Origin of the sequence: Sporosarcina sp. resist (assembly GCF_014302295.1) — a bacterium.
Classification (GTDB): domain Bacteria; phylum Bacillota; class Bacilli; order Bacillales_A; family Planococcaceae; genus Sporosarcina; species Sporosarcina psychrophila.
On the sequence record NZ_CP060287.1, the window covers coordinates 401,500 to 459,170 of the forward strand.

The following is a 57,671-nucleotide window of genomic DNA, read 5'->3' on the forward strand; positions in this document are numbered from 1 at the left end:
AGCAATCGCGATAGCGGGTGCCTTCCGTTTACTGGGTGGAGGTTATCCCTTGATTGGTCAAATGGGTGGACTTATCTTTTATTCGATGCTATTTATAGGGGTTTACTGGGTTGGAGGATATATAAATAGAAGGGCGGCGAATTAATGAGCAGGAGATTTGCAGTATTTCCCGAAGGTTTAGGTAGGGAACCGTATACTATTTTAATCTATATGTTGTTTCCGCTCATAGGGGCGTTCTTTTTAGAGGGCATGGAGCGTATGTTTTCAATCCTTCTACTTGCTCCCTTTTTATTCGTCTATCGCCAGTCCTATTGGCGTAACAGCTATCTAGTGTTCGTCATTGTGCAAGCGATTATTATTGGTTTTTGGGTGTATATGTTCGGACCGGTTTTTTTCTGGCTGAGTGCCTTCTCTTCAAATATGATTTCGTTATTGTCCGGACGCAAGCGCATCGCGGCTGTTGGCGTCTATATAGTGGTTGGGATTGTCTATGGCGTGGCTAAGGACTTAAATATAGTGCAAACATCCATGTCGCTTGTACCTATTCTGCTCGCCATCTTTAATGCCTATATGATTTCATCAAGACGAAAATGGAATGAATCCCAGCGAGAATTGGAGAAAGCACATAGTCGGATTGATGAATTGGTGAAGCAGCAAGAACGCCAGCGAATCGGGCGTGATTTGCATGATGCACTTGGACAAAAGCTGTCGATGATTACATTGAAAACTGAGCTTGCCGAGAAGCTACTCGTTTCAGACACAGAAAGAGCTGCGGGGGAGTTACGGGAAGTGATTACAATCTCGCGCGAAACATTAACACAGATGCGGGAGCTTGTGGAAGACCTTGATACAGGCACGCTTGTCGATGAATTGACTGCCAGCCGGCAACATTTACACAGTGCAGGAATCAATTCTGAAGTAAACGGAGAAATCCATTCCATTAATCGTGGGTATGAAAAGATTGCTGTGATGGCAATTCGGGAACTTGTGACCAATGTCGTTAAACATAGCGCTGCATCATGGTGTCAAATTAACATTGCACGTTCAGTGGAAGGTGTATTAATTGAAGTCGCTGATAACGGAAAAGGTATCGATGAAGCGGTTCCAAATCATGGTATGACAGGCCTGCAAAACCGGATTGGGCTTATTAATGGAACGATTGGATGGAAAAGCGGTAAAGAAGGGACAGTCGTTCAGTTATTCATTCCGCTACCGAAAAGTATTGAAAAGGTGGGTGTCGTCTCGTGATACGCGTCGTAATTGCAGAAGATCAGGCGATGGTGAGGGGGGCTTTAATAGCACTTCTTTCTATAGAAGAGGACTTAGAAATCATCGGTGAGGCAGCAAATGGCTTGGAAGCGATTGAAGTAGTCGAGCGATTACTGCCCGATGTCTGTATTTTAGATATTGAAATGCCGATTATGAACGGCTTGGAAGCTTCAGAAAGATTAGTGGAGAAATACCCCGGTGTGGCGATCATCATGTTGACAACGTTTGGCCGAACTGGTTATCTACAGCGTTCAGTGAATGCAGGCGTAAAAGGTTTCTTATTGAAAGACGGACCGAGTAGTGCACTTGCCGAAGCAATTCGCATAGTAGCCGCGGGTCAGCGAGTTGTCGATCCAGAACTGGCCTTTTCACTATTTACAGAAAAAGATCAGTTATCCGAGCGGGAGCAAGAGCTTCTTATGCTGGCATCAAAAGGTTTGGCGAATAAAGAAATCAGCAAGCAGTTATTTTTGTCGGAGGGAACAGTAAGAAACTACTTCTCGGACATCTTTCAAAAGTTGCAAGTAAAAAGTCGGACAGAGGCAATTCACGTTGCCAGGAAAAACGGTTTAATTGATATGGAATAAATTTGTGAAAAATTTTCAGTAAATTGAAACTTTCGGGATGATGGGACGTATATATAGGTGAGACAAAAAAGGTGAAAGTGGGGTGTTGAAATGGAACTGTTTGGGATGCCAATTGTGCAAGTCTATATGGTTGGGCTAATTGTTGCAGGCCTTGCAACGTTACTTTATATCTTATTTAGTGACATGGCGGAAGGAATCGGCGATGCTAGTCCTTTCTTGGATCCGGCGGTGATACTTGCATTCATAACATTTGTAGCGGCTGGCGGTTATATATTAGAACTTGTTACAACATGGGGCAGCGGAATCATTTTGGTAATTGCACTTGTTACTGCTTTTGTACTCGATCTTCTATTGTACTTATTTGTCCTTCTTCCACTGAAATCGGCTGAAGTGTCCCTCGCGTATACGGATGAGTCGCTGATGGGTAGGGTTGGAAAAGTGATTGTACCTGTCCCTGTTGATGGATTCGGTGAAATTGTTATCGAATCGGTAAATGGCATGATTTCTAAGAGGGCGGTAGGGTACGAAAACACAGCAATTGAGTACGGAAAAGAAGTATTGATTATTGAAGTGAGAGATGGAACATTCATCGTTAAAGAGTATGAACCATTCCGCTTCAAATAAAAAAGGGGGAAAAACAGATGGAAATTTGGATTGCAATTGGAGTCGTCGCGTTTGTTTTACTGGCGCTGGTTCTCGTCTTCATCACAAAGTACCGCACAGTCGGGCCAGATGAAGCACTAATCGTGACAGGAAGTTATCTTGGTTCTAAAAATGTACATAAGGATGATTCGGGAAATCGTATTAAAATCATCCGCGGCGGCGGGACGTTCCTGTTGCCAGTGTTCCAACAAGCGGCACCGCTTAGCCTTTTGTCAAGTAAGCTTGAGGTTACAACGCCGGAAGTGTACACGGAGCAAGGCGTTCCTGTTATGGCAGATGGAACAGCAATTATTAAAATTGGTGGCTCAATCATAGAGATTGCAACAGCTGCTGAACAATTTTTAGGGAAATCAAAAGCTGACCGTGAAAATGAAGCAAAAGAAGTATTGGAAGGTCATTTGCGCTCGATTCTTGGTTCAATGACAGTAGAAGAAATTTACAAAAATCGCGATATGTTTTCTCAGGAAGTGCAACGTGTTGCTTCACAGGATCTTTCCAAAATGGGACTCATCATCGTTTCATTTACAATTAAAGATGTGCGCGATAAAAATGGCTATCTCGATTCACTCGGGAAACCACGTATCGCACAAGTGAAGCGTGATGCGGATATCGCAACAGTTGAAGCAGAAAAAGAAACGCGTATTAAAAATGCGGAAGCATCTAAAGAAGCACAAAAAGCGGAAATTGAACGTGCGACTGAAATTGCGGAAGCTGAAAAAGAGAATCAATTGAAGGTTGCGGATTACCGTCGTGATCAGGATGTTGCAAAAGCACGTGCCGACCAAGCTTACGAACTTCAAACGGCCGTCTCGAAACAGGAAGTTATGGAACAGGAAATGCAAATTCAAATCATTGAACGTCAAAAACAGATTGAACTTGAAGAGAAAGAGATTCTGCGTCGTGAGAAGCAATATGATTCTGAAGTTAAGAAAAAAGCTGACGCGGATCGCTATGCAATCGAACAAAATGCAGAAGCTCAAAAATCGAAACAAATTACGGAAGCCGATGCTGAAAAGTACCGCATTGAAGCACGTGCGTTTGCGGATGCAGAAAAAGTTCGTCTTGACGGGCAGGCGAAAGCCGATTCAATGCGCGCACAAGGGGAATCTGAAGCTGACATTATTCGTCTGAAAGGTCTTGCGGAAGCGGAAGCGAAACGTAAAATTGCTGAAGCATTTGAACAGTACGGCCAAGCTGCCATGCTTGATATGATTGTTAAAATGATTCCAGAATATGCGAAACAAATTGCAAGCCCGCTTGCGAATATTGATAAAATTACTGTTGTTGACACGGGTAGTGGTGAGGGCGGCGGAGCCAATAAAGTAACGTCGTATGCGACTAACTTAATGGCAACATTGCAAGAATCCTTGAAAGCATCATCGGGCATCGACGTTAAGGAAATGCTTGAAAACTACACGGGCAAAGGCAATATCCGCCCAAGTATTGACCAGCTGACAAATGAGATAAAAGCAACAAATACGAAGCAACCCACTCAACAAGTGATTGCAAGAAAAGAAGTTGCAGCTGACGAAGCTGAATAATATCTAACTAGAGGAGAGTCCCGACGCAGTAGTGCGTCGGGGCTTTTTTTATGTTGTTGGCCCCCTCAGCGAGCGTAAAGTAAGGAAACAATCATAAAGCTCGCACGACCGATCATAAAAGCCTGCAACCGATCATAATCCTCGCACGACCAATCATAAAAGCCTCCAACCGATCATAACCCTCGCACGACCAATCATAAAACTCCCCAACCGATCATAACCCTCGCACGACCAATCATAAAATCCGCCAACCGATCAAAACCCTCGCACGACCAATCATAAAACTCCCTAACCGATCATAATCCTCGCACGACCAATCATAAAATCCGCCAACCGATCATAACCCTCGCACGACCGATCATAAAAGCCTGCAACCAATCATAACTCTCGCGCGATCGATCATAACCCCTGCCAGACCAATCATATATCCAGCATCCACCTCCAACATCTTAAGAAATTCTTCATATCTATCCTTACAAACCCTTAAGATTCTCCCTATATAATGAAGGAAATAAAGAAAGTTGGAGGGGAACAGATGATTAGTGTGCAAAATTTAAATCATTCATTCAAAATCGGCAAGAAAGGTAAAGAAAAGCGAGTTCCGGTGTTGAAGGGGTTAACGTTTGATGTTGCGGAGGGTGAAATTGTATCGATTGTTGGCAAAAGTGGTTCGGGTAAATCAACGCTTCTTCATATTATGGCAGGATTCCTAACGCCTGAAAGTGGAGAAATCAGTGTGCAAGGCATTCAGACCTCTGCATTCAACGAGGTGGAAAGTGCGAAGTTTCGATTAGATCATTTCGGTTTCGTCTTTCAAAACTTTCAACTCATGCCTGGATTGACAGCATTTGAAAATGTTGAACTGCCACTGACATTAAAGGGCATCAACAAAAGTGGGCGACAGAAGAAAGTAAAAGACCTGATGCAGAGCGTTGGACTCACGGATGTGCAAGACCATTATCCAAATGAATTATCGGGAGGTCAGCAACAGCGAGTCAGTATTGCGCGTGCGCTTATAACGGATCCGCCAATCATTTTCGCCGATGAGCCGACAGGTAGTCTCGACTCGGAAACCGAACAGGACGTTCTTTTGCTTATCCAGTCGCTCAATAAAACACGGGGCATCACATTCGTCATCATTACACACGACGATGAAGTGGCACAAACAGCGAATCGCGTATACAGAATGCATGACGGCGTATTAACGGAAGGCGGTGCACAGCATGCAATTTAAGGACCAGATTAGTTTCGTAGGGCAACATATCAAGAAAAATAAAATGCGTGTTTTTATGACCGTGCTTGCGGCCACGATGGGAACAGCCTTTTTGATTGTGCTCGCGTCCGTTGGATTCGGCCTACACGAAACGATTCGGGGAGAGGTCTTATCGAACCGACTTGTGACACAAATTGAAGTGTTCTCAAGTGAGATGGATGAAGAGAAAGTTGGAGAGCTGAAGAAACGGGATCATGTAAAAGCAGTTGTATTCCGCCAAAACTTAGGGGCAGAACAGCAGTCTTCAATTGGTGATTTCACTGGGAATAGTCAACTCGTTGTGACGGATTTTACAGAAGAAAAGAAAGCGAATTTCGAGCTTCAGGAAGGACGTTTACCTGAAAAAGTGAACGAAGTCGTCGTGGGAAGCAATTTTGCAGATTCCTTAATGAATCAACAAGATGAAAATGAAGATGGTGAATTTACTACGTATGACGGAAAATTGATTGGAGAACAGTTCAACTATCAAATCGGTGACGATGAAGGTGAAATGATTGAGGATAAAATGATGCTCACGATAGTGGGAATCGGAAAGAAACCTGCGAAAGATTGGGAGCAGGATCAAAAAGTATACGCTGACGCATCTATTATTCCAGAGTTAGAAAAAATCTATTATGCACATGTAGACAAGCCAGTGGATGATCATACAGACGCACAGCAATTATTTTATGGCAATGTAAACGTCTATGCGGATAAATTAGAAAATGTGAAAGCAATCTCTACTGCATTAAAAGACGATGGATATAGTGTGTATTCCATATCCGAAGAACTTGATCAATTAGATGTCTTTTTCCTAGCGTTGAAAGCTGGACTTGTATTCGTTGGGACAATTGCGATCTTAATTGCATCTATCGGAATATTTAACACGATGACAATGGCTGTGACAGAGCGGACGCGTGAAATCGGAGTTATGAAAGCAATCGGGGCAGATCCGAAATTAATCCAACGACTATTCCTGATGGAAAGTGCGTGGATTGGTATAGTTGGGACGGTTCTTGCAGTTGTTATTTCCTATGGGGTGAGCATTGTGTCGAATTATGTGCTGCCGATAATTGTTACGGCGGCGCTCGGTGAAGAAGATTTTGGAGATATGACTGTTACGTTCTCCGTTATTCCATGGCAACTTGTGGTTATCGCTTCTACGATCAGCATAGGCGTCGCAATGATTTCAGGGTGGCGACCAGCGCGTAAAGCGACGAAAATTGATGTCATCAATGCGTTGAGGCAGGAACTCTAATCGACATATTTTTGCATCAATCGGGTAAAGGTGTATGAAACGTTGGCGTGACTTGTTATAATGGTAATATTCAGACATGCCTTGATGATCATATGCCTTAACCCTAGGAGTACGCTTATGTACACTATTTTAAACCAGTCGTATAGCAATCAAACTAGCGAAGGATATCCGGTACTTCATCTCGGTTATGCGGATGTCGTATTGCTCGGAAGATGGAACGGATTGTCAAATGCGCTTTATTCATTGCACAAGAATGGCTCGTTTTGGGTCCAATACGATGCCGAAGACGCCTTCATAGAGTCCTATAAGCTTCTTAACGGGGTCGTAGAAATGGAATACGAAGGAAAGCGCCGTCTGTTGGAAATCGGTGAGACAGTTGAAGCATCGAATTATGAACATATTATTTCGTTTTATGGGAAAACGGAAGCAGATATTTTAATTAAAATGGAAGCTGAAAGTTTTGAGTACAGATTTTTCGAAACGCAAATCCTCCAAGAAGAGGCGGATGCGATTGCATCGGTCGATGGCTATACTTATATGCATTGCAACCGAATTAAGGATTATTCAATCGAAGTGTGGAAACAGTTGGAACTCCCAACAGAAAGCCTTAGCACTTTGAGATGGGGCGCCTATTTTCATGATGTCGGCAAGCGCGTTGTCCCGCTAGAAATTCTTAATAAACCTGGGAAACTGACAGCTGAAGAGTGGGAAATTATGAAGACTCATACGACAGAAGGTGCAAAGATTATGCGTGAGCATGCTGTCGAATGGCTAGCAGATACTGCATTCATTGTCGAACAACATCATGAAAGACACGACGGAAAAGGCTATCCGTATGGTCTCAAAGGTGATGAAATTGCGCTAGAATCCGCCATCGTATCGGTCGTTGATGCATTTGATGCAATGACAACCGATCGAGTGTATAAGAAGGCCCTTTCTATACAAGAAGCTGTGAAAGAACTAGAGGGCGGAAGAGGGACACAATTTAACCCTGAAGTAGTCGATGCATTTATAGAGATATTAAAGAAAAACCAATTCAATTGGAAATGAAGAATGGAAAAAGACTCGGGAAACCGGGTCTTTTCTATATAAAAAAAGGGGGGAATGCTATGGATTACATTCAAACGATGAGGAAAATGATTGGTAAGGAATCACTACTTACAGTGGGTTGCGGCGTCATCATTACAAATGAAGATAAAATCTTGCTTCAACACCGCACAGATGAGGACAATTGGTGTATTCCTGGTGGTGTGATGGAGCTTGGAGAAACGTTTGAAGAAACGGCGAAAAGGGAGACATATGAAGAAACTGGACTGCATGTGGAGGGGCTTCAGCTATTTGGTCTTTATTCCGGAGAGGCCTGTTTTGTGACGTATCCGAACGGTGATCAAGTGTATAGCGTGCAAGTTATTTTTCAAACAGAAAACTATTCAGGCGAACTACAACAGGGCGGTATAGAAAGCAAAGCACATCGTTTTTTCGGAAAAGATGAATTGCCGACGAACCTAAACCCTAGGCAAAAAGCATTTATCCAAGACTGGGCGGATGAAAAAAAGGTGCCAATCATGCGATAATGGAAATACTTACAATTGAAAGAGGGATGAATGATGGATTATCGTATTGAACACGACACATTTGGTGAAATTAAAGTACCTGCGGACAAGCTATGGGGAGCGCAAACGCAACGGAGTAAACAAAATTTTAAAATTGGCGGAGAAAAAATGCCAATTGGTGTTATTCGTGCATTTGCCCATTTGAAAAAATCTGCAGCAATCGCGAGCCATGCACACGGTGCTATCTCAGAAGCAAAAATGAAGGCTATCTCTGCAGCGGCGGATGAAGTAGTCTCTGGCAAACTGGATGATCATTTCCCACTTGTCGTTTGGCAAACAGGAAGCGGTACGCAGTCAAACATGAATATGAACGAAGTGCTTGCACACCGTGGAAATCAACTTCTTGAAGAGTGGGGCAAGGAAGAACGCCTTCATCCGAACGATGATGTCAATAAATCACAAAGTTCAAACGACACATTCCCTACAGCGTTGCATGTTGCAGGCGTCGTGGCAGTACAACAACAACTCGTACCGGCAATTGGTGTATTGAAAGAAACACTTAACAAGAAATCCGAAGAGTTCATGGATATCATTAAAATCGGTCGTACGCATTTACAAGACGCGACACCTTTAACGCTTGGCCAGGAAATTAGCGGTTGGCACCGGATGCTCGAGAAAACAGAAAAAATGATTACGGACAGCGTCGAGTCGATGAAAGAACTTGCAATCGGTGGAACGGCTGTTGGTACAGGACTTAACGCACCTGCAGGATTTGGGGACCGTGTTGCTACTGAAATCAGCACAGCAGTAGGAATCGAATTTACGTCTGCGGTAAATAAATTCCATTCACTTACGAGCTATGATGAAATTGTTTACGTTCATGGCGCTATCAAAGCACTTGCAGCAGACCTAATGAAAATTGCGAATGATGTGCGCTGGTTGGCTAGTGGACCACGTTCAGGTATTGGTGAAATTACAATTCCTGAGAACGAACCAGGCAGTTCCATCATGCCTGGAAAAGTGAACCCGACTCAAAGTGAAGCATTGACGATGGTTGTCGCACAAGTGATGGGGAATGACGCAACAATCGGTTTCGCAGCGAGCCAGGGGAACTTCGAACTGAACGTCTTCAAACCGGTTATCATATTCAACTTCCTTCAATCTGTGACGTTGTTGAGCGATGCGATGATCAGTTTCAACGACAACTGTGCAGTTGGAATTGAACCGAATCGTGAAGAAATTGATCGTAAAGTTCAAAACTCACTTATGCTTGTGACGGCACTTAATCCTTATATCGGTTACGAAAATGCAGCGAAAATCGCGAAAACAGCACATGCGGAAGGAACAACGCTAAAAGAGGCGGCACTTAAATCTGGCTTGCTGACAGAAGAACAATTTGACGAGTATGTCGTTCCTTCAAAAATGATTGGGAAATAAGGAGTCGACTTCAGTATGTACGAAAAAGAGTGTCCATATTGCAATTTGCTAGCGGATCCTGAGCAACAAATTATCTTTGAAAATGCGACATGCGCTTATATTCAAAAGCCTTCCGAGCAAACTGTGTTGGAAGGGAGCGGGCTCATCGTTCCGAAACGGCATGCAGTCGATGTATTTTCATTAACCGCGCAGGAATGGATTGATACACAGGAACTGCTAATGAAAGCGAAAGCTTATTTGGAAGAGCGGTACGGGCACGATGGTTATTCGGTTGGTTGGAATACGGGAAAAACAGGCGGGCAATCGATTTCGCACGCGCATTTACATGTGATTCCGAGATTTGCGGATGAGCCGTATGCCGGGAAGGGTATCAGGCATTGGATTAAGCAAGAGGCTAATCACCGTCGTGTTTGATCCCTCATTAACGGGCAGTAAGACACCTCTGATTGAAGATTAACTTTATTGTCCATCAAACTGTAACTTATAAACGTGTTGTTTTGGGTTATGATGAAAGGACAACTACGCGAATAAGGGGTGGGCAGTATATGAAAAAGAAATGGATATTCATCTTGCTTGCGGCAATTCTTGTCCTTTCAGCATGCGGAGAAAAAGCACAGCCAAGCGAGAAAGAACATGATATGGCACATGGGGAACAGCTGCATGTACCAAACGGTGACTTGCAAGAAGTAACAGCTTCTGCCGATATTTTACCGTCTTTCCTAGATGACAAGTCGGAGGATATGCGTCTTGTCTATCAAATGGCGGGAACTGCAACGGATATTATTGAGTGGATGCCTTGTTATTGTGGGTGTGGTGAAAGCGCAGGTCATGACAGTAACTTGAATTGTTTCATCGACGAAGTTCGTGAAGACGGTTCTGTTGTCTGGGATGACCATGGCACACGTTGCCAAGTTTGTCTGGATATCGCCGTGCAATCTGTAATGATGAAGCAAGAAGGTAAATCGTTAAAAGAAATCCGTGAATTCATCGATGAAAATTATAAAGAAGGCTACGCGGAACCAACAAAAACGCCGATGCCAGCATAATTGAAATATAAAAAGCAGACACGCGAAAGTGTCTGCTTTTTTATATAGGAAAGGGATTAGTTAATGTATGTGTCACTGACCAGTAAATCACTCAAAATTTCTGACGGAATTTCAAACGTCACGACACCCATATAACCAGGTGCAATTTCATATTTATCGAATGAAATGACAAGCTTATTATCAGCTGTAATATAGAATGACTGATCGGCTTGGATTGTTTTGAAGTCATCGAAAAATTCGCTATTCAAAAAGTAAGAGACCTCTTCATCTGCTGCCATTTGTCGCTCCATTTCACTTACTAAATATGAGCTAATAGCATCGACGTATTTATCATCTTTAAAAAGACTTGGCAATGTGATTAACACGCTGTTCTGCTTATCAATTGTGTCGTACTTCATTGTTGTTGAAGAGGATCCGACCGTATTCACCTCATAGCGAGCAATCGATAGAAGCTGGTCAGTATCTGTTTTCACTTCATAGCCAGTGTCGATGCCAAGATGACCGCCACCTGCCTTTTCCAATTCCGCGGCCTCTTGTTGGAACTGTTCGAAAAGTACTTTGTTTTCCTCAAGGTATTTCTCATTCAGAGAAGCTTGCAGTCCTTCATCAGTCAATCCTTCAATTGCTGGTGTGGCGACATTTGCTTGGTACGTTTTTTCATCGACAGTCAATTGTTGTGCGGTAAATACATCCACAATCGCTCCAAGAAGCGGAACATTTGCCATTGCCTGTGCGAAGGATGGACTGACATTTATACTACCGATGAATAGAGCAGCAGCAGCGGCGGCTCCAATCGTCCATTGTTTTAGAAATGGACGTCTTTTCTGTGACGCTTTTGCTCGACGAATCGAAGCTTTTACGACGTCTTCCAACTCAGACGGAATCTCCGTTTCGTCATAGTTCTTTTTCAACTTTTTCAATTCTTTCATAACCTGAATTCCTCCCCAACTTCAATGCGTAACTTTTTCAATGCTGCATATAATCTTGTTTTAATCGTATTCACATTTTCATCCATCACTACAGCGATTTCATCAATTTTCAAATCCTCGAAAAATCTAAGAATAATAAGAGATCTGTATTTAGGAGGCAACTGGTCAATGGCATCATGTAAGTCCATGTCGATAATGTCATCCTCTAACTGTGGCAAATGAATGCCGAGAATGTCATCGTCCATCACTGTAATACGCTGATGTTTTCGGATGAAATCAATGGATGTATTAACGATGATCCGGTAGAACCAAGTTTTCAAATAGGAAATCTCTTCAAGTCGATCAATTGAATTGAGGGCTTTTAAAATGGCATCTTGTACAATATCAAGTGCATTTTCTTTATTTCTAACATAGCTGTATGCAAGGCGATAATGGGCTTCACGATTCTCTACTATAAATTTTTCTACAAGCTCAAACTTCTCATTTTTTGTCATGACAAAAGATTCACCTTCTCCAATTTCCAACATGTCGCGAACACGTTATAGTTATTTGACGGGGTACATGTCTGAAAAGTTTTATGTTTTCATTCGCTGAAAAAAATCAATTAAAAGAATCCTTTACGAAACATTGGAAAATTCATGGTAAAATAAATATAACGTAAGGGTGTAGGCCATGGCGATAATGTAGATTTTAGTATTGTGTTTCTAGGAGGATTTATAGTTCTTTAAAGTTTTATTTCTTTTTTGTAAGGGAGTTTTCGGATCTTGAAAAGCACTGCGAAAAAATTGCTGATCTTGAGAGAGAAGTACTGATGCTTAAAAACAAAAAAATCTGCTATACGGAGGAGAAATCAAGATGGAGGATATATTATTTGTTGCATCATGGAGCGGCGGAAAAGATTCTGCGATGGCTTATTACCGCGCAATGAAAGCGGGTGGCATTCCGAAACGGTTATGGACAATGTTTGAAGAGGATGAAGAACGGTCAAAATCACATGCGCTGCCTTTTGAAGTCGTAGCAGCCCAAGCTGAAAGGATCGGCGTCCCTTTAATGATACGGGGAGCAAGCTGGAAAGGGTATGAAGAGCAATTTTTAGACGCGATGAAAGAATGTGTTGAGTCAGGCATCAGCCACGGGGTTTTCGGGGATATCGATCTTGAAGACCATTTGGAGTGGGTTCAAGAAACATGTGCGAAAGTCAATATGAAAGCAGTTCATCCATTATGGATGGAGCCGCGTCGCAAGATATTGGAAGAGTTTATAGAGGGCGGATTCGAGGCATACATCGTTGTCGTCAATACAACAATGATGCCTGCCCACTTCATAGGCCGTAAATTTACTATCGAACTGATGGATGAACTCGATGCGCTCGGCATTGATTCATGCGGGGAATCTGGAGAATTTCACACTGTGGTTGTAGACGGACCGATTTTTAGTGAACGGGTCCCGGTCGTTTTTTCAGGGCAGCATAAACGGGATGACTATGTGTTTTTGGATGTATCATTGGGGAAATAAGTGTGGATGGGAAGTTTCGTAAGGGAAGAAGTCCGCGAACTTAATGTCGCGGACAGCATTGCATTATTAAGTAGGGTGAACCATCGGGTATCAGTCTTCTTCAACATCCATAAGGAAAATCTGCTCTTCGAATCCGCCGCGTTTCTCAGCCTTTTCTACTCTTACCTTTTCTAGATCTTCAAATGATACCCCGTAATATGAAACGGCTGCATGGATGAGCTCCAACAAATCCGCAAGTTCTTCGATGGCGTCATCTGTCGTCTCGGTTGATTCGTATTCCTCCAGTTCTTCGTGCATTTTTTTGTTGATTTCGTTAATGTATTCGTCTTCATTCAAAAGGCGTGTATTGCAAATCAGACCGGACTTTTCGATGATTTCGGGAATACGGTCGCGTACTAATTTATTATATATCGGCATGTTGTTGTCTCCTTTTAATCACTAAATCTAATTATTCTAAATGATAACATGTGATTCTTTAAATTGAAAAAGCCATCCACATTCGCATGAGGCAAATGTGGATGGCTTTAATCATATATTCAATAAATCGCCCAGTTCTTTCTCTAAAAAAGGATCTGCATTCAACAGCTTCCTAAATTCAGTGTACCGTTTCACTTCATCAGCAGAAGCTTCTCGTCCGGTCTGATAAGCTCGAATCAAAATGTTTTTGGGTGTGTGCTCCATGTCGATGAATTCGAGTAACTGAGCCTCGTAACCCACGAGTGATAACAGCTCGGCACGAATGGAATCAGTAGCAAGTGCTGAGAACCGTTCTTTGATGAGTCCGTGTTGAAGCATAACGTCGAGCGCGGGGGAATTAACCTGCGAGAATAGTTCGTGCTGGCAACATGGAACGCTCAAAATGACTTTCGCTCCCCATTTCACCGCACGGGCAAGCGCCATATCTGTCGCAACATCGCATGCATGTAAGGTGACGACCATGTCAACTGACGTTTCGTCATTATAATCATTGATATCTCCTACTAGAAATTCAAGATTATCGTAACCAAGATCCTTCGCAATGGTGCTACATTCCTCAATCACTTCTTTTTTCAAATCAAGACCAGTTACCTTGATATCCAGTCCTTTTTCGATACGTAAATAATGATAGAGCGCAAATGTTAAATATGATTTACCGGAACCGAAATCAAGAATACGTACAGTTCGATCTTTCGGTAAGTGCGCAAGAGAATCGTCGATGAATTCGACGAACCGGTTAATTTGCCTAAACTTGTCGTGCTTTTGTTTTTTCACTTTGCCGTCGGGCGTTTGGACGCCAAGTCGTACTAGAAATGGATAGGGAGTATTTTCATCCAATAAATAATTTTTCTTGCGGTTGTGTGAAAGGTCAACTACTTTTTCAGATGCTACTTTTTCAGACTTCCACATTACTTTAAATTTTTTCGTCAGCTGAACCTGGACTTTTTCATCCGAAAACTCAGCGTGTATTTGTCTGAAACGCTCGAGCAGTTGTTGTAAATGTGCTCGCAATGCATCAGGGGTAACATTTTCATGGTTCAGCACTCGTTCGTACTGGTATTCAAATTGAATATGCAGCTGTCCTTTTATTTCCACAGGTTTTACTTTCACCCGTTTTAATTCATCTGTTTTTGTGCGGGATTGGCTGATTGTCCCGCCAATGAAAGACCCGTCTGTTATCCGTCGTGTGAATTCGTCCACTAATTCCTCAAATTGCATTGTCATCACTCCTAGTTAAACTCAAATCCCTGTTTCTTCAAAAAATCTTTCATATGCGTTCGACGAGGGACTTCTAAAAAGTCTGCCATGGAATCGGACCAGGCGGCGTCTTTACGGTTTGAGCCACGGCTTAAATAATAGTCGTTCATTGTTTCATCATACTTAGGTATAAGTTCGTCGTATTTATCGGTATTGTAGCTGTTTTCGTGAATAATTGCTTCTACCGGTAAGCGCGGTTTCACTTCATTCGCTTCGTCAGGAACGCCGATTGTCATGGCGAATAGTGGAGCAACACCGTTGGGAAGCGATAGCAATTCGCTTATTTCCTCAGGTGCATTACGTACTCCCCCGATATAACAGATGCCGTAACCTTTTGATTCGGCCGCAATCGCTACATTTTGGGCGAATAAAGCAACGTCAATGGAGCCGACAAGGACACTTTCAGCAGAGGAGAAATCAATGTCTTTTCCGACTAAGTTAGCTGCCTTTTTCAATCGACAATAGTCCGCGCAGAAGACCAAAACGGCGCCAGCTGATAAAATCTGTTGCGGGTTCTTTGCGAATTCCGCTAGTTTCTTGCGTTTTTCAACATCCGTTACATAAATGACAGAGTATGCTTGGACAAAGTGCGAACTTGCGGCATGCTGCCCGGCCCGAATGAGTTCAAGTACTTCTTCTTTTGATAGTGTAATGTCTTTATATTTTCGCACAGATGCGTGGGCAGATAATAAGTCGATAACCATGGAATCCCTCCAAAAAATGTTTTATTAATTAAGATTAACAGACTGTGATAGTGGTAAACTACCTTTAAAGCTTAACAAAGGGGTGTTGTTATGAATTGGGCGGAAAGTATTTCAATTACCACGGCGTTGTTAATTTTATTTCTAGTCATCTTACCAATTACAATTGCCATATATCTATACTTTTATGACAAAAGCCAAAAGCAACATGCGATTCTTCGGAATTTCCCGATTTTAGGGCGGATGCGTTATGTGATGGAGAAGACGGGTCCTGAGCTTCGTCAATATCTGTTTGACGACGATAATGACGGCGAACCATTCAATCGTGAAGAATACCTACACATGGTTATGCCAGGGAAATATTTGAATAGTGTCATTGGCTTTGGCTCGAAACGTGATTTTGAAGAATCGGGTTATTATATCCGCAACGCAATGTTTACGAAGCAAAATGAGGAAATGCGCGTTGATAATTCAAACCTTATAGATACGATGCGTTATGTCGTTGATGAAGATAATCTCTTTTCACGTAAAGAACACCGCGAAGACATTCCGACATTGCCTTGGTTGTTGCCAGAAGAGGATGCAATCGTCATTGGTCCGAACTGTGAGCATCCATTTCATGTCCGCAGCATGCTTGGTCAATCCGCGATGAGTTATGGGGCACTAGGGGAAAATGCAATCACTGCATTGTCAAAAGGGATTGGCATGGCGCAAGGGGCTTGGATGAATACCGGCGAAGGAGGTCTGTCCCAGCATCACTTGGCGGGCGGTGCAGATATAATTGCACAAATTGGCTCGGGTTTGTTCGGATTTAGAACGGAGGATGGCGAATTCAGTTTTGAGCGGGTTCGTGAAAAAGCGGATATTCCGCAAGTCAAAGCGTTTGAAATTAAATTAGCGCAAGGTGCGAAAATGCGTGGTGGGCACGTTGAAGGGGCGAAGGTAACGGAAGAAATTGCGGCAATTCGTAATGTTGTTCCGTTTGTCTCTATTAATAGTCCAAACCGCTTTCACCAGTTTGATGATTACCCAACACTTTTTGAATTCATTGATCAAATTCGTCAGCATTCGGGTAAACCGGTTGGTATTAAGGTTGTCCTCGGTGGGAAACAGGATGCAGAGGAACTTGCGTCATTCATGCATGAAACAGGTATGGGTCCCGACTTTATCTCATTAGATGGTGGGGAGGGCGGCTCGGGCGCTACATACCAGGATCTTGCTGATAGCGTTGGATTACCGTTGCGGTCAGCAATTATTCTTCTGGACGATGCACTTCGAAAATTTGAAGTACGTGACCGCGTGAAAATTATTGCATCGGGTAAGATTACGACACCGGACCGAGCAGCAATAGTTCTAGCAATGGGAGCAGATCTTGTTCAAGTTGCGCGTGGTTTTATGATCTCGGTCGGTTGCATTATGGCGCACCGTTGTCATACGAATGATTGTCCAGCGGGCGTTGCGACAACAGATAAGAAATTACAGCAAGGCCTCGTCGTCGAAGAGAAAAAGTACCGTGTCACGAATTATATTTTGACGATGCGAGAAGGACTTTTCCGTGTCGCTGCAGCGGCAGGTCTGGATTCACCAACGAAACTCGAACGACATCATGTCGTTTACAAAGACGAACGGGGACGCGTCTTCCCTGTGGAATGAATTGAAGTATGCCGTTCTGCCTTGAGAGGTGGAACGGTATTTTTTATGGTGTTCGCAACGTTTCGCCAAAAGAAAACAACACTCCATCGGAACCTCACAACAAATACACTACAACCTGAAATTAATTTTCAATAATCTGAACTTCGTGATAACATATTGCTATATGATTGTTTCAGAAAAGGGGAATGGACATGACATTGCTACGTAAAACAGTGGGGCAAATTGTAAGGGAACAAGCGGAGCTTTATCCGGACCAGGAAGCTTATGTCTATCCGGAACATGGAATTCGAAGAACATATAAAGAATTTGATAAAGAAACGGACAAACTTGCAAAAGCATTTATTGCTATGGGCATCGAAAAAGGGGAAAACATTGCCATATGGTCAGACAATAAAAGGGAATGGCTGCTTAGCCAATATGCAACAGGGAAGATGGGGGCAGTCCTGGTTACCGTAAATACGAATTACCAAGCTACAGAACTGGAATATTTGCTGAAGCAATCTGATGCAACTACGCTCATTCTGGATGAAAGCTTTAAAGGAACGAGTTACATAGATATTATCCGTACGGTTTGTCCTGAACTGGTGACGAGTGAGAGGGGCTCTATATCAAGTGTCAAACTGCCTCATTTCAAACGAATCATCCTGATGACGGAACGAGAAGAACAAGGTATGTACAAATGGTCGGAATTCATGGCGCAAGCTGATAAAGTAACGGATGAGCAGTTTGAGGGACAATTTCAATCGCTTGATCCCGATGATGTCATTAATATTCAATATACTTCTGGCACAACAGGCTTTCCTAAAGGGGTCATGCTGACACATTATAACGTCGTGAATAACGGTAAACAAATTGGGGATTACATGAAACTGACAGAGCAGGACCGCGTTTGTATTCCTGTTCCATTTTTCCATTGTTTTGGTTGTGTACTAGGAACGCTCGCGGCGGTTACGCACGGTTCTGCGATGATTTTACTCGAACAGTTCGATCCATTGCGTGTACTTCAAGCGGTACAAGATGAGAAGTGTACAGCACTTCATGGGGTGCCGACGATGTTCATCGCAGAGTTGAATCACCCTGACTTTAAGAACTACGATACATCTACGCTTCGTACCGGTATTATGGCTGGATCTGTCTGTCCGATTGAAGTTATGAAACGTGTTATTGAAGATATGGGAGCAAGTGAAATTACGATTTGTTACGGCCAGACAGAGGCGTCCCCTGTCATTACACAGACGAAGACAGATGATCCAATCGGAAAACGCGTATCGACAGTAGGCAAGCCGCATCCGAACGTTGAAGTCAAAATTATTGATCCTGTAACGGGTGAAGAGCTGCCGGTTGGCGTGCCAGGGGAACTTTGCACGCGTGGTTATAACATTATGAAAGGGTATTACAACAATGCGGAAGCAACACGTGAAGCGATTGATGCAGAAGGTTGGCTTCATACGGGCGATATTGCAGTGATGGATGCAGATGGCTACATCGATATTACGGGGCGCATCAAAGATATGGTCATCCGTGGTGGCGAAAATATTTACCCGAAAGAGGTTGAGGAATTTCTGTATACGCATCCTGATATCGCAGACGTACAGGTCGTCGGTGTGCCAGATGCGAAATACGGTGAGGAACTAATGGCGTGGGTTATTCTGAAAGAAGGCCTGAATCTTGATGAAGAGTCCGTACGCGCATTTTGTAAGGGGCGTATTTCACATCATAAGATACCAAAGTACATTGAGTTTATAAAAGAATATCCAATGACTGCTTCGGGGAAAATACAAAAGTTCAAACTGCGAGAAATGTCCGTAGAAAAGTCATACCAATAAAAAACGAAACCATTGAAAAAGTTCTTTTTATAGTTAGAACTAATTGATTGTAGTGAAGAGCGGCGACTCCAGTGGGAACAGCGCGAACTGAAGACCTCGCTCGGACCGGAAATCAACGGGATTGAAGGAAATCGTACTTTTTCAGTGCCCTCATAAAAAACAGGTGTATACCTCTAGACATAGGGGTATCCGCCTGTTTTTGTGTGTTATAAAAAGGTTGCTTGTCGAATATGCATTATTTCCTGGGAAATGTAAGGTGAATGAAATAACTTCGTCGTATTCTGTCTATTCAATATACATTATTTACTATCGGTTATTTTAAAAAACAGATTTTTATTTATTAAAAAGGTGATATGATAGAGGCAATCTAATAAAAGGAGGATTCATCATGTCAAATGAAGGGTATCAATTAATTGCAATTATTATATACATGGCGGCGATGATTTTCATTGGATGGTATGCATTCAAACGCACATCCAATCTCACGGATTATATGTTAGGTGGGCGTTCGCTTGGGCCGGCTGTAACCGCTCTCAGTGCTGGTGCTGCTGACATGTCGGGCTGGTTGCTTATGGGGTTGCCGGGTGCAATCTATCTCAACGGTTTAGTTGAAGCATGGATTGCGGTCGGTTTGACAGTTGGAGCATATTTGAACTGGGTCTTTGTTGCACCTCGTTTACGTGTGTATACACAAGTTTCAAGTGACTCCATTACAATTCCAAGTTACTTGGAAAGTCGTCTGAAAGATAAATCCCGTCTCTTACGTATTGCTTCAGGGATTATTATTCTAATATTCTTCACGTTTTATGTGTCTTCGGGAATGGTTGCAGGCGGGAAGTTCTTCCTTAGCTCATTCGGGTTGGACTATCACGTAGGCCTATTGATTGTTTCGGGTGTCGTTATTTTCTATACACTATTCGGAGGATTTTTGGCGGTTAGTTACACGGACGTTGTCCAAGGTATCGTTATGTTCTTTGCGCTCCTACTTGTGCCGATTGTCGGTATCTTCATCACAGGAGGATTTACAGAAACTGCGACAAGTATCCGTGCTGTGGATCCACAATTGCTGAATTTCGTATCTGGTGCAACGTTCCTAGGTATTTTGTCTGCAGTCGCGTGGGGACTGGGTTATTTCGGTCAACCGCATATCATCGTCCGCTTTATGGCGCTTAACTCGCACAAAGAAGCGAAAAAAGCACGTCGTATCGGAATTAGTTGGATGTTCTTGAGTTTATTCGGTGCAGTTGCAACTGCACTTATCGGAATTGCTTATTATCAGCAGAACACGAATGCAACACTGGTGGATAATGAAACGGTATTTATTGTCTTAGGGCAGATTATCTTCCATCCATTCATTGCGGGAATCATGCTTGCGGCTGTTCTTGCAGCTGTTATGAGTACAATTTCTTCGCAACTGATTGTATCCTCTTCTGCGCTAGTTGAAGATTTATACAAAACGTTTATGAAAAAAGACGCAACGGATAAGCATTATGTGTTTTTAGGTAGAATGGCCGTCCTTGCAGTTTCAGTAATTGCTATGGTACTTGCTTGGCCTAACAATGAATCCATTTTGAAAATCGTATCGTTTGCATGGGCTGGATTTGGAGCTGCATTTGGTCCAATCATCTTGCTATCTCTTTACTGGCGCAAACTTACAACGAAAGGTGCACTGTGGGGAATGATAGTTGGAGCAATAACAGTTATGATTTGGGGGAACGTCGATGCTTTATCGGGCACCCTTTATGAAATCGTACCTGGTTTCCTCCTCTGCCTGATTGTTACAGTTGTCGTTAGTAATATCACATATAAACCAAATGCCGAGATTGATAAAGAATTCTCAGCAGCACTTGAAATCCTTAACGAAGATAAGTAATTTGGAAGCCTGCGGTATCTACTACTGCAGGCTTTTCATTTATTTAAAATTAAGAAGGTGGGGTTATTACTATGAAGCTTGATCATACTGTCTATTTCACGAATAAAGAACCGGAGAAAATCGTAGTGGAACAGCAAGCGAGTGGACGTCACGCTGTAGTCGGTGGTCGTCATGAGCAATGGGGTACGCATAATGCACTACTCTATACGAAGAATGCTTATATTGAATGGTTGTCAGTCGAGAAAATGGGAATTGCGCAACAAGTGGAGCATCCGCTGACTAAGTTATTGCTGCATGATCTTGAACAAAGCGATGGGTGGGGGACGATTTGTCTGTCTGTCGAAAGTATTGAGAAATTCAATGATGAAGTTGAAAATAAAGGGTTCCGAACGTCAGGTGTGCTCGATGCTGAGCGAAGAACGGCTGATGGCCAATTGCGGAAGTGGAAAATGTTGTTCATCGATCAACCCGTATCGAATGAGTTACCCTATCCATTTTTCATCGAATGGGAGGAGCCAGAAGAAACACGTTTTGTGAAATTACGTGAAGAGGGAACGCTTTCCCTGGACAATGAACAGCTGGAAATTACGGAGTGTGTTTTTAGTGTCGAAGATCCATTAAGAGTAACAGCGGAGTGGGCCATTTTATTGTCGAAGAAAGTTGGCAATACTGATGACATCGTCTTGCCGAATGTTGTGCTGAAATTTGTTGCACATGATGGCGACAAAGATAGATTGACGGATGTTATCGTTGGGCAAACTGACCAACAGTGACAGAGTAGTTGTGCAGTTCGACCTGTCTGACATACAATTTCGTCACATATGGTAGACTAAACATACTTATAGCTTGTCTGGAAGGGGTAGTTCTATGGAATTTTTAGTCGAACGCGCAGTAATTGTGGGGGTCCATGAACAAAAGGATCAGCACTTTGAATATGCAATGGAAGAATTAAAAAACCTTGCTAAAGCAATCGATGTTGAAGTCGTTGGAGAAGTGACGCAAAACATGGAAAAGCGTAACCCGTCTACTTATGTCGGGAAAGGGAAAATGGAAGAGATTCAGAACTTCTATGAAGAATTAGATGCTAACCTTGTTATCTTCAATGATGAATTGTCTCCGTCTCAGATTCGTAATTTGGAGCGGGAACTGGACTGTAAAGTGATTGACAGGACAATGCTCATTCTTGATATTTTCGTACGGCGTGCGAGAACGAGTGAATCTCGGATGCAAGTTGAACTTGCGCAACTGCAATACATGCTTCCTAGACTTGTCGGTTTACGTGCATCCCTTGGTAGACAGGGCGGCGGAGCAGGCGGCGGTGTTCAGAATAAAGGGGCAGGAGAAACGAAACTTGAACTCGATCGTCGAAAAATCGAAGACCAGATTTCCAAACTTGGCCGTGACCTTGATCATGTGAAGGATCAGCGTGAAACTCAGCGCAAGCAACGTAAAAAGAGTGGTATCCCTGTTGTTTCGATTGTCGGTTATACGAATGCTGGCAAGTCGACGATTATGAATAAATTGCTGCTGAAGATGGACGTAGACAATGCGAAGCAAGTGTATGAGGAAGATATGTTATTCGCGACACTCGATACGTCAATTCGGAAAGTGAAGCTTGAGGATAACAAAGAATTCATCTTGACGGATACAGTCGGTTTTGTTTCGAAACTGCCACACCATCTTGTAAAAGCATTCCGTTCGACATTAGAAGAAGCGCGTGATGCGGATCTCCTATTACATGTAGTGGATGTGTCGAATTCGGAACACGGCTATATGATGGAAGTAACAAATGACACATTGCAGGCAGTTGGAGTAGAGAATGTAGCGACGCTTAATATTTACAATAAAGCTGATCTTGCGGATGTTCCCTATCCAGTAGTGAGCGATGATAGTGTGTGGATTTCTGCACGTGAAGGAAAAGGATTAGATGAACTTATTGAGTTGATCAAGAAAAAGATTTTTGAACAATATAGTACATGCAAGCTACTTATTCCATTTGACCGTGGTGATATCGTGTCCTATTTGAATGACAAAGCAAACGTCAAAAGTACGGAGTATGAAGAAGATGGAACGCTGATGACTGTGGAAATGGATATTTCAGAGCGAGCTAAGATTGAAGAATTTATCGTAAGCCACTAATGAAAAGCGAAAGGCGCCTGCTTAGACGCGACAGGCATAAGTCAATCCAGCGACGTGGCGCACTTTGCCACATAGCTGGATTGCTTATGACCCGAGCGGCTGGCGCCTGGAGCTAGCCACTAATGAAAAGCGCAAGCGCCTTGGTAGACCCGACAAGCGCTGGAGGGCCTGAAGATAAAGGCGCACTTTGCCTTTAACTTCAGGACTGAAGCGACTCGAGGGGCTAGGCGCTGGAGCTAGACACTAATGAAAAGCGCAAGCGCCTTGGTAGACCCGACAAGCGCTGGAGGGCCTGAAGATAAAGGCGCACTTTGCCTTTAACTTCGGGACTGAAGCGACTCGAGGGGCTAGGCGCTGGAGCTAGACACTATTCTAAGTCCAAAAAACTCATACTTTCTTATCTTTTAAAAAACAAAAAACAGCACCACGTGACTAGGGAGGTCATGTAGTGCTGTTTTTTCTATCTAAGAGAAAGGGGGTGGAATAGTTCTAGTATGCCCGCTTAAATGAAAGTTAAACCTCTTGGAATTGATTGTTGTGCAGTCGGGCAAAAATCCCGCCTTTCTTCACAAGCTCATCGTACTTGCCATCTTCCGCAATCCCGTTTTCTGTGACAACGACAACGCGGTCAGCATCACGGATTGTCGCCAATCGGTGTGCGATAACAAGGGTTGTCCGGTTTTCAGCAAGTTCAGCGAGCGACTGCTGAATAATGCGTTCCGTTTCTGTATCGAGAGCGGATGTCGCTTCATCTAAAATAAGAATTGGCGGGTTTTTCAAGAACATGCGGGCAATGGCAAGACGTTGTTTCTGGCCGCCGGATAATTTCAAGCCGCGTTCTCCAATCTGTGTTTCATAGCCATAAGGAAGTGAAGCGATGAAGTCTTCTAGATGCGCTTTTTTCGCTGCTGAAATAATTTCATCATCCATCGCATCCAATTTTCCGTAGCCAATATTTTCTTTGATGGTCCCGGTGAATAAGAAGACGTCCTGCTGAACGATACCGATTTGTGAACGCAAGGAGTGCTGCGTCATATCGCGGATATCGATGCCGTCAATAGAAATCGCACCTTCAGTTACATCGTAAAAACGCGGAATAAGCGAGCAAATCGTTGTTTTTCCGGCTCCAGATGGCCCAACAAATGCAACCGTTTGACCCGCGCGTATGTTTAAATTAATACCTTCTAGTACGGCTTTGTTATCGTCATAGTGGAAATCTACATCATCGAAGATAATATCTCCGTTCAAATGGGCAACAGCCACTGCGTCTGGACGATCTTTAATTTCAGGCTCTTGTTCAATTAATTCACGGAACCTGCGGAATCCTGCCATACCCTTTGGATACAGTTCCAATAGCGCGCTGATTTTATCGACAGGCTTAATGAGCACATTGACAAACAGTACAAATGCCACGAGTTCTCCACTCGACAATTTGTCGTTGAGTGTGAACCACGCTCCAACAACAAGTACGATAAGAGTAACAAGTCGGGTCATCATGAACATACTCGAATGGGTCCAGGCCATCACTTTATAGGCAACAAGCTTGGCTATTCTGAAATTCCCATTGTCTATGCGGAAGCGTGCAATTTCGAAGTCTTCGTTCGTGAATGATTTGACAACGCGTGAACCTGACACGGAATCTTCTACGCGTGCATTGACGTCAGCAATTTTACCGTACATGTTTTGCCATGCCGCATTCATTTTGATGTTACAGAATGTGACGAGGATAATGAGAAATGGAACCATAATAATTGCGATCAGTGCAAGTTCAGGGTTGATGCTGTACATGATGGCAAATGCCCCAATAAGCGTCATGATCGCGATGAAGACGTCCTCTGGACCATGGTGGGCGAGTTCCCCGATGTCGAACAGATCATTGGTGATCCGGCTCATAATATGTCCGGTCTTCGTGTTGTCGAAAAATCGGAAGGATTGCCGCTGTACATGGTTGAATAGCTGCTGGCGCATATCGGTTTCGATATTGATGCCGAGTTTGTGACCAAGATAGCTGACGATATATTGAAGGAATGTACTCAGTAAATAAACGACCAATAATAGAATACTTATCGTCGTGATTTGTCCCCAATTGCCTTTAGGCAGCAAATCATCAATGAACCACTGGACCGCGACTGGGAACGCAAGGTCGAGCAATGCTACGAAAATAGCACTTGAAAAGTCGATGATGAAAAGTCGCCTATGTGGTTTGTAATATGAAAAGAACTTTTTGAGCATATCGTTTTAATCCCCTTTAGTCTGATAATTGCTAGTATAGCGGAAAAAGCGACAGAAGACGATAATTAATTTCTGAAACCGAAATAATACTCATGTAGTTCAATAGATGTGAATAAGTAATTGAGTAATAATATTCAATTACTTTGAAATGTGGAACTCTTTGTGTTTTGAGCCGTATGAGTATATGTAGATAAAATTAGCAATTGGAAGGAAGCGGATAATATGAACAATTTGATGAAGGGTATTGCAGCAGGAATTCTTGTACTTGGACTTGGTGCATGCGGTAAGACAGCGGAGCCGAAAACAGATCCTGATACGGGCAAGAAGGTAGAAGTCCAGAATAAGAGCGACATGACAGCGCAGGAAGTTTATGAGAAGGTGATGGCAGTTTCGGAAGAGCAAAAGAGTATGCACGCCAAAATGGATATCGATCAGCTGATTAAAGTACCAAGCCAAGAGTTTGAAATGAACAGTAAGATAAATATGGACATGGATATGGTTATGGAACCACTCTCGATGTATCAGAAGATGAATATGGACATGGGTGAGCAAGGGAAGATGGACATGGAAATCTATATGACAGATGCAGGCTTCTTCATGAAAGATCCGGAGTCGGGTGATTGGATTAAGCTACCAAATGAAATGTATGAGGAAATGAGTGGCCAACTGTCCGGAGGAGCGGATCCGACACTTGACATGAACATGTTCAAAGAATTTACAGATGACTTCAAGTTTGAGCAAACGGATGATGCTTACATCCTTACATTATCCGCAGCAGGCGATAAATTCAGCAAGCTATTCAAAAAAGTTGCTACTGAAAACATGCCTGCTGGTATGGAAATGAATGAAGAACAGGCGGAAGTGATGGAAAATATGGAAGTGAAATCACTCGAGTATGAAATCTTCATCGACAAAAAGACATTCTACACAAATGCGTTCAATATGAATATGGATATGACGATGGAAGTCGAAGGCGAAGAAATGCATATTGACCAGAAAGTAAAAGCCGACATCAGTAAAATTAACGAAATCGACACAATTAAAATTCCACAAGAAATACTAGATAACGCTGTCGATATCAATGAATCGATGGGTCAGTGAAACAATGGGCACCGGTTATCCACTCCGGTGTTTTTTTTTATTGCAATAAGTAAAAACAAGGGAATCTATCAGAAACACTGCCAGACCAGTAAAAAACTCAGACCAATCATAAAACCCGGAAGATTAATAACAACAAATCCCAAACCGTCCATAAACTCGCATGACTGACAATATGAAAAGTGGTAGCCAAGGGTAGCCTACTTGTTCTTGTATTCTCACTGATAATGATTTTCAGTTATTCATTGACAGTTGTTTCTAGCATGCTATAATTGAATTTGCGCTAATTGATAACTGTTTTCATTAACGGATTCTCAATTGGTAGTAAATAATCGATATCGGGGATACCCATGAAGATACGTTACTTAGTCATCGCACTTATCAGTCTTTCATTCCTATCGTTATTTGTTGGAGTGAGCCATATTACGCCAATGGGTCTGCTTGATTTTAAATCGGAAGCAACCGAAATTTTTCTAATCAGCCGCGTGCCGCGACTTGTCGCTATTCTTCTTGCAGGAGCAGGGATGAGTATAGCAGGTCTCATTATGCAACAGCTGAGCCGAAATAAATTCGTTTCACCGACAACAGCAGGAACTTTGGATGCGACACGGCTCGGGATTCTTGTTTCGATGCTGTTATTCACAAACGCATCCACAATTGAAAAGATGATTGTCGCATTTGTATTCGCGCTTGCCGGCACGCTACTGTTTATGCAAATCCTTGACCGTATCAAATTCAAGGATGCGATTTTCATTCCGTTAGTTGGGCTTATGTTCGGTAATATTTTGTCATCTATTGCGACGTTTTTCGCTTACAAAGCGAACGTCATTCAAAATATGTCGGCATGGTTACAAGGTGATTTTTCGATGATTATGAAAGGACGTTATGAACTTCTATACATAAGCATTCCCGTGCTAATCATCACATATTTGTACGCAAATCGGTTTACTGTTGCGGGAATGGGTGAAGATTTCTCGAAAAACCTCGGGCTTGCTTATAGGCGGATCGTCAATATCGGACTAATCCTTGTTGCGCTTATTACCACTACCGTCGTCTTGACGGTCGGAATGATTCCCTTCCTTGGATTGATCATTCCGAATATCGTTTCTATTTTTAAAGGAGATCATTTACAGAAGACATTGCCTCATACAGCACTGCTAGGCGCGATATTCCTGCTTGTCTGTGACATTTTAGGTAGAGTGCTTATCTATCCGTATGAGATTTCAATTAGTTTGATGGTAGGCGTTATTGGCAGTGGAATATTCCTCTATTTATTGTTTAGGAGGAAGGCCTATGCGTAACTCAACGAAACTCATCATTCTCTCTGTAATCGCAGCTATATTCTGTATTCTGTATCTTTTCCAAGGGTTAAATGGAAGCTTTGACTATGCGTTACCGCGCCGCGGTATCAAAGTGATGGCAATGGCCATCACGGGTGTTGCAATCGCGTACTCAACGGTCATTTTCCAAACAATTACACATAACCGTATTTTGACACCGAGTATTATGGGTCTTGACTCACTGTACTTATTGTTGCAGACCGCAATCATTTTCTTCCTTGGTTCGGGTCATGTGATAATCGTCAATAAACAGGTGAATTTTATAATATCTGTTTCTGCAATGGTTGTATTCGCGCTTATCCTCTATCGATTTTTATTCAAGGGGGGCAAACGCCCAATTTATTTCCTGCTTCTTGTAGGAATTATCGTCGGGACATTTTTCGGAAGCATATCGACATTTTTGCAAGTGTTAATTGATCCGAACGAATTCATGCTTGTACAGGATAGGATGTTTGCCAGTTTCAACAACGTCAGCGGTGAACTTGTTTGGTGGGCATTTGCCATCGTTATCATCAGTCTCGTCATTGGATGGAGATACTTCAACCAACTTGATGTTCTGTCACTTGGAAGGGACACCGCACTTAACTTAGGTGTCTCTTACGACAAAGTCGTCAAGACCATGCTAATCCTATCTTCTGTTTTAATAGCGGTCTCGACTGCACTAGTAGGTCCAATCACATTTTTTGGTTTGATCGTTGCGAATTTGTCCTATCAGTTTTTCAAAACGTATAGGCATAGCATCCTTATTGCGGGTGCGTCTATTATGAGTATTATCGCGCTTGTCGGGGGACAATGGGTTGTTGAACGAATATTCACGTTCTCGACGACTCTCAGTGTCATTATTAACTTCATCGGCGGCATTTACTTCATCTACTTACTATTAAAGGAGAGTCGATCTACATGATCCAAGTCCGTGAGCTATCGAAGTTTTATGGTAAAAAAGCGGTCGTTGAAAAAGTAAGCGTGAATATCCACCGCGGAAAAATCACGTCTTTTATCGGACCGAATGGTGCTGGTAAATCGACACTTCTATCAATGGTAAGCCGTCTGCTAGATGCAGATACGGGGGAAGTGCTGGTTGATAAAGACAATGTAAAACAGATGAAATCGAACGATTTTTCAAAACGAGTTTCGATTTTGAAACAGTCGAACTTCATGAACGTCCGTTTAACAATTCGTGAACTAGTGTCGTTTGGTCGATTCCCACATTCAAGGGGGAGGCTGACGGCCGAAGATCTTCGTTTCGTCAATCAAGCGATGGATTATATGGATCTAATGGATATGCAGGACGATTACCTCGACGAACTGTCAGGTGGACAACGCCAGCGGGCATTCATCGCAATGGTTATCGCGCAGGATACGGATTATATATTGCTTGATGAACCGCTGAATAACTTGGATATGAAGCACTCCGTCCAGATCATGAAAATATTGAGAAGACTTGTAGATGATTTAGGGAAAACAGTTGTCATCGTCTTACATGACATTAACTTCGCATCCGTTTATTCGGATCGGATTGTTGCGCTTAAAGAGGGACGTGTCGTCAAAGACGGTCCGACAGATGAAATCATCACTTCTGATGCATTAAAGGATATCTACGATATGGATATTCCAATTAAACAAATGGCTAATTGTCGTATATGTGTGTACTTCGACTCTTAATCAAGAAAAGTGTAGTTACCTGGAGTTTATAAATCGATTCAAGTAAAGAGATTTAAACTTACAATACAACTAAAAGGATGGTAATGATGAAGAAAATACTAATGACAATGATGTTGTTCGCATTAATGGCTGTACTTGTAGCTTGTGGATCGAAAGACGAAGATGCAACAGACGATAAAACAACTGGTGACAAAACAGAGCCAAAAGTTGAAGAAACTGAAACAGCAGAACCAATGGTAATTACGCACGACCTTGGCGAAACTACAGTCGAAAAAAATCCTGAAAAAGTTGTCGTATTCGATTTTGGTATGCTTGACACGCTAGACGAGCTTGGCGTTGAAGTAGCAGGTGTTCCACAAAAGAACATTCCTTCATACTTGTCAAAATATGAAGATTCAAAGTATGTAAACGTTGGCGGTCTTAAAGAACCTGATTTTGAAGCAATCCATGCAATGAAACCAGATGTTATCCTCATCTCAGGACGTCAATCTGCTATGTACGATGAACTAAGTGAAATTGCTCCAACAATCTTTGTAGGAGTGGATACAACAAACTACATGGAGTCATTCAAAGAAAACATGGAAATGGTTGCTGAACTCTTTGGTAAGGAAGATGAAATGAAAGCAGAACTTGCAGACATTGACGAAAGAATTGCAGCGATTAATGAAAAATCAAGCAAGAGCGATGCGAAATCATTGATCATTCTTGGAAATGAAGGAAAAGTAAGTGCTTATGGACTGAGTTCACGTTTTGGTATTATTCATGATGTATTTGGCTTTAAAGCAGCTGATGAAAAACTTGAAGTATCGACTCATGGTCAAAGCATCACATTCGAATATATCCTTGAAACAAACCCAGACATTCTCTTTGTTATCGACCGTGACGCTGCGATTGGCGGCGATGCAAGTGCAAAAGATTCAATTGAAAACGACCTTGTGAAGAAAACAAGCGCTTATAAAGACGGTAAAATCATTTACTTAGATCCTGACTATTGGTACCTGTCTGGTGGCGGACTTCAATCTGTGAAAGAAATGATTAAAGAAGTCGAAGCGGTATTGTAAAAATAGCAAGAGAGCCGATTCACTGAAAAGTGAACCGGCTCTTTTTTTGTTGTATAGAAAAATATAAAACTATCGGCCTGTGGACAACCCTTAGCGAATTAGGTCGCATTTACACATTTACTATCTAAACACTGGGTATAATGATAGAAAATACAGAAAAATATGATAAGATTAATGTACTAGCCTAAAACGGAAATTAGATTTGAAATGGGGGGGGAAGATATGGGGAAATCTATTACGGTAAAAGCAGAAACGATTGAGGAAGCTGTTCGGCTAGCCTTATCGATTACAGAATTGAAATTGGAAGAAGTCCATATTGAAGTGTTGTCGAATCCGCGAAAGAATCTTTTTGGCTTACGAAAAACGTTGGCTGAAGTAAATGTTACACAAATCATAGAATCACCATCCGCTACGAAAAAGACGCAAGATCGGAATCTGGCAATCGAACAATATCTCGATAGATTAGTACCAACAGAAGGGACGAATCGGGAATGGAACGATGCCCAGCCTCTGGGTGGCCTGTCATCAGCAATTAGTAAAGTAGCTGGGGCACGTATTAGCAATGAAAAGATTGATATACAGTTTTTAGGTAAAAAATACCCCATAGTCGTTCCTGGTTCAAATGTTAATTTCTCAATCAATGGAAAACAAATAAAGCGGCAAACAATTATTTCACCTGGAGATAAAGTAGAAGTGACAGTAAGCGATGGGCTTATACCACCACATTTTGAAATTCAATTGATTGAGCATGACATGCTTGCCATGCTTATTTTCACACCTGGGAAAAAGGTGAAGCACACTTTACGCGATACGGAGTTCGAACAAGTTCTTCATATTGAAGCAGATGAGGAAATTGAGTACTACAATGATTTAGACCCTCAAGTAATTGTTGAACACCTGAAATCATTAGGCATACAAAAAGGGTTGCTCTTCCCGGCTATCAAGAAAGTGACGGACGCGATCAAACCGTTTGAAACGATTGTGGCAAAAGGGGTACCTCCAATTGAAGGACTGGATGGCGATTTAGAAATGCATATCGACTATCAGGAAAAAACACCGGGGGAATTGGAAAAGGTGGATTTTCATGAGATGAACCTGATTGTGTCGGTAGAAGCTGGACAAGTCATTGCAACCTATATACCACCAGTTCAGGGAACACCAGGCAGTAGCCTTCTTGGGAAAGCGATTCCTGTGAAAAAGGCGAATGACATTGTCCTGCGTCTTGGTGTAAATGTAACGCAGGTGGACAATGATATTGTTGCAGCGATTTCAGGGAAACCATCCGTGGAATGGCGAAATAAGCTTGTGAAAATTGATATCAATCATGAATTTCATCACCAAGGGGAAGTCGATATGGCGAGCGGAAATATTCGCTTTGAGGGGAACGTAAGTATACAAGGGAATATACAACCTTCAATGTTCGTGGGGGCGACAGGAACAGTTAACATAGGGGGGTCTGTGACGAAAGCGACGATTCATGCCATGAAATCGGCTGTCGTAAAAGGGAATGTTTTTTCCTCCACAATTAGCGTCGGGCAACATGAGTTTATAATAGGAGAACTAACAACTCAACTTAGTGAAATTAAGGGGTATCTGGAACTAATTCAAGCTGCAATCCAACAGATACTCCTGATACGGGGAGAGACGGACGATAGCCTCAGTTCAGCTGAGTTGAACCATCTTATTAGGCTCTTGCTCGAAAAGAAATATACGGCATTCCAAGATTTGAATAGGCACTTCCTCCAAAAAGTTAAAAATCATTCTCTCCAGTTGCCGGTAGAATGGAGTGAAATGGCAGCCAAATTATATGAGGTATTTATAACTTCTGAAAATAAGCAATTGAAAGACATGGGTGGTTTCGAACTTTTAATCGGGGAAGTAAAAACGCTTGTGGAATTGTATGGTGAGAAAGCAGCTCCGAAATTATACCTTTCAGTACCCTATGCTATTAATAGCGTGTTATATAGTAATGGCAATATTGAGGTGACCTCGAAAGGGCTTTATCATAGTTCGGTTACAGCAGGTCACGATATAAAAGTGCGTGGTGTTTGCCGCGGTGGGGAAATCATCGCAGCCAATAAAATATCCCTCCAAAATACAGGGTCCGTAAACTTAATTAAGACAGTTGTCCGAACAGGAGAAAAAGGGAATATCACAATTGGGCATGCGCATGCGGGAACAGAAATTCATGTTGGAAATAGGTCTTATACATTTACAGCCAATGAAATGGGTGTTTTTGCTCGTCTGGATGATGAAGGAATGCTATTGATAAAATAAAGAATACCTGTTGAACATGAAAATAGTACAGGCCAGATGTTGAGTTAGGGAAACTCATAGCATACAATAGTTCTAACCTAGAAATAGAAAGAAGATGTATACATGGATGGAAATGTACTGTTTGCATTCGCCCTTACTCTTTTTGCGGGACTTGCAACGGGAATCGGTAGCTTACTTGCATTTTTCACAAAAAGGACGAATACAAAGTTCCTCTCGATAGCCCTCGGATTTTCAGCGGGCGTTATGATTTACGTGTCACTTGTCGAAATATTTGTAAAAGCTAAAGATGCACTTGTGTTAGATTTGGGCTTAACCAATGGCTATTGGGTGACAATTGCCGGCTTTTTCGGCGGAATGCTGTTGATTGCAATTATCGATCGTCTGATTCCTGCGATTGGGAATCCGCATGAGGTAAAGAGTGTAGAAGACGTGAATGCAGGTCCGACGAATGACGAATATGCCAAGCTGAAAAAAATGGGTATGTTTACAGCCCTCGCTATTGCCATACACAACTTTCCAGAGGGAATTGCAACATTCACTTCGGCGTTGCAAGACCCTACGCTTGGAATTGCTATTGCCATCGCAGTTGCGATACACAATATTCCAGAAGGGATTGCTGTCGCCGTACCTATTTATTTTGCGACGGGTAATCGTAAGCAAGCATTTAAGTTATCGTTTCTTTCTGGATTGGCAGAACCAGTTGGTGCGATTGTGGCCTATCTTATTTTGATGCCTTATTTGAACGGTATTATGTTCGGCGTTATCTTTGCTGCTGTAGCAGGAATTATGGTATTCATTTCAATCGATGAATTACTGCCTGCTGCTCGGGAATACGGCGAAGCGCATTTGTCGGTCTACGGTTTTATGGCTGGAATGGCAGTAATGGCTGTTAGTCTCGTGCTTGTCGCGTAAAAAAACCTTTGTGTGGATTCGGTGTGTAAGGTATAATGACAGGTGTAAAGACACCAGGTTACACACTACACTACGAGGGGTAGAGACGTTATGAAGAAACAGAAACAGGAAATTTCCCGAAATAAATTATTAGGGCTTGCGGGAACGGGCTGGATGTTCGATGCAATGGACGTCGGAATTCTGTCGTTCGTTATCGCGGCACTTGCAGTAGAATGGCAGTTGACGCCATCTCAAATGGGTTGGATAGGCAGCGTCAACTCGATTGGGATGGCAGTTGGTGCATTAGGATTTGGAATGCTTGCGGATAAAATCGGTAGGAAAAACGTATTTATGATGACGCTTGTCCTGTTCTCTGTGGCTAGTGGATTATCTGCGTTGACGATGACGCTTACTGCTTTTCTGATCCTCCGCTTTTTTGTCGGAGCAGGACTTGGTGGCGAGTTGCCAGTCGCATCGACATTAGTATCTGAAAGCGTTGAGGCGCATGAACGGGGGCGTGTTGTCGTGCTCCTTGAAAGTTTTTGGGCAGCAGGATGGTTGCTCGCCGCAATCATCGCCTACTTTGTTATTCCGAACTATGGCTGGAGAATTGCGTTAATTATTACAGCATTGCCGGCATTTTACGCCATCTATCTTCGACGCAGATTACCGGATTCTCCGAAGTTTGAGCTGGATGGCAAACCGAAACAGTCAGCTGTAGAAAAGATTAAAACACTGTGGTCGAAAAAGTATGCACGACGAACACTCATGCTTTGGATCGTCTGGTTCACGGTAGTATTTTCATATTATGGCATGTTCCTGTGGTTACCAAGTGTTATGGTAATGAAAGGCTTTGATTTGATTCATAGCTTCAAATACGTTCTTATTATGACGCTTGCTCAATTGCCAGGCTATTTTACAGCTGCTTGGTTAATCGAGAGAGCAGGACGGAAATTTGTTCTCGCCACGTATCTTCTTGGAACTGCAGCAAGTGCATTGTTCTTTGGTAACGCAGAAACACTTCCATTGCTTCTCACTTCGGGTGCATTGTTATCCTTCTTTAACTTAGGTGCTTGGGGAGCTTTGTACGCGTATTCACCAGAACAATATCCGACTGCAATCCGGGCAACAGGATCTGGAATGGCGGCAGCGGTTGGCCGTATTGGCGGTATATTCGGACCGTTACTCATCGGTACACTTCTTGCGGCAGGTTACGGATTCGATTTGGTATTCGGTATCTTCTGTGGCGCGATTATTATCGGTGTGATAGCCGTTGTCTTTTTAGGGACAGAAACGAAACAGACTGAATTGGAATGAATGATGGCCTGCCTTTTGTGATGAGGGCAGGCTTTTTTAAAATTAATCAAATGAAACTTCCACCGCTATTCATCCGTAAAAGAAGGTAAGGATAAAGGGGATGAGAATATGTCAGTACGCGAACTTACTGTATCTATTTTACCAGCGGCGGCAATGGATGTTATTGAGCAATTTGTAGTCAGAGGGAGTATCAGTGGAACGCTTGTCGATCGGTATGTGAGGCGGCTAGGCGATTACGAAGTCCATGTCCTAGTGTTGGAAAAGTATTATATGAGGTCCAGCAACCGCGCGTCGCTTACTGTGACAATCGATAATTTAGAAGGACAAACGAAAGTCCATGCGGTCGCATCCGGCGGTTCAGAAGGGATGTTCCTGCGCTTTGATTGGGGCGCTGGAAATAATTTTGCAAACAGTGTGGAGTCTGCATTGGGATCGTATATAGTGGGTTAGAATGAAGAGATAGGCAAAAATAATCAACGCAACAAACCAATAGCGACATAGTCCAGAGTCTTTCCTTTTGATGGAAAGGCTTATTTTGTTAAAATGAAAACACAAGAGAGGGGTGCTTAGATGTTCCGTATACCTGAATCGATTGCGAACCTTGGCCGGGAACGGATAGAAGGTTTTCCTGTGGAGGGGTTTATTTACGGAGAAGGTCCCATAAAACCGGAGCTGATGCTAATCGGCGAAGCACCTGGTGAATTCGAATTGGTTGATGGTATTCCTTTTATCGGTCGTGCTGGGAAGGAACTGATGAAGTCACTCGAGACAATCGGTTTAACACGTGAAGACGTTTATATTACAAGTGCAGTCCGCAGCAGGCCATATAGATGGGGAACGAAAAATAACCGTGACGGAACCACGACAGAACGGAAATATAATCGGCCACCAACCATGAAAGAAATTTTGGCACATGCGCCAGTGCTCGATTATGAACTAGCAAATATTGAGCCGAAGCTCATTGTCACGCTTGGTAACGTCGGATTGCAACGATTACTTGGCAAAGAGGCGAAGGTGACGGAGCTTCACGGGCAGCTGTTGGATCGCCCCATTCAATTTTTAAAAGAATTAGATGATACGAGCTTCAACTTGACACAGAAGTTGTACAGGATAGTGCCGACATTTCATCCCGCGTCTATCTTTTACAGGCCGTCGCATAGACCCTCATTAGATGCAGATTGGTTGGAGATTGGCCGTATATTGGGGGAGATGAATTAGTGGAAGCGATTCATCATAAAAAAGTACTGATTATCGGTTGCAGTGGAGCTGGAAAGTCGACCCTGTCACGCAAGCTCGCTATGAGGTGGGGATTGCCTTTGCATCATCTTGATGCACTGTTTTGGAATGAAGGATGGATACCTACACCAAAACCGGAATTCCGTGAGATGTTGAAAGACGTGGTAGCGCAGCCTGAATGGATCATCGATGGGCATTTCAATTCCACACTTGAAATGAGAGCACAATATGCGGATCTAATCATCTTTCTTGATTTTTCGAACTGGCTTTGCTTATCACGGGTCACGAAGAGGGTATGGAGTTATTGGGGACAGACACGTCCAGATATGGCGGAGGGATGTCCCGAAAAGATTGATATGAATTTTGTCCGCTGGATTTGGCGCTATCCGAAAGACGTTCGACCGGGTGTGTTAGACATTTTGCAGAAAACTCAAGCGGATGTCGTACTGCTGAAGACATCGGTTGAAGTTGAAAGATGGTTAGCGACTACACCGCAAAGAAATACAAAAGGAGGAGTTCTATGATTCGCTTTGAAAATGTAACAAAACGTTTTGCGGATGGAACGGAAGCGTTGAAGAATGTGTCCGTGACAATCCCGACAAATAAGTTAACGGCCATTATTGGCCCTTCTGGCTGTGGAAAGACGACGCTTATGCGGATGATTAATCGGCTGGAAGTACCGTCAGAAGGCGCCATCTATATCGATGAGCTGCCAATCTTCGAACGAGACGAAGTGGAGCTACGCCGTTCAATCGGCTATGTTATTCAACGAATCGGTCTCATTCCTCATATGACGATTGAAGATAATATTGCACTTGTTCCTGAATTACTCAAGTGGGATAAAGAGAAAACTGCTGTTCGTGTCGATGAATTACTTGATATGGTGGATCTTGATCCGGCTGTATTTAAGAAACGTTACCCTTTTGAGCTATCAGGCGGTCAACAGCAGCGGGTCGGCGTAAGCCGGGCACTTGCGAGTGACCCGAACATTATTTTAATGGACGAACCCTTTTCGGCACTCGATCCTATCAGCCGTGAACAGCTCCAGAAAGAATTGAAGAAGCTACAGAAGAAAATCAAAAAGACAATTGTATTTGTAACACACGATATGGACGAAGCACTCGAAATTGCGGATGTAATTATCGTGATGCGGGAGGGGCAAATAGAGCAGATATCTTCGCCTGATGAATTGATTGAAAATCAGGCAAATGATTTCGTTCGTGAATTCATTGGACAGGAACGAATTGACAGACAGCGTAATTTCGGTCAGAGACCTATTAAAGAGTTCGTTAGATTCTATGATGAAACATGGACAGGCGAAGTAAGAGAAGTGACTTCAATGCTGACAGTCGATGATGCAATTACTGTCCTGGATGCCCATCCTAGCAGTCGTCTTGCCGTAGCTGAAGACGGAGTTGTGATTGGCTATATTGGTCATCATTCGCTCTTGCAAGCGTCAATGGATAACGGGAAGTGGGTGAAATCATGAAGAACTTTATCGAGACAGTGACTAGTCGTTCAGACATGATTACAGAAGCTTTTCTCCAACATATCTTTCTGTCTTTCGTAGCACTTGCCCTCGGGATACTCATTGCTCTACCAACTGGAATGCTGGTTGCCCGTCATCGTCGTTTTGCAGAGCCAATCATTGGTGTAGCAGCGATTTTACAGACGATACCAAGCCTTGCATTGTTCGGTTTTCTTGTTCCGTTAATCGGAATAGGCTCAAAAACGGCTCTTATTGCACTTATTATTTACGCATTGTTACCAATCGTACGCAATACATATGCGGGTCTTACAGGTGTCGATGAGGCGATTGTCGAAGCGGGACGCGGGATGGGGATGACGCCCAACCAAATCTTGAAGAAAATTGAGTTTCCGATTGCCTTGCCTGTTATCATGGCTGGTATTCGGACAGCGACTGTGCTGACGGTAGGTATTGCCACGCTTGCAACATTCGTTGGGGCAGGCGGACTGGGAGATGTTATTTATAGGGGTTTGCAATCTTATAATAATGCGCTTGTTCTTGCAGGAGCGCTGCCAGTTGCATTACTCGCCATCGCTTTTGACTTCATCCTAAAATGGGTAGAGAAGAAGGTAACTCCAAAAGGCGTACAACATTGATAGGGGGAAGAAAGATGAAAAAAGGATTAGGAATCATTTTAATGTCGTTGACACTGCTACTTGGGGCGTGCGGCGGAAAAGATGAAATTGTTATCAGTGGTAAGCCATGGACAGAGCAATTCATACTGCCGCATATTTTAGGGCAATATATTGAGGCAGAAACGGATTATAAAGTGAAGTATAAAGATGGTCTAGGTGAAGTAGCTATCATGACGCCTGCACTTGAAAAAGGCGATATCGATCTTTACGTAGAATATACAGGAACGGGTTTGAAAGACGTTCTGAAAGAAGAATCGAAAGCGGGAGAGAGTTCTGAAAGCGTTTTGGAACGTGTGAAAAAAGGCTATGAAGATAAATTTGGAGTGACATGGCTAGAGCCACTTGGTTTCGAAAACGGCTATACGTTGGCTTTCACGAAGGATAAAGAATACAATGCGAAAACATACTCCGACCTCGCAGGAATTTCCGCAGATGAAGAAATGATATTTGGAGCACCGCATGCTTTCTATGAGCGTAAAGGTGATGGCTATGATGATATGGTAATTTCTTATCCATTTACATTCAAAGACACGAAGAGCCTGGACCCAAATGTGATGTATGAAGCGGTGAAAAATGGGGATGTTGATGTTATTCCAGCATTCACAACAGACAGCCGTATTCAGATGTTCGATCTTGCCACAACGGAAGACGATCTAGGATTTTTCCCGAAATATGATGCAGCACCAGTCGTGCGTCAGGAAACATTGAAGAAGTTTCCTGAACTTGAAAAAGTGCTTAATAGCTTAGCAGGAAAAATTACGGAAGAAGATATGCTGAAAATGAATGCCCGCGTTGATTTGGATAAAGAGAAACCAGAAGACGTTGCCCGCGCGTTTTTGATTGAAAAAGAATTAATTAAGGAATAAAGAAAAGCGTAAGCGCCTTGGTAGAGGCGACAGGCATAAGACGGGCTAGCGAAGCAGCGTTCTTTGCTGCATAGCTGGACTGACTTATGACCCAAGCCTCTGGGCGCTGTAGCTAGACAATAAAGAAAAGCGCAAGCGCCTTGGTAGACCCGAAAAGCGCTGGAGGACCATAAGAGAAAGGCGCTTTTTGCCTTTAACTTAAGGACTGAAGCGACTCGAGGGGCTAGGCGCTGTAGCTAGACAATAAGAAAAGCACAAGCGCTATATACTTGGCACTTAACAAATGGAAAGCAAGTGGTTTTTTGTGATGGGATACTAGGAAGCAGTTTCTGATACCGCTTCGTCGCTTGGTGATGGCCTCCCGTAATGAGCCCGCCAGAAGATTACTGTCGGTCTCATTACTTCGGCTCACACTTGACGCTCCTTCGCTAGAATCATTCATCATACAAGGAGATTATTAAAGTTTCTATCGAATTCTAAATTAATAGTGCCTAGTATATAGATGCTGACCCAGGTCGAAAACCAAATACTTTAACTTTTAAAGAAAGAAACCGTTCCCGCAAGACTGGGAACGGTTTACTTAATTCATACAGGGTATTTCTCTGCATTTTTCTTCATCTTCGCACGTGCAGCTTCTTCCAAATCTATGCCGATGAGATCAGCGAATTGTAATAGATAAATAAATACGTCCGCTGCCTCATCCACGATTTCCTGTTTATTATGAGCGACTGCTTCTTCTCCAGATTTCCATTGGAAGTGTTCTAGTAACTCACTTGCTTCCAAAGAAATTGAAATGGCGAGATTTCGAGCATCATGATTTCCGCCCCAATTGCGAGCTTTCGTAAATTCACGTATTTCAGTTTGTAGCTTTTCCAAATTTATCTCATCCTTTCGACAGTTTTTCTTGATGTCCAGCTGCAGGCGCCAACTCCTCGGGACATTAGGCGTTTTATTGCGAGGGCTGTAGAACGCCCTCTCCACAAACCGTCGTATGCCTGTCGGAGCTAGACGGCGCCTTGTGCTTTTCTTGAGTATACGTTACTTAGACTTGTGATTCTAGGGAATACTAATAATGAAGTGGAGGGCGATTGCGATTTATACACCTATAGATAAATTATTTTTTGAGGCACCTGTACTCGAATTGGCCCGAAATTTGCTCGGACAGTATATTGTGCACAAACAGCCAGAAGGGGATATTGTGGTTCGTATTGTTGAAACGGAAGCGTATCATGGACCTGAAGACAGAGCGGCGCATAGTTTTGATAATCGTCGAACGAAGCGGACAGAAATCATGTTTGGAACCGCTGGACTTATTTATACCTATCAAATGCATACACATACCTTAATGAATGTTGTGAGCGGAGCAATTGGAACACCCCATGCCATTCTTATCAGGGCAGGAGAGCCAGTGGCTGGATTAGAACTGATACAGGAGAATCGCGGTCCTCATTTGAAAATGACAGATTGGACAAATGGCCCAGGGAAATTATCGAAAGCACTTGGTGTGACAATGAAGTATTACGGTCATCATTGGACAGATGAACCGCTATTTATTGCCGCAGGTGCTGCACCTAAAGAAATTATGGCAGGTCCCCGAGTGGGTATTGGAAACTCCGGGGAAGCAGTTCATTATCCATGGCGTTTTTATGAAAAAGATAATCCTTATGTCTCCAAGTATCGTCCTTAAGTTTAAATGTAGCTCAAAGAGGTATAGAACAAGAGTACAAACAAAAAAAGGAGTGCATTTAAATTGGCTAAAATAGCAACTTTAATCACGAATCTATTTGAAGACTCGGAGTACACGGAACCAGCAAAAGCATTCAAGGATGCTGGACATGAAGTAGTGACAATTGAAAAATCAGCAGGTGTAGAAGTGACCGGGAAGCAAGGTACTGCAAAAGTTAAGACGGATTTCGGCATCGATGATGTAAAACCGCAAGACTTTGACGCATTATTTATCCCTGGAGGATTCTCCCCGGATCAGTTACGTGCAGACGACCGCTTCGTGCAATTTGCGAAGACGTTCATGGATGATAAAAAACCGGTATTTGCAATCTGTCATGGTCCTCAGCTTTTAATTACAGCTAAAACCCTTGAAGGAAGAGATGCAACGGGTTATAAATCGATAAAAGTTGACATGGAAAATGCAGGTGTGAAATATGTGGATAAAGAAGTTGTCGTGTGCCAAAATCAGCTTGTGACAAGTCGTACACCTGAGGACATACCAGCGTTTAATCGTGAATCATTAAAACTTCTCGAAAAGTAAATAGTATTAGCAGAATAGCAAATAATACAAAGAAGGCCGATTATGCGGCCTTTTTTGTATTAGTAGGAGACTATAAAACTCAAACTGTGGAGAAGGTTTCACGTTTAAACTTCAATGCTTAAGGGGTGTGGGGGATATGCCAACTGAAACGCATCTCTGCTGTTCTGCCCTATATCTGCCGGTCTTGACTAGGCGCTTAAGTTTTTGTTATTGTTGAAAAGGTATCCGAAGAGTGATAAATTAGAAGAGTACTATAACACTTAATATTAAAAATGTGACGGTTTTATGGAGTTGCTAATTTTTAGTGCCGTGTACTAACTAGGGGGACATCATGAAAAAAGTACTTAAAATGGGAAGCGCTTTCATCGGTATAATCGTTGGAGCAGGTTTTGCTTCCGGACAGGAAGTTCTACAATTTTTTACAAGTTTCGGTCTTCTTGGTATTGTGGGGGCAATTATTTCGACAGCATTTTTTGCTTATCTCGGTATGGTACTCACTCGACTTGGAAGTCGTATGCAGACCACTTCTCATAAAGAGGTCATTTATAAAATAAGTGGTCGTTACTTAGGGATTATTGTTGATTACATAATAATTATTACGTTATTTGGTGTAGGGGTTGTTATGATTGCAGGGGCAGGTGCAAACTTGAACCAGCAGTTCGGGTTGCCGCCATTTGTCGGCAGTCTTCTTATGATTGTTCTTGTCATGTTGACGGTTATGCTTAATGTCGATAAGGTCGTCGGCATAATTGGAAGTATTACACCATTCCTTATTCTTGCGGTTGTCCTTGTATCTATTTATTGTTTAACAACCATGGACACTTCTTTTGCAGTCCTCGATCCAATTGCTCAAGGCGTAAAAACGACATTGCCAAACTGGTTCATCTCGGCAATCAACTATGTGTCGTTTAACATAGCTGTAGGAGCCTCAATGACCATTGTCATGGGAGGAACAGAGAAGGATGAGAAAATAGCGGCATGGGGCGGATTTGTCGGAGGACTTGGTTTAGGGATTCTTATCTTGCTTAGCCACTTGGCAATTTTCGCTAAAATCGAAACAGTTGGAGATGCTGAGATGCCAATGTTGGCAATCATCAACGATGTTTCGCCTATACTTGGCATATTCATGGCGTTCATCCTATACGGCATGATATTCAATACTGCGGTCGGCATGTTCTATTCTTTCGGAGCACGTTTCATTCAAATTGGTACGAAGAAATTCAATGTTTTCGTTTTGATCACCCTCATTATCGGATTTGGATTGAGCTTTGTCGGCTTTAAGGAACTTGTAGCTAAACTCTATCCAACAATCGGATATCTTGGTCTGTTCCTTGTTGTAGCGCTGATTTACGCATCATTCAAACTTCCGGCAAAGGTTAAGAGCTAAAGCTATTTCAAAAACAGGGACGGTCACGGAGCTGAGCTTCGATGACCGTTTTTGTTTTTTGTGGCTTGGGAAATTACAAAATCTCTTTCTATATATGTTGAACAAATGAATACCTATATTAACTGAGCGAAGGCGCCTTACAAGGGGGAGCCGAAGCCCTACCCGAGCGCCGTAGCGGATTTGAAGGGAATCATTATTTCAACTTATATAGTGAAAAGTGATAATTCACGTCTAGTCTCCAAGGCACTTGCGCTTTTCTTACTGCAGTTTGTGTCGAAAAGAAGTCGCTCTTTCAGAGAATAAAGCGATTGAACACTTATGAAGGTTGAGTTGGTTCCATGTATGATGGTTTAATAGACATAGTTAACTTGGAAGGGTGAGCAGCTTGCTTCACTATAGAACTTACGAAATTAGCCCGACAACCCCTTGGGTAACATTCATACATGGCGCGGGCGGAAGCTCTTCTGTCTGGTACAAACAAATTCGGGAATTTAGAAAACAACATAATGTTCTCCTAATTGACCTTCGGGGGCACGGACAATCTGCCGGTGGAATGTGGAAAAAAGGCGATACATTTATGGATATATCGAAGGAAGTAATTGAAGTGCTAGACGAGGTTAGCATAAAAGACACGCATGTTATCGGCATGTCACTCGGGACGATCGTCGCACAGACTATGGCAGATAACTTCCCAGAACGTGTAAACTCACTCATTCTTGGTGGAGCGATTATTCGTTTTGATATCCGAACAAAGTTATTATTATTGGGGGGACGTGTCGTAAAGCGTTTTGTCCCTTATATGCTCCTTTATAAATTATTTGCTTATATTATTATGCCGCGTAAACAGCACGAAGAATCGCGAATGGCTTTCGTCAATGAAGCCAAAAAAGTGTACCAGAAGGAATTTATCAAATGGTTTTCCCTTACTAAGCTTATAAATCCATACTTGACCCGCTTACAAGCATCGACAACGGCCATTCCAACATTATTTTTGATGGGTGAGGAAGATTATTTGTTCATTCCGCCGATTGAGGAAGTTGTTCGTAAAAATAAAGGATTTGAATTCGTTAAAATTGAAAAGTCCGGCCATGTTTGTAATATCGACCAACCGGAAATGTTCAATAAGTTAGCCATCGATTATATAGCTAAAATCGAACAAAGAAAAGCTGCCATCCAACTGGGATGACGGCTTTTCTGCAGATTGACGAATGATCACGTCTGTTGAACAACCATTTATTTGCATGAAATACTGGTGAGTAGGGCTTGATGACCTTCATTTTCACTGCACTATTTTCGGCCCGCTTTCGACTAACTATTCATGACAGATTTACTGAGGGGGCCATACTCTTTTCAGTAATACTGTTGCGAATAGTTGCCTGTCGCGTTCCTTCAATGTTCAAGTGAAAAATGCAGTAGTTTTGGAAGAAAAGAATAGATGACATTCTATGGAGAGTGTAAGTGTCCGAAGATGCAATTTCGGGCACTCTTGCACTTTGTATAATTGGTTCCTTGCTTACTTTTAGCAAAGATTCTGCATGTAATTATGTGAGACCTTATAGAAAGCGACACTTCTTTACTAGTAAAGAAGTGAAAATCCTAAAGAAAGCATCAGCCGCCAAAATTATATCTTTGGCGGCTTTTATCCGGGTAGATGCCCCTTTATTCTTTCGTCCCAAAAAGCTTTAGCACTTCGTGTACTTATGCATTTGGAGCGCGAAGGATGAAGGATCACCATACGATTACCGAAAAAATGTGTAGGGATGCGACAAAGTCGCATCCCTACACATCCAGACATCTCGGTAATCGTATAGAAGTCATTCAATCCAAAGTCAACTAAACACGTAGCACCCAGTAGATGATCATGTTATTCACTGGTTACTCTTGGCTAAACAACAGGTGTCACGGATTATGCGTTTACAAGTTCTAGTTCCTCAGCAGGGCCGAAGAATTCGAAGTTTATTTTTTCTTCTGGAACACCGAGTGCATATAGACCTTTAATGACAGCTTGCATGAAAGGTGTTGGCCCACAAACAAAGATATCGCTGCCTTCAATGACGTTAGCGGCAAGGAAGTCGGGGTTGATAAAGCCATCCCCCTCATCTGAGTAGAGCACGGCATATGTGGAACTAGGCATAGATTCATTCAACGTGCGTAATTTTGCATCGAATGCTTGGTGTTTGCGTGTACGTGCCGAATGTAGGAATGCAGCTGGCCGTTCTGGTGTTGTTTTGGCGATGGATTCATACATGCTCATCATTGGCGTGATACCAACACCGCCGCTAATAAGTGTCACTGGATTTTTACTTTCCATATCAAGGTGGAATACACCCGCTGGAACACTAACTTCAACTGTGTCACCGACATTCATTTCACGATGAAGGTTAACTGACATTTTACCGTTCGGTGTGACTTCATCTTCGCGTTTAACAGAAATGCGGTAGGAGTCGCCTGTTGGTGCTTGTGACAAACTGTATTGGCGATTCAAGATATAGTCTTCGCCTGGAATTGTGACACGTAACGTGATGTATTGTCCTGGTTTGTATGATGGTACTTTTTTGCCATCAACAGGTTTTAAATAGAATGATGTAATAACATCACTTTCAACTACTTTATCCGCGATTACAAAGTCTTTGAATGTTTTCCAGCCGTCATCCATTTCCTCAGCTTTGGCATACATTTCCTTTTCGATACCGATGAAGACACCTGCGATAACTTCATAGGCTTCTCCCCAAGCACCAATAATTTCGGGAGTTGCAGCTTCACCTAATACTTCTTTTATAGCGCCTAATAGGTAGTAGCCGACGATTGGATATTGTTCTGGTGTAATGTTGAGTGATTTGTGTTTGTGCGCAACTTGAACGACAGCAGGTAAAACAGCGCTGAGGTTATCGATATTTGCAGCTGCCGCGTAAACCAGTCCTGCAAGTGCGTTTTGTTGACGTCCTTGGGATTGATTGGCATGGTTGAAGATGTTCAACAGTTCAGGGTGAGCCTCGAACATATTTTTATAAAACACTGTTGTAATTGTTTTACCGTGTTGCTCCAATACAGGTACGGTTGATTTGATAATGGTAATGGTTTCTTGTGATAGCATGTTGTAGCACGACCTTTCGTAGTTGTTAACTCAAGCTTAAACTATAAAAGTGCTTAAAGATATATTTATAATACATCTTTAGAAAGTGTTAGGAAGTTAGTCACATTTCTTTCACGTAATTGCCACAAACGTTATAATGGTATTTGAAAGAGCGGTGAAGTTATGCGTCTAACGATGTACACAGACTTTTCGTTGCGTGTTTTAATTTATCTGGGAGCAAAAGAGCCAGGGGAATTATCAACGGTCCAGGAAATTTCAGATACATACAATATCTCGAAAAATCATTTGACGAAAGTAGTGCACGAGCTAGGGAAGATGGGGTTAATCGAAACGATACGCGGTCGTGGTGGTGGCATCAGGATGAAAGTGGAACCTAAAGACATCAACGTTGGAAAACTAGTTCGAAGGACGGAAGATGATTTTCATCTTGTTGAATGTTTTAATTCTGAGTCGAATAGTTGTATTCTTTCCCCGGTTTGCCGATTAAAAGGTGCATTACACGAAGCGTTGAATGCTTATTTAGCAGTTTTAGATAACTATACAGTGGCAGATTTTATCATTAATAAAGATGAGCTCAAAGCGATTTTGTTTGACCATCCATTATGATAAAATGAAAAAGAATATAAAAACAGGGGGCTATTTTTCATGGGAAAAGTTTTTGTTTTTGGACATAAAAATCCTGATACCGATTCAATTTCATCGGCAATCAGTTACGCGTATTTAAAGCAGCAATTGGGAATGAATGCAGAAGCAGTAAGACTCGGTGATGTAACGAATGAAACGGCATATGCGCTTGAATATTTTGGTTTTGAAGCGCCACGTCTTATCGAAAAAGCCGCGCCAGAAGTAGCGAAAGTCATTCTCGTCGACCATAATGAAAAACAGCAAAGTGTGGATGATATTGATGATGTGCAAGTAATCGAAGTTGTCGATCATCATAGAATTGCTAACTTTGAAACGAACGATCCTCTCTATTACCGTGCAGAGCCGGTAGGATGTACGGCAACGATTTTAAACAAACTATATAAAGAAAACGGTGTTGAAATACCGGGAAATATTGCTGGGCTTATGCTGTCTGCACTTATTTCGGATTCACTATTATTCAAGTCACCGACGTATACAGACCAAGACCGTGCTGCGGTTGAAGAATTGATTGCTATCACAGGTGTGGATGCACAAGAATATGGACTGGCTATGTTGAAAGCTGGTGCAGATTTAAGTGGTAAAACGCTCGAAGATCTTGTGAAACTTGATGCGAAAGAATTTGGTATCAATGAAGTGAAGATTGAAATTGCACAAGTGAATGCAATTGACATCAATGATGTTATGAATCGTCAAGCCGATTTGGAAGACCTTCTATACCGTGTCATTGCTGAAAAAGGGCTCGACCTGTTTTTGTTTGTCGTAACTGACATATTGAACAACGACTCAATGGTATTGGCACTTGGTAAAGAAGCGGGGCGCGCTAGCGAAGCATTCAATGTTACACTCGTGAACAACACGGCAACATTGAAAGGTGTCGTCTCCCGTAAGATGCAAATTGTTCCAGTATTGACTGAAGCATTGAAATGATATGAAGTGAATAGGAAAAGGTTGCAGTCCGCGTAAAGTGGATTGCAACCTTTTTGTTTTAATTGAGGATGAGCTGGTATCTCGGATTAGTTATGATAGCCATATCCTATTTCAAATCAAGTGGTTTCGTCGCAGGGCCTTCGAGGACGGAGCCGTCTTTTCGAAAGCGTGAGCCGTGGCACGGGCAATCCCATGTTTCATCGCCGGCATTCCACCTCGTCCGGCAGCCCATATGCGTACAGATGGGGGAGTCCGTCCTTGTAATATGACCACCAGTAAATTCTTTTAAGACAAGTCCAGTATTTTTCAAAGCTTGCAGTAAGAATGTACCAAACCCTGTTCGATCAGGCGAATAAAGTTCGGAAGCACGATTCTCTTTGCCGACAATTAGATCGCTGATAATCCGGGCGCTCGCCATTGAATTCGATAGTCCCCATTTTCGATATCCCGTACTTAAATAGACGTAAGGCATGCTGGAAGAAATAATTCCCGCGTATGGAATCAGATCGGGTGTCTGCGGGTCTTGCGCGGACCAGCCATGAGTCAGGGGAGAGAGGTTATACACATCTTGCAAATCGGTGTAAAGCCGATTGTAATGTATCTGTGTATCGCTTTCCATTCCCGCCTGATGACTTTCTCCAGACAGCAGAAAATACGTTTTTCCATCGATTTGTGCCGTTCGGATGGATCGTTTTGGTTCATCGACTGCAATATACTGCCCGCGAAGTGGCATATCACCTTCTGCCGCGACGATATAAGATCGATCGACAGACAATTTCATAATTTGTAGCCCACGCAGTGCTTCAATCGGGTAGTGTGAACATAATATTAGTTCCTTGAATTGAACTTCATGTCCCGATTTCATAGAAAGTAGACGTTTCTTTAAATCCATTAATAAAACATCCGATTGTTCGTAAATACGCGCACCTGCTTCAACCGCAAGACGCGCAAGATGTTGTCCGAATCGCACAGGATGAATCTGACTTTCGTTATTCAATGTAAGTGTTGCGTCAATCTGAATCGGTAATTCAGAATTCCTCCCCAGTTCACCTGGGATGCCAAGTTCCTTGTATGCATTCATCTCATAACGGAGTAATTCAGTGCCAAGCTTAGATTGAGAATAAAGAATAGAATCAGCTGCCTTTAATTCATCTTTTATTGCAATAGATTTCCCAAATTGAACGGCTTCTTCGTTCACTTCAAAATACATTTTTGCATTGTCTCGTCCAAACTGTTTTAGTAACTTTGCATAAACGAAGTCATGTTGGGCAGTCAGTTTTCCCGTGGAGTTGCCCGTAGCTCCCGCTAGGATTGTATCTTTTTCGAGAAGGATAACATCTTTCCCTTCTTTAGCTAGAAAATAGGCGTTTGCAATTCCACTTAGTCCGCCCCCGATGATGCAGACGTCGCAAGTGACATCGCCCTCAAGTTTTGGATATGGTTCACGTGGATATGCAGTACTAAGCCATAATGAATTGGACATAAAATAACCTCCGTCAAGTCTGCTTGAAATAGTAGTAAGCATATTCATTGTTCCCTTCTTTGATTGAATTTAAAATGAAGAGTATGAAAGGTGGCGGGAAAAATGAAAATTGAAATATGGTCAGATTATGTTTGTCCATTTTGTTATATTGGAAAGCGCAGATTAGAAGAGGCATTAGAGCAAACTGGTCTTGGGGAAAAGGCTGAAGTTGTTTTCAAAGCATATGAACTAGATCCGAATTCGCCCGCAGTATCCGATACACTGATGACAGAAGTCCTTGCGAAGAAGTATGGGATGAGTGTGGAAGAAGCGAAGAAGATGACTGATAATGTAGTTGACCAGGCAAAATCTGTGGGTCTGAACTATAACTTTGACGTAATGACGCCAGCGAATACATTTAATGCACACCGTCTAGCGAAACTTGCTGAACAGGAAGGTTTCGATAAGACTGTATCGGAAAGTTTACTGAAAGCTTATTTCATAGATGGTGAAAAAATAGGTGCAGAAGACGTATTGCTTCGCATTGCCGAAGAAGCAGGAATTTCACGCGACCGTGCGAAAGCAGTTCTTGATTCTGATGAGTTTGCAGATGATGTAAGAATGGATATCGCAGAAGCCCAGCAAATAGGTGTGAAAGGTGTTCCGTTTTTCGTTATCGATCGCAAATATGCAATCTCAGGAGCGCAGCCGGCAGAAGCATTTGCAAATGCACTTCGACAAGCCGCGGAAGAAGAAGTTTAAACAAAAGAAATAAAAAATCGGCCATGTGATCATAATGATCGCATGGCCGATTTTTTAAGTTATTTATTAAATTATAAAATCTCGAACTAGGATAAGTTACAACATAGAGATTTCACGTCTAGACTCCAGCGCCTAGCCCCTCGAGTCTCTTCAGGCTTGCTGATAAAGGCAAAGAACGCCTTTCCCTTCCAAGCCTTCCGGCGCTTGTCGGGGCTTAGCAGGCGCTTGCGCTTTTGTTATTATTGAGCTGGGTTTGCTTGTAAATCGATTGTGATTTTAATGTCGTCACCTACAAGAACGCCGCCTGCTTCAAGCGCTTGGTTCCATGTAAGACCGAATTCTTTTCTTGAAATTTTCCCTTCGACTTCGAAAGCAGCTACGTCTACGCCCCAAGGGTTTTTACCTGTACCTTCATACTCAGCTTCGAATGTAACTTTTTTCGTTACATCTTTAACTGTCATATCGCCAGTAACGTCATATTCGTTATCGCCTTTTTTTACGATATCTGTTGAAACGAATGTGATTGTCGGGAATGTTTCTGTATCGAAGAAATCAGCAGAACGAAGGTGGTTGTCACGATCGTCGCTATTTGTATGAATTGTTGTAGCGTCGATTGTGAAGTTGATGTTAGCACCCGTCAAATCTTCAGGATTCCCTTCGATTGTACCTTCTACGCCTGTAAAACGTCCTCTTACTTTAGAAACCATCATATGCTTAACTGAAAAACCAACACCTGTATGTGAAGCGTCTACTGTCCATTTTGTCATTGGAAAAACTTCCTCTCTGAATAAGTTATGTTCTTACTATATTCGATAAGTATCTTGAAGTCAAGGTATTTAAACGAATTTAATTTGAATAAGGTGAATAGTAAGACCTTTATTCTAATTAGTATTCCTTGTCAAAGTATAAGTTTGCAAGCATACTATTAAAGATGAAAAGCTTTAAATTGAAAGGATTGAATGTTGATGTCGAAACATCAATGGTATGAAGAACTTCAGAAAACAATTACAACAGGTACATTATTAATTGACGAGTCACTATGTAAATACACGATGACAAAACTTGGAGGAGCTGCAGACCTTCTTGTCATACCTGGAACAATAGATGAAACAGAGGCGACAGTACGATACGCATATAAAAATAATATTCCATTATTATTACTCGGAAACGGGTCGAATATGGTCGTCAGGGATGGCGGTGTAAGAGGAATTGTCCTTCACTTGTCACAACTCAACACGATAAGGATTGAAGGATCACTTGTGCATGCCGAGGCGGGGGCACTAATCATTGACGTTTCAAAACGTGCGGCAGCGACTACACTGTCGGGTATCGAATTTGCCTGTGGAATTCCAGGCTCCATCGGGGGCGCAATGGCGATGAATGCCGGCGCGTATGGTGGGGAGATAAAAGATATAATTGTGCAGGCAACAGTGTTAACGAAAGCTGGAGAGCGGTTAGTTCTTTCAAAAGAACAACTTGAGCTCGGTTATAGGAAGAGTATTATATCGCAAGAGGGCTACTACGTTCTCTCGGCAGATTTCCAACTCGCACAAGGAGACCAGGGTGTCATTGATGGGAAGGTAGCAGACTTAACCTTCCAGCGTGAATCAAAGCAACCGCTTGAGTATCCATCGGCCGGAAGTGTGTTCAAACGACCACCGGGCTATTTTGCGGGCAAACTTATTCAAGACTGCGGTCTTCAGGGAAAAGGGCATGGCGGAGCAGAAGTTTCATTGAAGCATGCTGGTTTTATCGTCAATAAAGATAATGCGACCGCATCCGATTACATTCAGACAATTAACATGGTGAAAGCGGAAGTGAAAAAAGTATTCGGCGTTGAACTGGAACTTGAAGTGAAAATCGTCGGCGAAGAAATAACGGAATAGCAAAAAGCGGATGACCCATGATTGGGCTATCCGCTTTTTTATTTTTTTAGGAAACTATATGTTTTTTGACGTAGAGCAGTGTTTAGGCTCCAGGCATCAATCTCAACACAAAGTCGCAAATTTAGACTGTCTTCTTTGAGTTTCAGTCCTTTATTTAAAGGCAGAGATCGCCTTTTTCTCCAGCGCTTGTTGGGGTTAAAAGGCGCCTTGCGCTTTTCTTATCATCTGGCGTTTTTACAAGAGAGCAGTGCAGGGTCGGTTACCTGGTCGTCTGTAATGTGCACTTGGCACATTTTATTGTTACTCATGAATTTGAAGATCCCATTGTTGAAGTCAGTTCCAACTTCTTTGAAGAAAATACCTTCAAAGCGAACTTCTTTTGAAAGCGTGAAGTTGACGCGGAAACCGTTACTGTCTTCGACTAAGTAGGCACGTACGCCTTTTTCGAACATGCCGTCAATCTCGTCTCTGATGGCGCGATCGACAGAAACGACATGGAAGTCGACGAATGTGATTTCTCGTAACAATACGTTCATGAACGAACCTTTAGTAATCTCTTCCCATCTACTCTGAGCAGTTTGCCCAAGAATGATTTGGGTAATGTTATGTGTATGAGCTACTTCCTTAATAACTTTTGCGGAAGTACGTTTTTCATTATCCCGGATTATGAAATCTTCTACTTCAAGTTCTTCAGCGAGTTCTTTCCAACGATCGATATATTCGGATTTTTCCGCGTCAAATTCATCATAAGGAAGCGGATCCACTGTTAAAATATACATTGGACAATCCATAATCGTTGCAATTTTATGTCCGCGCCTAATGAGACGCTCACCATTTGGACCGTAGTAGACACAAACGAGAATACTCTCGTCCATACGACCTTTTACTTTGCCCATGACGGTAGTCACCTCTTAATTATATTTTGGTTAGTCGAATTCATGTTAGAAGTTTAGTACTGATTGAAAACCAAACAATTATATATGAAAATGAACGATTTGACAAGATGCGAATGCTTCAAAGTGCTAAGAGTATGGTAATAGTGTATAATTTATTGTGTAAACTCTTTGAGCTTCCCCTAATACTATTATCTATAGCTCCCTATTATCCCGCCAGTCACGCTGAAGGTCAAGTTTGCCCAATATAATAATGAGTTTTACAAGTAATACATAATATGGAATGTGTATTTCTGTAGATTTTCAGGTGGTTTATTACAACTGTTTTAAAAGGTAAGAAGGTACAAATTTTTCTACATGGGCCGATGTCTAGACTTCAGACTTCCTTCCATTAGCCTTGGTCTGGCTGAAAAGGCTTAGTACGCCTTTATCTTTAAGATTACCAGTAGGGAGGGTCCGAACTTAATCCCTTCTACTTATCGGGGCTAAACCGCGCCTTGCGCTTTTCTTAATCTGTTTAGTATTGGAGGTTTGCATTTGTTGGCGATAACGATAGCTATTTTTATCCCGTTTTTGGCTGCTCTACTCGTCCCGTTCATTTATAAGAGGGTGCGCAGTCGCAATATCGGGTGGTTTGTCATGTCCGTTCCACTCGTCCTATTCATATATCTTGCCAGTTTCATTCCCGCGATTGCAGGAGGGAAAACATATATACATACGATTAAATGGATTGATTCTGCTGGGATCAATTTTACGACGTATCTAGATGGTCTCAGTATGATTTTTGGCCTTTTAATTACTGGGGTAGGGAGCCTCGTAATTCTCTATTCCATATATTATTTGTCTGAACGCGAAGCATTAGGGCGTTTTTACGTTTATCTTTTGATGTTCATGGGCTCGATGCTTGGAGTAATATTCTCGGACAACTTAATGGTGCTATATGTTTTTTGGGAATTGACGAGTATTTCGTCGTTTCTTTTAATCGCATTTTGGTACCACCGCAAAAAGTCTAGGTATGGTGCACAAAAATCAATGCTCATCACTGTATCTGGCGGATTAGGGATGCTTGTTGGTTTTATCATGTTGCATACAATGACTGGGTCGTTCAGTGTGCGCGAAATCATTGCAACAATTGGTCAGTATACAAATGAAAGTTTGTTTTTACCGGCAATGCTACTCGTTTTGCTTGGTGCATTTACGAAGTCAGCCCAGTTTCCATTCCACATCTGGCTACCAGATGCCATGGAAGCGCCGACACCGGTCAGTGCTTATTTACATTCCGCGACAATGGTTAAGGCAGGGATTTACCTTGTCGCACGCTTCACACCTGTATTTGGTGGGGAAGCGGTGTGGTTCTATACAGTTACTGGCGTGGGGATATTTACATTGTTCTGGGGATCCGTCAATGCGGTGCGGCAAACGGATCTGAAGGCATTGCTCGCCTACTCAACAATTAGTCAACTGGGTCTGATCATGAGCCTCTTCGGACTTGGTTCAGCGGCGCTTAACGAAGGCTACAGCGCGGACTCAGTTATTTATACACAGGCGACATTTGCCGCTTTGTTCCATCTTATTAACCATTCAACGTTCAAAGGTGCTCTCTTTATGGTCGTTGGTATTGTCGATCATCAAGTTGGAACGCGAGATATTCGTAGACTTGGCGGACTGATGTCACTAATGCCCGTGACGTTTACAATCGCTGTTATCGGCAGTTTTTCGATGGCAGGATTACCGCCGTTTAACGGTTTCCTTAGTAAGGAAATGTTTTTCGAATCCGTACTGAATGTGCGTAATCTCGACATTTTCGCAATGGGGCCGCTGATGGGAAGCTTATTGCCTGTTGTTGCTTGGATTGCAAGCGTGTTGACATTCGTTTATAGCATGATTATCGTTTTTCAGACATTTCTTGGGAAACATCAACCGGACCGTCTTGATAGAAAAGCATTTGAAGCGCCAGTTGGGATGCTGATTGCTCCGTCGATTCTGGCACTGTTCGTTGTAGGTATTTTCTTCTTCCCGAATGTAGTCGGAAAGTATTTGTTAAAGCCTGCAATGGCTTCGGTTTTACCTCCGTTTGAAGGTGCGGAAGGCCTTGTCCCGCATATAACTGCTTGGCATGGTTTTAATGGAGCTATCATGATGACAATTGGTGTTATCGTAGTGGGCGCGTTGCTATACTTCTTCCTTCGTTATTGGCGCGGGGTTTACTCGCTTGCACCTATGCGCTGGAATCTCGATTCTATGTATAACGGCTTGTTGACGCAGGCGGAGAAAGCTTCATCTTTCTTGACTCGGACTTATATGACGGGATACCTTAGGGATTATCTTGCATATATATTTGTTTTTTTCATCCTAACTGTCGGTGGCGGCCTGTTATGGACCGGTGGGTTTTCAATCGATTTTTCTAACGATGCTCCCATCACGGTTAGCGAGTATATCATCATCTTCGTAATGATGGGTGCGAGTATTGCGATCATCTTTGTAAAATCACGTATGACGGCAATCCTGTTAAATGGTGTTCTCGGTTATTCAATTGCTATTCTCTTTGTCGTGTTCCGGGCACCAGATTTGGCTTTGACACAAATTATCGTAGAAACCGTGACGACTGCGTTATTCCTCTTATGTTTCTATTTCTTACCTGAATGGAGCAAGGAGAAATCGACAAGGTCATTAAAAGTTTTCAAAGGCATTATTGCCATTTCGGTAGGAACGGTTGTTACAGTTCTTGCACTCGTCGTACAAGGCAATAAGATGTTCGAGTCGATTTCAGTATACTTTGAAGATGCTTATGAGTTGGCGGGAGGAAAGAATATCGTCAATACGATATTGGGTGACTTCCGGGCATTCGATACGATGCTCGAAGTAGTTGTACTTTTTATAGCCGGTATTGGCGTGTTTACATTGATTAAACTGAAGGCTGGAAAGGGGGACGAGGACGTTGAAGATTAATGATGTCATTTTACAGACAGTAACGAAGATTGTTGTCTTCATCATTTTGACGTTCGGCGTGGAATTGTTCCTTTCCGGTCATAATAATCCGGGAGGTGGATTCATTGGTGGTCTCGTCCTATCTTCCGCATTCGTTCTTCTCTATTTGGTGTTCGATATCGAAACAGTCCATAAGGGCATCCCATTCGATTTCAAGAAGATTGCAGCGTTTGGTGTATTGCTTGCAGTCGGAACGGGGTTAGGGTCAGTTCTATTCGGTGCATCATTCCTTACACAGACGGCTAGTCATTTCAACTTGCCAGTGTTTGGGGAAACGGAATTAGCGACGGTCGTGCTGTTTGAGGCAGGGGTTGCACTGACTGTTGTCGGTGTTGTTGTAACGATTATTTTAAGTATTAGTGAGGATGTGTAGCTGTTGGAAACGTTAATAACGATACTCGTTGGAGTCCTTGTAACGGTCGCTGTCTACTTGCTGCTATCTAAAAGTCTAGTTCGGGTCATTTTAGGGACGGCAATCCTGTCGCATGCTGTGCATTTGCTATTAATGACGATGGGCGGCTTGAAAAAAGGAGCAGTCCCACTATTAGGTGAAAATGCGGAGAGCTACACGGATGCTCTTCCACAGGCACTTATCCTGACTGCAATAGTGATCAGTTTCGCAGTGACTTCCTTTTTACTGGTGCTTGCATATCGAACATACAAAGAGACTGGGTCGGACAATCTCGCTGCATTGAGAGGGTTCAAAGATGAATAATATTATAGTTATGCCAATGATTATACCTTTGTTAACAGGGATTTTACTTGTATTTCTCCGGCCTTATGTGAAAGTTCAACGGGCGTTCAGTCTTGTTTCAATCGTAGCAACCGTAGCGATCAGTGTTTATATTTTGAACATGATTCAGGCGGACGGTATTTTACGGCTCGATTTCGGGGGCTGGTTGCCACCATACGGAATTTCATTTGTCGCAGATTCATTCTCTATGCTACTTGTATTGACGACAGCGATTGTAACAGGAATCCTTCTAATTTATGCGTTCTCGTCGATTGGTCGAGCGCATGAGAATATGTTCTTTTATCCGTTCGTTTTTTTCCTGATTGCGGGCGTTAATGGTTCATTTCTAACGGGTGACTTGTTCAACTTATTCGTCTGTTTTGAAGTTATGCTTCTATCTTCTTATGTGCTCATTACACTTGGAGGCAGGAAAGTTCAACTCGTCGAATCAATTAAATACATAACTATAAATGTACTGTCATCGTGGTTTTTCCTCGTTGGAATCGCGTACTTATATGGTACGGTAGGTACGCTTAATATGGCACATCTATCAGTACGTATTGCAGAAGTCGGGCAAGGGCCGCTGTTGACAGTGATTAGCATTGTGTTCCTCATTGTATTTAGTTTGAAATCTGGACTACTTCTTTATTTCTGGTTGCCAGGGTCATACAGTGCACCACCGACAGTAGTTGCGGCTTTGTTCGGTGCTTTGCTTACGAAAGTCGGTATCTATGCAATGTTCCGCGTGTTTACGCTCATTTTTTATCACGAGCCTGGTGTTACACATTTGATGATTGGCATTATGGCGGGAATCACGATGATTGGCGGTAGTATTGGTGCAATCGCCTACAATGATATCCGGAAGATTGTGTCCTATAACGTCGTCATTGCAGTAGGGTTTATACTCGTTGGCCTTGCTGTCTCGACAGAAGTGGCGATTCAAGGGTCTATTTATTACCTTATCCATGACATGATTATTAAAGCTTTGTTATTCCTTATCGCAGGGACGATGATCTACTTAACTGGAACTGCAAGGATTGAAAATATGAGTGGGTTGATTCGCAATTATCCATTACTTGGGTGGCTGTTCTTCATCACAATGCTGTCACTTGCCGGAATTCCGCCGCTTAGCGGGTTCATCGGAAAGGTGTACGTTGGCCAAGGGGCGATTGAGGCGGGTGCGTTCGTCTTGCTTGCAATCGCGTTCCTATCAAGTATTTTCGTTTTGTATTCACTTCTGCGGATTTTCCTAAACTGCTTTTGGGGCGAAACGATTATCAATGAAGACGACGATGTACCGCTTAAAAAAGGGATGCTTATTCCACTCGTCCTGTTTGGTGTACTGACAATTGCGCTGGGAGTTGGAGCAGAGGCGCTTGCGCCATACGTTTCAGATGCAGCCCGAACACTGACAAATCCTGATATCTATATAGACGCGGTTTTGAATGATAACCGTTAATCGAAGACAATCCCGTCCAATGACCGAAAAGAAGAGGTGAAGGCTAATGC

The 57,671-nt window shown here is 42.6% G+C and carries 56 protein-coding genes (2 of these 56 only partly in view); 45 read left to right on the plus strand and 11 right to left on the minus strand.

All coding sequences use genetic code 11. The annotated features are described in order from the left end of the window. The 12 genes from H7992_RS02010 to H7992_RS02065 form a co-directional block, all read left to right on the plus strand. Positions 1-145, plus strand: partial view of an ABC transporter permease gene (locus H7992_RS02010; protein ID WP_067205073.1) — the end only. 584 nt of this gene lie to the left of the window's left edge; 145 of the gene's 729 nt are visible here — the last part of the coding sequence; its start codon lies beyond the left edge, outside the window; its stop codon occupies positions 143-145. Beyond that, positions 145-1,248, plus strand: a complete 1,104-nt coding sequence (locus H7992_RS02015) for a sensor histidine kinase (protein ID WP_187046513.1) — start codon at positions 145-147, stop codon at positions 1,246-1,248. Before H7992_RS02010 ends, H7992_RS02015 begins: the two co-directional genes overlap by 1 nt. Then, a complete protein-coding gene (locus tag H7992_RS02020) occupies positions 1,245-1,856 on the plus strand; it encodes a response regulator transcription factor (RefSeq protein WP_187046514.1) in 612 nt (203 codons plus the stop codon). Before H7992_RS02015 ends, H7992_RS02020 begins: the two co-directional genes overlap by 4 nt. Before the next feature lie 90 nt (positions 1,857-1,946). Then, positions 1,947-2,480: an NfeD family membrane protein gene (locus H7992_RS02025; protein ID WP_067205081.1), complete on the plus strand. Its 534-nt coding sequence runs from the start codon at positions 1,947-1,949 to the stop codon at positions 2,478-2,480. 17 nt (positions 2,481-2,497) lie between these two features. Then, positions 2,498-4,060 (plus strand): flotillin lipid rafts scaffold protein FloT, encoded by a 1,563-nt coding sequence (locus H7992_RS02030; protein WP_067205083.1) that lies wholly within the window; start codon positions 2,498-2,500, stop codon positions 4,058-4,060. A gap of 535 nt (positions 4,061-4,595) precedes the next feature. Beyond that, positions 4,596-5,294: an ABC transporter ATP-binding protein gene (locus H7992_RS02035; RefSeq protein ID WP_067205086.1), complete on the plus strand. Its 699-nt coding sequence runs from the start codon at positions 4,596-4,598 to the stop codon at positions 5,292-5,294. After that, positions 5,284-6,570, plus strand: coding sequence for an ABC transporter permease (locus H7992_RS02040; RefSeq protein WP_187046515.1), 1,287 nt, complete (start codon positions 5,284-5,286; stop codon positions 6,568-6,570). Before H7992_RS02035 ends, H7992_RS02040 begins: the two co-directional genes overlap by 11 nt. 117 nt (positions 6,571-6,687) lie before the next feature. Next, a complete protein-coding gene (locus H7992_RS02045) occupies positions 6,688-7,620 on the plus strand; it encodes an HD-GYP domain-containing protein (RefSeq protein WP_187046516.1) in 933 nt (310 codons plus the stop codon). A 59-nt stretch (positions 7,621-7,679) separates the two neighbouring features. Further along, entirely contained in the window at positions 7,680-8,144 is a 465-nt protein-coding gene (locus tag H7992_RS02050; protein ID WP_187046517.1) for an NUDIX hydrolase, read from the plus strand. 33 nt (positions 8,145-8,177) lie between these two features. Further along, positions 8,178-9,560 carry a class II fumarate hydratase gene (gene fumC, locus H7992_RS02055; RefSeq protein ID WP_187047762.1) on the plus strand — a complete coding sequence of 461 codons (1,383 nt, stop codon included), beginning with the start codon at positions 8,178-8,180 and terminating at the stop codon, positions 9,558-9,560. A 15-nt stretch (positions 9,561-9,575) separates the two neighbouring features. Next, complete coding sequence (locus tag H7992_RS02060; protein WP_187046518.1) at positions 9,576-9,974, plus strand: HIT family protein; 399 nt, start codon at positions 9,576-9,578, stop codon at positions 9,972-9,974. A gap of 131 nt (positions 9,975-10,105) precedes the next feature. Beyond that, positions 10,106-10,606: a PCYCGC motif-containing (lipo)protein gene (locus H7992_RS02065; RefSeq protein ID WP_187046519.1), complete on the plus strand. Its 501-nt coding sequence runs from the start codon at positions 10,106-10,108 to the stop codon at positions 10,604-10,606. 56 nt (positions 10,607-10,662) lie between these two features. Here the strand turns inward: H7992_RS02065 and H7992_RS02070 are convergent, their stop codons facing one another. Then, on the minus strand, positions 10,663-11,535 hold the full coding sequence (locus H7992_RS02070) for an anti-sigma-V factor RsiV (protein ID WP_187046520.1): 873 nt from the start codon (positions 11,533-11,535) through the stop codon (positions 10,663-10,665). Further along, positions 11,532-12,062 carry an RNA polymerase sigma factor SigV gene (locus H7992_RS02075; RefSeq protein ID WP_156475939.1) on the minus strand — a complete coding sequence of 177 codons (531 nt, stop codon included), beginning with the start codon at positions 12,060-12,062 and terminating at the stop codon, positions 11,532-11,534. Before H7992_RS02075 ends, H7992_RS02070 begins: the two co-directional genes overlap by 4 nt. 328 nt (positions 12,063-12,390) lie before the next feature. On the opposite strand from H7992_RS02075, the gene H7992_RS02080 reads away from it, so the two are divergent. Then, positions 12,391-13,050, plus strand: a complete 660-nt coding sequence (locus H7992_RS02080; RefSeq protein WP_187046521.1) for a Dph6-related ATP pyrophosphatase — start codon at positions 12,391-12,393, stop codon at positions 13,048-13,050. A gap of 90 nt (positions 13,051-13,140) precedes the next feature. On the opposite strand, the gene H7992_RS02085 is transcribed toward H7992_RS02080, so the two are convergent. From H7992_RS02085 to nfsA, 3 genes are all read right to left on the minus strand, one after another. Beyond that, a complete protein-coding gene (locus H7992_RS02085; RefSeq protein ID WP_067205106.1) occupies positions 13,141-13,467 on the minus strand; it encodes a nucleoside triphosphate pyrophosphohydrolase in 327 nt (108 codons plus the stop codon). 111 nt (positions 13,468-13,578) lie between these two features. After that, complete coding sequence (locus tag H7992_RS02090; protein ID WP_187046522.1) at positions 13,579-14,745, minus strand: class I SAM-dependent methyltransferase; 1,167 nt, start codon at positions 14,743-14,745, stop codon at positions 13,579-13,581. 11 nt (positions 14,746-14,756) lie between these two features. Continuing rightward, a complete protein-coding gene (gene nfsA, locus H7992_RS02095) occupies positions 14,757-15,488 on the minus strand; it encodes an oxygen-insensitive NADPH nitroreductase (RefSeq protein WP_187046523.1) in 732 nt (243 codons plus the stop codon). Between the two features lie 90 nt (positions 15,489-15,578). Here nfsA and H7992_RS02100 point away from each other — a divergent pair, with 90 nt between their 5' ends. The 5 genes from H7992_RS02100 to hflX all read left to right on the plus strand — a co-directional run bounded on the left by H7992_RS02100 (position 15,579) and on the right by hflX (position 22,976). Further along, positions 15,579-17,138: an FMN-binding glutamate synthase family protein gene (locus H7992_RS02100; protein WP_187046524.1), complete on the plus strand. Its 1,560-nt coding sequence runs from the start codon at positions 15,579-15,581 to the stop codon at positions 17,136-17,138. Between the two features lie 191 nt (positions 17,139-17,329). Continuing rightward, positions 17,330-18,964, plus strand: a complete 1,635-nt coding sequence (locus H7992_RS02105) for an AMP-binding protein (protein ID WP_067205116.1) — start codon at positions 17,330-17,332, stop codon at positions 18,962-18,964. Between the two features lie 388 nt (positions 18,965-19,352). Next, positions 19,353-20,837, plus strand: coding sequence for a sodium/proline symporter PutP (gene putP / locus H7992_RS02110; protein WP_187046525.1), 1,485 nt, complete (start codon positions 19,353-19,355; stop codon positions 20,835-20,837). Positions 20,838-20,908: 71 nt separating this feature from the next. Further along, on the plus strand, positions 20,909-21,610 hold the full coding sequence (locus H7992_RS02115; RefSeq protein ID WP_187046526.1) for a VOC family protein: 702 nt from the start codon (positions 20,909-20,911) through the stop codon (positions 21,608-21,610). A gap of 94 nt (positions 21,611-21,704) precedes the next feature. Next, positions 21,705-22,976, plus strand: coding sequence for a GTPase HflX (hflX, locus tag H7992_RS02120; RefSeq protein ID WP_067205122.1), 1,272 nt, complete (start codon positions 21,705-21,707; stop codon positions 22,974-22,976). Between the two features lie 513 nt (positions 22,977-23,489). Here the strand turns inward: hflX and H7992_RS02125 are convergent. Then, the gene (locus H7992_RS02125; RefSeq protein ID WP_067205125.1) at positions 23,490-25,208 is read right to left on the minus strand and encodes an ABC transporter ATP-binding protein; all 1,719 of its coding nucleotides are present in this window, start codon (positions 25,206-25,208) and stop codon (positions 23,490-23,492) included. Between the two features lie 222 nt (positions 25,209-25,430). On the opposite strand from H7992_RS02125, the gene H7992_RS02130 reads away from it, so the two are divergent. The 14 genes from H7992_RS02130 to H7992_RS02195 all read left to right on the plus strand — a co-directional run bounded on the left by H7992_RS02130 (position 25,431) and on the right by H7992_RS02195 (position 39,119). Beyond that, positions 25,431-26,309: a DUF6612 family protein gene (locus H7992_RS02130; RefSeq protein ID WP_187046527.1), complete on the plus strand. Its 879-nt coding sequence runs from the start codon at positions 25,431-25,433 to the stop codon at positions 26,307-26,309. Between the two features lie 347 nt (positions 26,310-26,656). Continuing rightward, positions 26,657-27,607 carry an ABC transporter permease gene (locus H7992_RS02135; RefSeq protein ID WP_067205131.1) on the plus strand — a complete coding sequence of 317 codons (951 nt, stop codon included), beginning with the start codon at positions 26,657-26,659 and terminating at the stop codon, positions 27,605-27,607. Continuing rightward, positions 27,600-28,550, plus strand: coding sequence for an iron chelate uptake ABC transporter family permease subunit (locus tag H7992_RS02140; RefSeq protein ID WP_067205134.1), 951 nt, complete (start codon positions 27,600-27,602; stop codon positions 28,548-28,550). Before H7992_RS02135 ends, H7992_RS02140 begins: the two co-directional genes overlap by 8 nt. After that, the gene (locus H7992_RS02145; RefSeq protein ID WP_067205137.1) at positions 28,547-29,308 is read left to right on the plus strand and encodes an iron ABC transporter ATP-binding protein; all 762 of its coding nucleotides are present in this window, start codon (positions 28,547-28,549) and stop codon (positions 29,306-29,308) included. Before H7992_RS02140 ends, H7992_RS02145 begins: the two co-directional genes overlap by 4 nt. A gap of 86 nt (positions 29,309-29,394) precedes the next feature. After that, positions 29,395-30,369, plus strand: coding sequence for a siderophore ABC transporter substrate-binding protein (locus H7992_RS02150; RefSeq protein ID WP_187047763.1), 975 nt, complete (start codon positions 29,395-29,397; stop codon positions 30,367-30,369). A gap of 222 nt (positions 30,370-30,591) precedes the next feature. Continuing rightward, on the plus strand, positions 30,592-32,646 hold the full coding sequence (locus H7992_RS02155; RefSeq protein ID WP_187046528.1) for a flagellar assembly protein A: 2,055 nt from the start codon (positions 30,592-30,594) through the stop codon (positions 32,644-32,646). Positions 32,647-32,748: 102 nt separating this feature from the next. Then, positions 32,749-33,558, plus strand: coding sequence for a zinc transporter ZupT (gene zupT, locus H7992_RS02160; RefSeq protein WP_187046529.1), 810 nt, complete (start codon positions 32,749-32,751; stop codon positions 33,556-33,558). 90 nt (positions 33,559-33,648) lie between these two features. Next, entirely contained in the window at positions 33,649-34,854 is a 1,206-nt protein-coding gene (locus H7992_RS02165) for an MFS transporter (RefSeq protein ID WP_187046530.1), read from the plus strand. A 108-nt stretch (positions 34,855-34,962) separates the two neighbouring features. Beyond that, positions 34,963-35,304, plus strand: a complete 342-nt coding sequence (locus H7992_RS02170) for a DUF6054 family protein (RefSeq protein ID WP_187046531.1) — start codon at positions 34,963-34,965, stop codon at positions 35,302-35,304. A gap of 120 nt (positions 35,305-35,424) precedes the next feature. Then, the gene (locus H7992_RS02175; RefSeq protein WP_067205154.1) at positions 35,425-36,072 is read left to right on the plus strand and encodes a uracil-DNA glycosylase; all 648 of its coding nucleotides are present in this window, start codon (positions 35,425-35,427) and stop codon (positions 36,070-36,072) included. Continuing rightward, positions 36,072-36,614, plus strand: a complete 543-nt coding sequence (locus H7992_RS02180) for a P-loop NTPase family protein (RefSeq protein WP_255428562.1) — start codon at positions 36,072-36,074, stop codon at positions 36,612-36,614. The genes H7992_RS02175 and H7992_RS02180 overlap by 1 nt, the downstream gene beginning before the upstream one ends. Next, complete coding sequence (locus H7992_RS02185) at positions 36,611-37,579, plus strand: ABC transporter ATP-binding protein (protein WP_067205158.1); 969 nt, start codon at positions 36,611-36,613, stop codon at positions 37,577-37,579. The genes H7992_RS02180 and H7992_RS02185 overlap by 4 nt, the downstream gene beginning before the upstream one ends. Then, positions 37,576-38,214, plus strand: coding sequence for an ABC transporter permease (locus tag H7992_RS02190; RefSeq protein ID WP_187046532.1), 639 nt, complete (start codon positions 37,576-37,578; stop codon positions 38,212-38,214). The genes H7992_RS02185 and H7992_RS02190 overlap by 4 nt, the downstream gene beginning before the upstream one ends. A 14-nt stretch (positions 38,215-38,228) precedes the next feature. Next, complete coding sequence (locus H7992_RS02195; RefSeq protein ID WP_067205163.1) at positions 38,229-39,119, plus strand: glycine betaine ABC transporter substrate-binding protein; 891 nt, start codon at positions 38,229-38,231, stop codon at positions 39,117-39,119. A gap of 585 nt (positions 39,120-39,704) precedes the next feature. Here the strand turns inward: H7992_RS02195 and H7992_RS02200 are convergent. Further along, a complete protein-coding gene (locus H7992_RS02200; RefSeq protein WP_255428661.1) occupies positions 39,705-40,040 on the minus strand; it encodes a nucleotide pyrophosphohydrolase in 336 nt (111 codons plus the stop codon). 151 nt (positions 40,041-40,191) lie between these two features. On the opposite strand from H7992_RS02200, the gene H7992_RS02205 reads away from it, so the two are divergent. The 4 genes from H7992_RS02205 to H7992_RS02220 all read left to right on the plus strand — a co-directional run bounded on the left by H7992_RS02205 (position 40,192) and on the right by H7992_RS02220 (position 43,958). Next, on the plus strand, positions 40,192-40,806 hold the full coding sequence (locus H7992_RS02205; protein ID WP_187046534.1) for a DNA-3-methyladenine glycosylase: 615 nt from the start codon (positions 40,192-40,194) through the stop codon (positions 40,804-40,806). A gap of 63 nt (positions 40,807-40,869) precedes the next feature. Further along, positions 40,870-41,385 (plus strand): type 1 glutamine amidotransferase domain-containing protein, encoded by a 516-nt coding sequence (locus tag H7992_RS02210; protein ID WP_187046535.1) that lies wholly within the window; start codon positions 40,870-40,872, stop codon positions 41,383-41,385. A 331-nt stretch (positions 41,386-41,716) separates the two neighbouring features. After that, positions 41,717-42,772: a YkvI family membrane protein gene (locus tag H7992_RS02215; RefSeq protein WP_067205169.1), complete on the plus strand. Its 1,056-nt coding sequence runs from the start codon at positions 41,717-41,719 to the stop codon at positions 42,770-42,772. Between the two features lie 385 nt (positions 42,773-43,157). Next, positions 43,158-43,958 carry an alpha/beta fold hydrolase gene (locus tag H7992_RS02220; protein ID WP_067205172.1) on the plus strand — a complete coding sequence of 267 codons (801 nt, stop codon included), beginning with the start codon at positions 43,158-43,160 and terminating at the stop codon, positions 43,956-43,958. 720 nt (positions 43,959-44,678) lie between these two features. Here the strand turns inward: H7992_RS02220 and hmpA are convergent. Next, a complete protein-coding gene (hmpA, locus tag H7992_RS02225) occupies positions 44,679-45,866 on the minus strand; it encodes an NO-inducible flavohemoprotein (RefSeq protein WP_067205177.1) in 1,188 nt (395 codons plus the stop codon). 162 nt (positions 45,867-46,028) lie between these two features. Here hmpA and H7992_RS02230 point away from each other — a divergent pair, with 162 nt between their 5' ends. After that, entirely contained in the window at positions 46,029-46,472 is a 444-nt protein-coding gene (locus H7992_RS02230; RefSeq protein WP_067205180.1) for an RrF2 family transcriptional regulator, read from the plus strand. Positions 46,473-46,511: 39 nt separating this feature from the next. Next, complete coding sequence (locus H7992_RS02235) at positions 46,512-47,438, plus strand: manganese-dependent inorganic pyrophosphatase (RefSeq protein ID WP_187046536.1); 927 nt, start codon at positions 46,512-46,514, stop codon at positions 47,436-47,438. 106 nt (positions 47,439-47,544) lie between these two features. On the opposite strand, the gene H7992_RS02240 is transcribed toward H7992_RS02235, so the two are convergent. Then, the gene (locus H7992_RS02240) at positions 47,545-48,921 is read right to left on the minus strand and encodes an FAD-dependent oxidoreductase (protein WP_187046537.1); all 1,377 of its coding nucleotides are present in this window, start codon (positions 48,919-48,921) and stop codon (positions 47,545-47,547) included. A 102-nt stretch (positions 48,922-49,023) separates the two neighbouring features. On the opposite strand from H7992_RS02240, the gene H7992_RS02245 reads away from it, so the two are divergent. Beyond that, a complete protein-coding gene (locus H7992_RS02245) occupies positions 49,024-49,662 on the plus strand; it encodes a DsbA family oxidoreductase (protein WP_067205187.1) in 639 nt (212 codons plus the stop codon). A 239-nt stretch (positions 49,663-49,901) separates the two neighbouring features. On the opposite strand, the gene H7992_RS02250 is transcribed toward H7992_RS02245, so the two are convergent. After that, complete coding sequence (locus H7992_RS02250; RefSeq protein ID WP_067205190.1) at positions 49,902-50,429, minus strand: YceI family protein; 528 nt, start codon at positions 50,427-50,429, stop codon at positions 49,902-49,904. Between the two features lie 198 nt (positions 50,430-50,627). Here H7992_RS02250 and murB point away from each other — a divergent pair, with 198 nt between their 5' ends. Then, a complete protein-coding gene (murB, locus tag H7992_RS02255) occupies positions 50,628-51,548 on the plus strand; it encodes a UDP-N-acetylmuramate dehydrogenase (RefSeq protein WP_067205193.1) in 921 nt (306 codons plus the stop codon). 221 nt (positions 51,549-51,769) lie between these two features. On the opposite strand, the gene H7992_RS02260 is transcribed toward murB, so the two are convergent. After that, positions 51,770-52,444 carry an adenine nucleotide alpha hydrolase family protein gene (locus tag H7992_RS02260; RefSeq protein ID WP_067205195.1) on the minus strand — a complete coding sequence of 225 codons (675 nt, stop codon included), beginning with the start codon at positions 52,442-52,444 and terminating at the stop codon, positions 51,770-51,772. A gap of 534 nt (positions 52,445-52,978) precedes the next feature. Between H7992_RS02260 and H7992_RS02265 the strand changes: the two genes are divergently transcribed. The 5 genes in view from H7992_RS02265 to H7992_RS02285 are tightly spaced (at most 46 nt apart) and all read left to right on the plus strand, a layout consistent with a single transcriptional unit that may run on beyond the window. Beyond that, on the plus strand, positions 52,979-55,390 hold the full coding sequence (locus H7992_RS02265) for a Na+/H+ antiporter subunit A (protein WP_187046538.1): 2,412 nt from the start codon (positions 52,979-52,981) through the stop codon (positions 55,388-55,390). Next, the gene (locus H7992_RS02270) at positions 55,380-55,802 is read left to right on the plus strand and encodes a Na(+)/H(+) antiporter subunit B (protein ID WP_067205198.1); all 423 of its coding nucleotides are present in this window, start codon (positions 55,380-55,382) and stop codon (positions 55,800-55,802) included. The genes H7992_RS02265 and H7992_RS02270 overlap by 11 nt, the downstream gene beginning before the upstream one ends. A gap of 3 nt (positions 55,803-55,805) precedes the next feature. Then, a complete protein-coding gene (locus tag H7992_RS02275) occupies positions 55,806-56,144 on the plus strand; it encodes a Na(+)/H(+) antiporter subunit C (RefSeq protein WP_067205202.1) in 339 nt (112 codons plus the stop codon). Beyond that, the gene (locus H7992_RS02280; RefSeq protein ID WP_067205205.1) at positions 56,137-57,621 is read left to right on the plus strand and encodes a Na+/H+ antiporter subunit D; all 1,485 of its coding nucleotides are present in this window, start codon (positions 56,137-56,139) and stop codon (positions 57,619-57,621) included. Before H7992_RS02275 ends, H7992_RS02280 begins: the two co-directional genes overlap by 8 nt. Before the next feature lie 46 nt (positions 57,622-57,667). Then, a protein-coding gene (locus tag H7992_RS02285) for a Na+/H+ antiporter subunit E (RefSeq protein ID WP_067205208.1) crosses the window boundary here: on the plus strand, positions 57,668-57,671 show its beginning. The gene runs 479 nt beyond the window's last position; the window shows 4 of its 483 coding nt (coding positions 1-4); its start codon is at positions 57,668-57,670; its stop codon lies beyond the right edge, outside the window.

Excerpts from the sequence above, each read along its gene's own strand:
- H7992_RS02065 (WP_187046519.1), top strand. The coding sequence starts at position 10,106 with ATGAAAAAGAAATGGATATTCATCTTGCTTGCGGCAATTCTTGTCCTT.
- H7992_RS02030 (WP_067205083.1), top strand. The coding sequence starts at position 2,498 with ATGGAAATTTGGATTGCAATTGGAGTCGTCGCGTTTGTTTTACTGGCG.
- H7992_RS02130 (WP_187046527.1), top strand. The coding sequence starts at position 25,431 with ATGAACAATTTGATGAAGGGTATTGCAGCAGGAATTCTTGTACTTGGA.
- H7992_RS02185 (WP_067205158.1), top strand. The coding sequence starts at position 36,611 with ATGATTCGCTTTGAAAATGTAACAAAACGTTTTGCGGATGGAACGGAA.
- H7992_RS02060 (WP_187046518.1), top strand. The coding sequence starts at position 9,576 with ATGTACGAAAAAGAGTGTCCATATTGCAATTTGCTAGCGGATCCTGAG.
- H7992_RS02035 (WP_067205086.1), top strand. The coding sequence starts at position 4,596 with ATGATTAGTGTGCAAAATTTAAATCATTCATTCAAAATCGGCAAGAAA.
- H7992_RS02070 (WP_187046520.1), bottom strand. The coding sequence starts at position 11,535 with ATGAAAGAATTGAAAAAGTTGAAAAAGAACTATGACGAAACGGAGATT.
- H7992_RS02015 (WP_187046513.1), top strand. The coding sequence starts at position 145 with ATGAGCAGGAGATTTGCAGTATTTCCCGAAGGTTTAGGTAGGGAACCG.
- H7992_RS02230 (WP_067205180.1), top strand. The coding sequence starts at position 46,029 with ATGCGTCTAACGATGTACACAGACTTTTCGTTGCGTGTTTTAATTTAT.
- H7992_RS02170 (WP_187046531.1), top strand. The coding sequence starts at position 34,963 with ATGTCAGTACGCGAACTTACTGTATCTATTTTACCAGCGGCGGCAATG.
- H7992_RS02165 (WP_187046530.1), top strand. The coding sequence starts at position 33,649 with ATGAAGAAACAGAAACAGGAAATTTCCCGAAATAAATTATTAGGGCTT.
- putP (WP_187046525.1), top strand. The coding sequence starts at position 19,353 with ATGTCAAATGAAGGGTATCAATTAATTGCAATTATTATATACATGGCG.
- fumC (WP_187047762.1), top strand. The coding sequence starts at position 8,178 with ATGGATTATCGTATTGAACACGACACATTTGGTGAAATTAAAGTACCT.
- H7992_RS02250 (WP_067205190.1), bottom strand. The coding sequence starts at position 50,429 with ATGACAAAATGGACAGTAGACGCTTCACATACAGGTGTTGGTTTTTCA.
- H7992_RS02090 (WP_187046522.1), bottom strand. The coding sequence starts at position 14,745 with ATGCAATTTGAGGAATTAGTGGACGAATTCACACGACGGATAACAGAC.
- zupT (WP_187046529.1), top strand. The coding sequence starts at position 32,749 with ATGGATGGAAATGTACTGTTTGCATTCGCCCTTACTCTTTTTGCGGGA.
- H7992_RS02115 (WP_187046526.1), top strand. The coding sequence starts at position 20,909 with ATGAAGCTTGATCATACTGTCTATTTCACGAATAAAGAACCGGAGAAA.
- H7992_RS02075 (WP_156475939.1), bottom strand. The coding sequence starts at position 12,062 with ATGTTGGAAATTGGAGAAGGTGAATCTTTTGTCATGACAAAAAATGAG.
- H7992_RS02240 (WP_187046537.1), bottom strand. The coding sequence starts at position 48,921 with ATGTCCAATTCATTATGGCTTAGTACTGCATATCCACGTGAACCATAT.
- H7992_RS02105 (WP_067205116.1), top strand. The coding sequence starts at position 17,330 with ATGACATTGCTACGTAAAACAGTGGGGCAAATTGTAAGGGAACAAGCG.
- H7992_RS02280 (WP_067205205.1), top strand. The coding sequence starts at position 56,137 with ATGAATAATATTATAGTTATGCCAATGATTATACCTTTGTTAACAGGG.
- H7992_RS02190 (WP_187046532.1), top strand. The coding sequence starts at position 37,576 with ATGAAGAACTTTATCGAGACAGTGACTAGTCGTTCAGACATGATTACA.
- H7992_RS02125 (WP_067205125.1), bottom strand. The coding sequence starts at position 25,208 with ATGCTCAAAAAGTTCTTTTCATATTACAAACCACATAGGCGACTTTTC.
- H7992_RS02025 (WP_067205081.1), top strand. The coding sequence starts at position 1,947 with ATGGAACTGTTTGGGATGCCAATTGTGCAAGTCTATATGGTTGGGCTA.
- H7992_RS02045 (WP_187046516.1), top strand. The coding sequence starts at position 6,688 with ATGTACACTATTTTAAACCAGTCGTATAGCAATCAAACTAGCGAAGGA.
- H7992_RS02215 (WP_067205169.1), top strand. The coding sequence starts at position 41,717 with ATGAAAAAAGTACTTAAAATGGGAAGCGCTTTCATCGGTATAATCGTT.
- H7992_RS02140 (WP_067205134.1), top strand. The coding sequence starts at position 27,600 with ATGCGTAACTCAACGAAACTCATCATTCTCTCTGTAATCGCAGCTATA.
- H7992_RS02245 (WP_067205187.1), top strand. The coding sequence starts at position 49,024 with ATGAAAATTGAAATATGGTCAGATTATGTTTGTCCATTTTGTTATATT.
- H7992_RS02145 (WP_067205137.1), top strand. The coding sequence starts at position 28,547 with ATGATCCAAGTCCGTGAGCTATCGAAGTTTTATGGTAAAAAAGCGGTC.
- H7992_RS02150 (WP_187047763.1), top strand. The coding sequence starts at position 29,395 with ATGAAGAAAATACTAATGACAATGATGTTGTTCGCATTAATGGCTGTA.
- H7992_RS02155 (WP_187046528.1), top strand. The coding sequence starts at position 30,592 with ATGGGGAAATCTATTACGGTAAAAGCAGAAACGATTGAGGAAGCTGTT.
- H7992_RS02235 (WP_187046536.1), top strand. The coding sequence starts at position 46,512 with ATGGGAAAAGTTTTTGTTTTTGGACATAAAAATCCTGATACCGATTCA.
- H7992_RS02205 (WP_187046534.1), top strand. The coding sequence starts at position 40,192 with ATGAAGTGGAGGGCGATTGCGATTTATACACCTATAGATAAATTATTT.
- H7992_RS02135 (WP_067205131.1), top strand. The coding sequence starts at position 26,657 with ATGAAGATACGTTACTTAGTCATCGCACTTATCAGTCTTTCATTCCTA.
- hmpA (WP_067205177.1), bottom strand. The coding sequence starts at position 45,866 with ATGCTATCACAAGAAACCATTACCATTATCAAATCAACCGTACCTGTA.
- H7992_RS02085 (WP_067205106.1), bottom strand. The coding sequence starts at position 13,467 with ATGCCGATATATAATAAATTAGTACGCGACCGTATTCCCGAAATCATC.
- H7992_RS02195 (WP_067205163.1), top strand. The coding sequence starts at position 38,229 with ATGAAAAAAGGATTAGGAATCATTTTAATGTCGTTGACACTGCTACTT.
- H7992_RS02260 (WP_067205195.1), bottom strand. The coding sequence starts at position 52,444 with ATGGGCAAAGTAAAAGGTCGTATGGACGAGAGTATTCTCGTTTGTGTC.
- H7992_RS02100 (WP_187046524.1), top strand. The coding sequence starts at position 15,579 with ATGAATTGGGCGGAAAGTATTTCAATTACCACGGCGTTGTTAATTTTA.
- murB (WP_067205193.1), top strand. The coding sequence starts at position 50,628 with ATGTCGAAACATCAATGGTATGAAGAACTTCAGAAAACAATTACAACA.
- hflX (WP_067205122.1), top strand. The coding sequence starts at position 21,705 with ATGGAATTTTTAGTCGAACGCGCAGTAATTGTGGGGGTCCATGAACAA.
- nfsA (WP_187046523.1), bottom strand. The coding sequence starts at position 15,488 with ATGGTTATCGACTTATTATCTGCCCACGCATCTGTGCGAAAATATAAA.
- H7992_RS02175 (WP_067205154.1), top strand. The coding sequence starts at position 35,425 with ATGTTCCGTATACCTGAATCGATTGCGAACCTTGGCCGGGAACGGATA.
- H7992_RS02050 (WP_187046517.1), top strand. The coding sequence starts at position 7,680 with ATGGATTACATTCAAACGATGAGGAAAATGATTGGTAAGGAATCACTA.
- H7992_RS02080 (WP_187046521.1), top strand. The coding sequence starts at position 12,391 with ATGGAGGATATATTATTTGTTGCATCATGGAGCGGCGGAAAAGATTCT.
- H7992_RS02040 (WP_187046515.1), top strand. The coding sequence starts at position 5,284 with ATGCAATTTAAGGACCAGATTAGTTTCGTAGGGCAACATATCAAGAAA.